Source organism: Aporhodopirellula sallentina SM41 (assembly GCF_000346505.1).
In the GTDB taxonomy this organism is placed as follows: domain Bacteria; phylum Planctomycetota; class Planctomycetia; order Pirellulales; family Pirellulaceae; genus Rhodopirellula; species Rhodopirellula sallentina.
In genome coordinates, this window is the sequence record NZ_ANOH01000306.1 from 1 (window position 1) to 57,671 (window position 57,671).

Sequence of the window (57,671 nt, forward strand, 5' to 3'; positions counted from 1 at the left end):
CTTAGCGGTCGTCCACTAATAGCGGCAAGCCATCGACCCGTTTTGTTTTTCGTGGTCGGTGGTGCCTCACGATCGCTAATACCGCTAACGATACGATCATCGCTAAGAGTGAATACCCAGCGTATAGCCTTACCGTTAGACGTTTCTATACTGTCGTCGAACGCCGAAAAGGTGGCTTCATAGTTTCCGGGTGATACGCCGTCGCCACCGGATTCTTGAATTACATATTGCATAATAAAATGCTCCATAGAAAAAAAGTAAAAAAGTTAAAGTGCTGCGTCATCGTCACCGCTGACGACACCGCTAATACCGGGTAGTGAATCAACATAGGATTTCGGTATCCGGTATTGTTTGCCTATCGACACGCTAGGCATTTCACCACGCTCGATCATTCTTACGATCGTGGTCGGATGCACGCATAGTAGCGTTGCTACTTCTTTGGTCGTGTAAAACATTTCTTAACCTCCGTTAATGAAAGGATTCGAAAAACGTACACCTTATATAGAGTCGATAAAATAGTTTCTTAAGACAAAATCCGAAAAAACGAAAAAAGTTTTCTCAAGCTTGAAAAGTCTTAAGGATCGACAAAAAACTACTAACGCATTGTTAGTAGAATCGTGAACGGTGGTGGCAGGTGGCAGGATCGTACCCTTACACTCTTGCCACTCTTGCCACTTGCCACTTGCCACCGGGCAAGGAAAGGTACCCTTTTGCCACTTTTGCCACCTGCCACCTGCCACCTGCCACCTGCCACCTGCCACCTGCCACCTGCCACCGGGCAAAATAACTTTTTCGATTTTTGTAGTGAACAAACGTTACTATCGACCGGCAACCTATCGTACTGATTTTTTTAGCGTTTTTTTTCCTGTTTTGGGAAAAGCATTGGCGTTATAAGAATCAACGAATACGAAACCGTTACACCTTTATGCATATAACGGGATCGAGACTTATAACAAAACGATAACGTTATGCGTGTAACTGACCGAGACTCATAAGAAACGATAACGTCATGAGTATGATGGACCGAGACTTATAATAAAAACGATAACGTTATGCGTAATGTTGTTAGTGTGTATTATGGCCTGGAATCAATAGCCTTACGACATATGAAAAACTTTTTCGTTTTTTCTCGTTTTTTCGCTGAACGAATCCGCTACTCACTACGATAGTAGTGATACGGGTAATTCTATTACGATTCAGCAATCGTAATCGGCAAACAAAAAACGCCAACGATTGCCGAACCGTTGGCGTTAAACGAATTGCTTAAGCCATAACTATCGCTAACCGATTGGCGGTAGTTTATTTATTGCATCACGCAAGTCGTCATCGTCTAACTTCGTGTACGTGTTCATCGTTAGCGTAATCGTTGAGTGTCTTGCTAACCGTTGGGCGGTAGCGGGATGAACACCGGAACGGGCTAACGACGTAATAAACGAAGTACGCAAAGCGTGAAAGTCGATCGTCTCACCGTCATCGTTTGCGATAACGAGACCGGCTCGTTTTGCGTCACGTTTAAAAAACGTTGATGCGATACCCTCCGACGCCCACGATCCAGGCCATACGTGATCGGTCATAGCTATAGATTCCAGGTAACTAACTAACCTACCAACGATAAAGGACGGTAGCGGTAGCGTGACGGTCCTTTTGCCCTTTGCCTCCTTTGCCTTGATCGTGACCGATGCTAGCCCGGTGGCAGGTGGCAAGTGGCAAGGTGGCAAAGTGGCAGAATCGTCATCGTGATCGGTCTTGCCACTTGCCACTTGCCACGGCACGTCAAACGAAAACGCCGATCGTTTTAACGATGCTAGTTCCGATGCACGCAGACCCGTCGACGCTGCGACGACGTACAGCAACGCCCTATCCGATCCACGTAGACGCCAACGCTTACCGCCATACGTCTTGGCCGTTAACGTCGATTCGTACAGTCTCGTTAGTTCGTCCGTCGTCATCGCTCTGCGAATCTTTCGACGATCAACGTCGGCGTTGAAAAGAGAAACGCTCTTCAAAGGATCGGTGGTGAGTATGCCTGTTATCCAGAGCCAACGGCTAAACGCTTTTACCGCTCGTAGGTAGTGGTTACAGGTTTCGAGCCCCGGCTTCGTTTTTCGTCTACGTCCCCCATCGTATTTGCCCTTCGTTCGATAAGCGTTGATCGCTTTGACGATAGCGGTAGCGTTGATCGTTTTCGGTGTCGTGGCGTTGCTATCACGCAATATATCCGTTGCACGTTTAATCGTTTTCGTAACGTGTGAATCGGATCGACCACGACCACGCAATACCGCTTCATAGTCGGCAAGGTAAGACGATATCGGTTCGTCGGCTTTCCGATCCGTTGGCGTGATGCCTAGTGCTCGATCCTTATCCGCTTCGGATTGCAGGCGGACCAGCAACGCCAACGAGGACGTTTCGTCCTCGGTTAACGGTTGCTGTTTCCTCGTCCCGTCTGAGCGTGTCAACGTCCCGTAGAATCGCTTCGATTCGTCGACACGCTTAACCGCATCGGGATCGTCTTTCGTCGTTCTCTTACCTGTCTTGGCGTTCACGTATTTCGTGGACTTTTTACGCCAAACTGTTTTCTTCGTCATCGTGATCGTTCCCTTAGTTGGGGGTTACGTTCACGGTGCGGTTGGCAGTCTTCGTGTCGTCAAAACGATACGCTTGGCCGCACGGTGGCCGCACAGAAAACGGTGCGGCCAACGGAAAACGACCACGACGACACGAAAAAACGCCAACGGCTACGAACCGTTGGCGTCAGCGTAAATCGTTAAAAACGTCGTGTTTTACGGGGTAAAACGTGACGATCACAGATACCCAGGGCGGGACTCGAACCCGCAAGGCCGTATCCGGCCGGGGGATTTTAAATCCCCTGTGTCTGCCAATTCCACCACCTGGGCTGATGCCGTAAAAGACGGCGTTTTTTGAATTTTCGAGCCAAAATTGATGAGCCGAAAACGTTGATGGTGACAGATTCGGCACCATCCTGACACGGAAGCTGTCTTCCAGATCGGTAGAATAACCTGTCAGAATGACTCGAAACAGTGGACGAGGTTCAGCTCGCGAACACATCTCGGGCTGGTATCGACAAGACCGCTATGAGAAGCACTCGGCATCTCTCTCGCAGCCGATTTGACCAAACCGGTGTCTGACGATCGTGATGTCGAGGCGGTAGGGTTAGTCACTCGTGTCGCTTTGAGTCGGTGGACCGGGCAAGGTGCTTGGTAGTATTCAAATTTGGTCCGATGTTGCGTCTCCGCGTGGATAAAACGGTTGCATGTCGCCATTGGTAACAATACACCGGTTTCCCTCATCGAACCGTCCTACCGAACGGTGGTTCGACTCTTCAGGTCATACTTCCCGCCGGCGTCGATCACGACGGGTGTTGGTTTATTGGCAGTCTGGGTGCCGGACGAGTCATAGAACCATGCCGATCCGCGGCCGAGAACTTCGGCTTGATGTCCCGTGACGACGATCGCGGTGGCCTCATCGATGCCGATGCCCAACATCTGAGGGTGTTTCGATAGCAGGCGGGGCAGCGTTCTGTTTCGACCCCGCTCAGCAAAATGAACATCGACGATGACACCACGCAGAAACGAAAGTCCGGTGTCGTTTCCAGGGTACCACAGGGTTTGATTGGTACGTGGGTCCCCTCGGACGAGAAAGTCACCTTGGATTTGTGCGCCCGCAGATGTGCCCGCGATCACACCTCCTCGCTCAAGCACGTCAAGCATTAGCCGGTGCGCGGTCGTATGCTGATACGCGTCCATGAACCGATAGGTCCGCCCACCACCGAAGAAAATTCCGTCGGCTTTCTTAAGTGGTTCGAGGAAAGCGGTGTCGGAGTTGGCCTTCTCGCGCAGTCCTTCTTCGGCATAAAGCACGGTAACATTCTGACACCCACGGTCGCGCAGTTTTTTCGCGCTGAACGAGTCGGGTGATTGAGGAATGCAGACGAAGTTGCCGCTCGGCCCTCCCGCCGATTCGATGAAGCGAGTCCACATGTCGTCGGTACTGCCACCGCCCCCAATAAGAATCAGTGTTCCTTTCTCGACCTCCACCGGTGACGTCGTCTCCGGTGGAAAAACAGAGCGTTCGCGTGATTGTGCGGAGCGTGTCCAGGAGATGAGATCGGTTGTGAACGGGAGTTGCACGATTCGGGCACCAAACGTTTCGACGCGTTCGGGCCAACCGTTCGCCGCCGGCACTCGCGCGACAATGTCATCTTCACCCACAACAGCGACGCGGCGTCCCTGGTGCACCACCATCGCACCGGCGGGCGGAATTTCCCAGTGAACGAGGCCAGCGACCGGAGCGTTCACTGACTCTTCGCCTGCGGTCTCGTCATCGGCAGCGTTTCTATTCTTTTCAATCTGGTCCGGATTGCCACCTGTCTGCACGACGCCGCATGGCAACAATCCGAAACCCGAACGAGATTCCCCCGCATCAAACACGAGGACTCCGAGAGATTCCGCGCCACGTCCATGCCCACCCACGGCCACGCCCATTTGAGCTAACTCTCGAAGTCGCTCATCAAAACGGGTGCCGATCGCGAAAGAGGTCACGTCGTCCGCGAACCATATTCCCGTCGCTCCGTCCAAGACGGCCAGCGTCGATGCTGAGTTTGCCTCCGATTCGGATTCCAACCGCAACACGGTGACCTGACCCATCGTCTTTTCCCAAGCATGTCCATCGATGGTGCGATCGCCACTGATCACAATCACCAGTTTCCCGTCTTGCTCGTTTGCCAACCACGCGAAAGTGCGTCGCGAGACGGTGGAAAGTTCAGTCCGTCCGGTCAACATCAAGGGACCGGCGAGTGGTGCAACCGGATCGCTCACACCGGGAAGAGGCGTGTTTTGGCTAGCTGCAGCCTGCACCCAAAAAAGGCTCGCGAAAAGCGATAAGAGAAATGGTTTCATGAGTAGCCGGGTTGGTTTGGAGTTAGAGCGGGCAGAGAGAGATGCGAAAGAACCATTCGAAGAACGAGATAAAGAGCGAAAGTTATGCAACTTTCACTCATGCAATGACCTGTGGAAGTAGACTCTTTCGCGCGGTATCGAGAATGAGTTATCCGGTAAGGACTGGCATCGGAGGCCTGAACGATGGTGAATCCAGCGACAGTGAAAGCACACGTTATCGTTTGATGAAAATGAGTTCCTATAACGGAAACAGCATGTTGGGACAGAGTGGTCATTGGCAGATGCAACGGGGCAATCTCGACGTGATCGACTGAGTCTGTGACCGAGAGACCAGGCGATTTCCATCCAACGTTGGAGTTTGACGGAATGGCGTGCGTCGCTTCGCCGGGCTATTGGAATCAACATGAGACGCAGGACCATTGCGAGGACAGGTCAAAACACCAACGCTGTTCCCTCATCGCCGTCGCTGGTGGCCCAACCACGACGCATGATGCGAGTTGTGGCATGCATGATGATTTCGCCATCGCAGCCGATTCCGATCATGCCTCCTGATTCAGCGGGCAGCACCTCATCCATCACGGCCTCGATCGCTTGCTGAGCGGATAGGGAGAGGTACTTGACCATCCAAGCTGCCTGCGCGGCGGCCGAATGTCGTAGGAACCGTTCGCCAAAACCGGTCGCGCTGACCGCCAGCACGTTGTTTTCAGCATAGGTGCCTGCGCCAACGATCGGTGAATCTCCAACACGTCCGGGCAGAGCTCGGGTAACACCACCGGTCGATGTTCCGGCCGCCAGGTTGCCACGGTTATCCATCGCGACAGCGCCGACGGTACCCAAGCTAACTCGATGACTTCGTTCGGGTTGATGATGGTCGATAAAATACTCCGGTGAAACGGATTGGCACCCGATATTGAGCGCAAATTGATCTGCCCCCGGCCCCGCAAGGAGACGGTGTCGGCCGTCTCGCAAAACGCATCTGGCCGCATGAATGGGGTTGGCAATCCGCGTCACTGCAGCGACTGCCCCTGAATCGCCGGTTGCCCCGTCCATCAAGCATGCGTCTAATTCGAACGATCCTCCCTGACGCATCACCGATCCGCGCCCCGCATTGAACGCCGGATTGTCTTCCAATGCAGAGACCGCTGCCTGCACCGCGTCCAAGGCAGCACCACCGGCACGCAAGATGGAGCGTCCCGCATCGAGCGACGTCTGCAGTCCCGATCGACATGCTCGGTTGTTATTTTCCACCAGGCTTTCCTCGATCATCGCACCACCATGGACTACCAGGGTCCACTTCGAGCGATGCGATGTCGAATCCATGGAGCGGATCACCGGTTGGCTCGCATCTCTTCGGCATATTCGTCCGCGTAGATTTGTTGCTGTTCGGGGGTAGCCTCAATCACGACGGGCTCGGAACTGCAGCCCAAGACACCACACGAGATAACGATCACCGTCGAAAGCAGAAGGATAGTTTTCATGACAAAAGTCGATTGTTGAGAGAAAGAAACGTAGGACGTTGGAAACAAAGAAACGCGAACGCGACGCCCGTGACTCGAGGGAAGTCGCCAATGACGCCGCGTTTGGAAATCATCACGACAGCATGATGCGAGACGACGAGCTATCTAGAAATCGGAATCGATCACCTCTCGGCTTGCTCGCGTACCCAACGCTCCCCAAAGACCATAAGGGCTTTTGGAACCAGGAGCGCGAGGTCCGGTTTGCCCCAGGCCGATGCCACCCATGCTGCGGTTGCCGGCTTCAATCGAGTCGGTGATGAATCGCACCGCACCATCGCTCAACAGCACGTGAACGCCGCCTGGGTGCTGGCTGCTCGGCGGCAAGACTCCCGAATCGCTAGAGTTGCTCTTCAGGCAGGTCACACTGTTGGGTGGCAAAATCGTGTTCATCGTCGTGTTGAGATAGTTGCGATCTGACCAGGAAAACCCACGTAGGAAACTGCTGCTCGCGATGCGTGCCGGTTCCGTTCCTCCGTCAGTCCCATCGGACCAGAAACCAGGGCGTGTTGGGCTGGTGAACTGCTCACAGTACGCCGGGTTTTCAAACAGGATGTCCGAATCCTCACCATCGGGAGTTGCCCAATTCAACGGTTGGGTTCGCACATCGCGATCACCTAGTCCAGTGGCAAATTCGCCCATCGCGATCGTGTTGGACAAACCATCGAGAACGTCGCGAAAACGCGTTATCGTTCTCGGCATGAACACACCTCGCGCGGACGCTCGCAGGTGATTGACGTGTCCCGTATCGAGTTGTAATTCATCGTTGTATGGTCCCCACAGGAACGACCAGTGCGTGGTGTCGCCCATACACACGCCGTAATTTGTTCGGGCCATCGCCGGCAATCCCACCCCCGGGTCACTCGGGCATCGGAACGAAGGCAATTCGGTCACCCACGGTTTGTAGTTGAATTGGCGAAAGGGAGTCGGTCCCATTTGAGGCCAAGGCACAGCCCGCAATGAACCATCGGCGTTTGTCCCGAGAGGGTTGGATATCTGTTCCCACAGTGCCTGTTGTTCGATGTATGGAAGCAGGCCGACCAACGCACTCAAGTTTCGTTGCGACGACACCTCCGATTGGGCCCACGATCCACCTTCGACGTCCTGTCCGATATCCGAGAAGCCTGCGCCCTGCTCGGGGAATTGTTTGAATGCACTGTGGTAGTTATGGATTGCTAACCCCAACTGTTTGAAATTGTTGCTGCAACTCATACGGCGGGCCGCTTCTCGAGCGGATTGGACCGCGGGCAAAAGTAGACCGACGAGGACACCGATGATCGCGATCACCACCAACAATTCGACCAGGGTGAAACCCCAGGTCTTCTTTTTCTTCGTTTTGAAATGCGTTTGCATCGTGACGAACCTTTTCTATTTGAGAAAAACTAAAACCTTTGAAACTTCAATCCGCCTCGAACGTTTTCACTGAACCTCAGTGTTTTGATTGGTACTGCTGCATATGTGCGCGCAATTCTGGCATGCCCTCGACGTTTTCGAAGAAACGAATCTTCTCTGCAACGAGCGAATCGTTCGAAGGAAGCTCGGGGACCAGCATGTAAGTCGTGAAGCATTCCACGACTTCTTCGTCGCCTCCGACACGTTCGGCGTAAGAGGTCACGAAGTTGCCTCGCAGTTTGGGTGAGCCATCTTCGGCGTAGTCATCTGGAGCTTCACGCCGCCGCGGTTGCGGTCTGGTATCGCCGTCGAAGACTTGCGAAAACTGTTCAATCGAGTCCGTACGCAGACACAGGTAGTGCCCCATTTCATGCACGAGAGTCCAGTCGAGCGTTTTCCGGCGTGGGGTGATGCACCGTGCCGGGTCGTGCCGATTCTTTTCCTTTAGCAGCAGGTACTTGGCGATCGACAGCCGATACCCCTCGCGGTTGACATCGTTGGATCCGTCGCCGCTAAAGAACCCGGCCCAACGTTTACCGTCGAGCACGTTGAACTGCACCAATTCGTTGCGGTACTCCAGCGGAAACAGCGTTTCGATTCTTTGCCAACCGTAAAGCCCGAGCGAGGCCGCCTGTTCATCTCGGACAATCTTCGCAACGAAATCATCCCCCTCGACTTCAAAGACCGCCAAAAACTTTTCGTCCGCCACATCGAGGCATGCCTTGTTGGGGATGGCTGACAACGATTGCAGTTCAGGTTCGCGTGCCGGACAGTCATGCGACAACAAACACAAACTACCCGACAAACCAATCAACAATAGACAAAGTCGTTCCGGGATCTTGGTGAGATGAAATCGAAACATTTGAGAAGGTTCCTTGGAAGCGAAAGCAAAGACGAGAGACGACGTCAGGGTTGTGGCCTCCGTCCGCGTGCGAAAACGCAGTGCGGACAGGTGACGAACATGCCGCGAACGCCGGAGGTAACAGCGGCCCGTGTCGACCGCGTGATAACAATTCATTTGGCAAACAGTTGACCGTCAATGTCTGCAAACGATTTAAACTCAAGCGCGTTTCCGCTCGGATCGAGAAGGAACAACGTGGCTTGTTCGCCTGGCATCCCCGCAAAGCGAATGGTTGGCTCGATTACGAATTCAATCTCTGCCTTTTTGAGCTGATCGGCCAACTGATGCCACTGTTCCATTTCCAACACGACACCAAAGTGTGGGATCGGAACTTGTTTTCCATCGACGGTTCCCGATGCTGCCGGGGCATTTGTTCTCGGCGATCGCGAAACGTGGACGACGAGTTGATGGCCAAAAAAGTCATAGTCGACCCAGTGATCCGTGCTGCGGCCTTCGTCACATTGAAGAACACCACCGTAAAACGCACGCGAGGATTCTAGGTCGTCGACCGGGATGGCGAGATGGAAAGGGGACAATGCCGATTTCAAAGTAGACTCCTAATGGAGATAGCGGGATTGAATGAGTGTTTCTCAAGAATCGTTCGGTAAAATGCCTGCCAAGATGTTGCGATCGAATGTCGTTGTTTATTTGCGATCCGTATGGGGGAACGACACGATGCGACACCACGTCATTCATTGGGTGGTTTATCTTCCAGGTGTTTTTCTAGCGTGACGACGGTCATGTTCTGGATCGTGGCACGATAAAAGCAGCACCAATTCATTACCGAGCGAATGGGTTGGTAGTAGCCGAGGTAGGGCACTTCTCGATCACCACCGTGTGAGTCGATATTCGCTTGGATTTGCTGCACCAAATTGTCGATCACTAACTCAGCATCGGTGTGACGGCCTGACCGCCCGAGCGTCATCGCGAGCGTCGTCTGAATGTCCCACCCGACGGTTTCAAAATCACCTTGGTACCATCGGTCAGACTCGCCGTCGGTCAGTGGGTACGAACCGTCGTTCCCTGCGTTCGGAAAGTCCAGTCGTGACTGCATCGCGGGATCGAGCGGTTGCAGAAATCCGAGCAGGAAGTCTGCTTTCGTATCCGTTACACCGCTGGTCACCAGGGGCAGGATCTCGGTCGCCCACTGTCGACGTCGACTGAGATATTCACGGGCGGAAGAAACGTTCGTTTCGGATTCGTAGACTTCGTGGAGACGGCGTTTGGCTCTTCGTTCGTGTTTGCTGCCGACGGGCATTTCTTTCCATCGATCCCACAACTGGGCGACCGAAAGCCGGTCGCGTCCGTCGACGACGATCTCGTGAGGAAGCATCTCGATCTGAGTGACCCGCGAGGTCGTTCGATCGGTTACTGAAAAGTATGACGCCACCAAAATGGAGACCGCGAGCACGATGCTCGTGAACACAAGACGTGGTATCGCAACCTGCGTCCGATCGATCAACCGACTATCGAGCGGTCCTATCGCATCGAGCTGACAGGGCAAGGCAACCGAAGTGGGTTGTTGAATATGAGCCAAACATCCTTGCAGTAATTCCGCGACTTCCTCGGCCGATTCGAATCGTTCGGTCGGTGTCTTTTCCATCAACTTCGACACGATTTTGTCGAGCCACGGAGGGGCGTCGGGATTGATTTCTCGTATCGGTCGGGGCGATTGATCCGTGATCAACCGCAACAACCCGTAGATGGTCTCCGCTCGAAAGGGAGCCTCTCCCGTCGCCATCGAATAGATCACTGAGCCGAGGCTAAACAAATCCGAACGCGCGGTAACCGTTTCGCTGCGTGCCTGCTCAGGAGACATGAACTGGGGAGTTCCGGTTAGGATTCCTGTCTTCGTCAAGCTCGGGTCGTCCAACGCCACCGCAACGCCAAAATCCATTAGCTGAGCCCGGTCGGTTTCTCCATCGAGAAAGATATTGGCCGGTTTCACATCGCGATGAACGATCCCCTGAGCGTGCGCCGCGGCGAGCCCCTTCGCCGCTTGCATCGAGATGCGCAAAACCTCGCGGAGTCCGAGGGCGCCGTGATCGTTCAGTCGTGTCTGCAACGATTCACCGCGCAACAGCGGCATGACGAAGTAGGGCACTGAATTCCATTGGTCAACGCCATGGATCGCCATCACATGATCATCGACCACCGCGGCGATCGCCTTCGCTTCGCGAGCGAACCTGGCGCGGCTCGCCGCCGACACTGCCAAATGCGGCAACAACATTTTGATCGCTACGAAGCGATGCAGTGATCGGTCGAAACCTTTGAACACACCGCCCATGCCACCGTAGCCAAGGATACCCGCAATTTCATAATGCCCGATGCGTCCTAACATGTCGGGGTAGTCAGTCGGCGCTAGCAATCGAGTCAATTCGAAATGAATTCGATCGCTCTCCTGAGTGCTGGATGCCCGTGCGGCAGTTGCCTCACGGGCCCAACTGTCCACGTCTCGATTTGCCGACGGGGACTCGGACGCGAGCGGTGCAATCTCGTCACGGAGGTAACGCCCCGCGTTTCGCCACCACCTGTCAGATCCGAACGCGGACTCGACTGCACGGCAACACGATTGACACTCGTTCAAATGGGATTCAATTTCGGCGGTCTCTTGGGCTGAAAGACTGCCGTCGAGCAAGGCGGCGATCGTTTGCTGGTCGAGGCATTTGACAAATGAATTCATTGGGAGTCTCCCCATAAATCCGATACTTCGAGAGCCTTTTCCTTCAGACGCTGCATCACACGAAACCTCGCCATGTAGACCGCACCGATGCTACGGTCATGCCGCTTCGCGACTTCCGCCGCGGGTATCGAATCGATCGCGGTTTCGGCAAACATGGTCCACGTGAGTTCGGAGAATTCATCACGGATTTGCCGTGTAGCCCATCGCATCGCCTCCGCGTGAGTCTCGCGGTTGACTTCCATCTCAACAGCCGAGGCGTTTCCTGGAATCGAGTCAAGGATTTCGCCCACACACGTCAAGCCGGACCCCGCATCGGGCTTCGCTCGCGACAGGACGTTGATGATTTGGTTCTTCGTAATTCGAATTAGCCACGCACGAAACGGCGGCTTGCGAGGATCAGGAACCCAACAATCGATCGCTTTGGAAATAGAAACGAAAACCTGTTGCGTGAGATCTTCAGCATCTGCATGTTGAATCCCTCGCTCGCGAGCCATGCGGTACACGGCCGGGCGATAGATGTCCATGAAGGTCGACCAAGAATCGCTATCGGATCGGTTTTTAACCCGGGCGATCAAGTTGTCGTTCGTTTCAGGCCAGTCTTGCATTGAAATCTCCTACAGGAATCACACCGAGCATCAATTAATCTTTCATCCGATCGAGACGAGTTTTTGCAGGGCACGCTACATCCCATTCCGTAAGGGAAAGGGCTCCCCCGAGACGATCGCCTAGATGAAAATCGGGCACCCTTGTGCGGCAGAAAAAAAGATTAAAAATTCATCCGCTAATCGTTGGCATCGATGCATGCCATGAGACCGATCGATGACGAGCTTACCGATTCGTTAGCGTAGACTCGGTTTTGCGCAGTCACGACGTTCGCGCGAACGTGGGCGCAGGCGAAACAGTTCGTCGCGGTTCATACTCTCGCCTTTGCGAACGACGTCCCATGAGCCGAGAGTTTGCGCGAAATGTTTCTGCAAGTGACGTTGTTTAAGGGTTGCTACGTTCGTCGCAACGAGGTCCGCCGTACAGTGACGTTAGCTACAACCAAACGGGAACGGTTCTCGATTGCTCTATCTTGCCAATCGGCATGGCATCAATAGTCGGGCGTTGTTGGCCCTTGGCGAGATCGACTATTGTTCGGCTATCACCCAGTGCATCTCGCCCGCAATCGGTTCCCCGCTCGCCACCCCCGCGATAGGCAACCACGCACTGAGATAGTCTGCGCCCGCATGCCACCGCGCCGTATTCGGAGCGTTCGAAACCTGATGTGCCGGTCTCGTCAAACTTCGGTGGCCTGAATTCAGGCGAATTTCAGCTACATGGAGCAGACACGTCGCTCTCAAGATGCACCAGCATTCTGGCGCCCCTGGTTTCGAGCAGGCGGTAGTGGATTTAGTTAAAGATCCTGCTGCACGAGGATCGTTAGCAAGATCCACTACCCGAAAATGGAGCTGACATAAACTGCTAGAAGAACGTTCTGTTTAGTGAACACGATGCCACTTACCTGGTCGATGAGGTAATTTCGGAGTAGCCCGAGTGACCAGAGCCCATACCACCCTGATTCGGGTTCTGCCGGTTGTGCGTCTAAGGCCGCTTTTTTCCGAATCGATTGCCCCGTCTTCGGGCAACTTTTGTCTCGCGCTATCCGATTGACCTACATAAGTTCTATCAGGACTAGGGGCTTCTCATGGACTATTCAGGGCACGCGTTGTCATATGTCAACCAAAACCACGAAACGATCCTCACCGTTTGAGATCGCCCGAGAGGCACTCGGACACGTGGGCAAGTTCCAAACGCCTCCGACCCCTAGCGTCTACGAAGTTTGGTATCGATATGTCGAGGGCGTCGACGACATCATCGCGAATTTGTCCCACGCAGTGGAAGACGTCAACGCTGTCAGCGTGGACATGCTCGAGCAACTGCACAAGCAGTACTGCGTCCATATCGAAGACACGAACACCGATTTAAGCGACAACCTCGCCTCCGAGATGACTTCGCTGCAGTCGATTCTCGAGTCTCAAATGGACGCGGGAAAACAATTCGGAAGTGAACTCGACGAAGCCTGCAATTCGCTGCAGGACGCACCCGCCACTCCTGAGAATGTCGCCGAGTGCGCCCAGCGATTGCTGTCGAGCAACAACACGATGCAGGATCAGATTCGACAACTGCAAACCCAACTGCAGGCGTCGCAGTCCAAGGTGCAAGCGTTGCAGGAGGAACTCAACGAATCCCGTACGGCGGTGATGACGGATCCTCTGACGAACCTAGGAAACCGCCGCCACTTTGATGTCAACGTGCGTCAGTCGTTGATGCTCGCTCGCACCGAAAATCAACATTCGTATCTGCTGCTCGTTGATCTGGATCATTTCAAATCCATCAACGACACATTCGGTCACGATTGTGGCGACAAGGTCATCATGTACGTCGCGTCGCAACTAACTCACCTTTGTCCGAACGCTCCTATCTCAAGGCTCGGTGGAGATGAGTTTGCGATCATTCTGCGAACCGATGACTACTCGGAGGCCACCGACGTCGCCGCCGAGATCCGCCAGTATTTCGCATCGACGCCATTGAAACTCAGTGGGAGCAACGAAGACCTCGGCAAGATCGAAGTTTCCATCGGTGGCTCACGTTTGCGAAACAACGATGACCATGAAACCTGGTTCGTGCGTGCAGACAAACTGCTCTACGAAGCCAAAAACGCCGGCCGCAACAGCGTGATGCTCGAGCATGCACGCTGAGTGTTGCGGTCCACGTTTTTCTAGAGCAACTTCGCCATAGCGGCGTCGATGGCGTTCGGGTCAGACGCGTTCTCATCTTTCCCGTCCGCATCAGACTGCGACGAAGCCAATTGATCCAAAACATCGGTATCAACTGAACCGTTCGCCGTCGTATCGACCCATTTCTCGTCCGCATCGAAGGTCTCGAACACAAGCTCATCAGCGGAGCGAGAGTCATCGACCGACGTGCCGCTATCGAGAGGCGCGATCGGCTCGCCGGCACCAACGGTCCCCGCATTGATCGGTGCCAACGATGAGGAACTCGATGTCGAACCGGTTACGACCGATTGTGGCAACGGCTCGCTGACGCTTCCCGAGGTATCACGACGGTTCAGCTCGTTGATAACTTGCAGAGCGTCGATCTCGGAGATGATTCGGTTACCCGACACGTCGAAGTAACCCGCACCAAACGACACGCCATCCCACTGATAGGTGTCCGGCGGAATCGGATCATCGGTTTCCACGGTCAAGTTCGCCGCCGTCGGGATATCGCCTGTTCCACCGAATCCGGTTGCACTCGCGTATCGGTTGAGGTGGTTGATCACCAACAACGCGTCGAGCGCGGAGACTTCACCGTCGTCGTTGACGTCGTACTGAAGGTCCGGGTTCTGCAGACGGCTGGCCACAACTTGCAGGTTGACCGTCGCCAAACCGCTGCGTCGACCATTGGAATCGGCAACCGAATATTGGAACGAGTCCCGTCCACTGAATCCGGTCGCAGGCGTGTACCGAACTGTACCGTCGGAAAGCGGCGTTACCGTTCCCGCCGATGGGCCGGACTCGATTACGATGCTGGTCGGATCGATCGTATCCGTGGTGTCTGGGTTGTCGTCAACCTCATCCGGATCGGCATCGTTGTTGAGGATGTTGATAATCAGCGACTCACCGACGTAGGCGAGAGTGTTATCGTCTCGGACAACCGGTGCCGCATTCGGACTGATGGTAACGCGACCACCTTCGCTCAATGCTCCCTGATCATCGCGAACGCTGTACTCGAACTCATCAAATCCAGGGAAGTCCGTGAACGGGTTGTAAACGATCGTTCCGTCTGGATTGATGCTGACTTCACCGAAGGCAGGCTGGCTGGTGATTTCGATCGAACCTGGAAGGATGACTCCGTCGATATCCTCGTCGTTGGAGAGGACATCGATGGTGGTTGGTCCCGACGTGTTGAGCGTCGGCGTATCCGGGTTCAGTATCGGAGCGTCGTTGACTCCGGAAACGTTCACCGTCACCAGCACACTGTTGCTAGCTCGGTTCGGCGTCACGCTTCGTCCCGCACGGTCAGTGACCGCGTAGCTGAACGAGTCGGCGAGCACAGGAGCCGGAGTGTTGTCATCCGGAGCACCGCGCAAGGATTGCAACTCGCGAGCAGCCGTATCGATGGTCACTTCACCTGTATCAGGATCGACGATTCGGCCGGTCGGATTGTAAGTAACCGTCTGTGCCTCGGGGTCAAACGTTACCAGTGCACCGCGAAGGCTTCGCTGCACCAACGGCATGTCCAATCGCAACTCATCGGGATCGGCGTCACCGAGATCGATGTCGACATCGTTAGCGAGCAACTCGGATGCAGGAATGACAAGGATGTCGTCTTCCGTAGTCGGTGCCAGAAGATCACCGACGGGCGACGGGAAGTCATTCACCGGCGTGATCACAACCTGCAGCGTCACCGCCGAGCTCTCCGCACCTTCGGAGTCGAACGCAACGACTTGCAATTGAGCAACACCGTTGGCATTCGCCGCTGGAGTGAAGGTGAGGATTCCGGTCGATGAGATTGCTGGTTGGCCATCGGTTGTGAACAACGCTGCATCCGTATTCGAAACCGGAGTCACGCGGAAGTTCACGACCTGTGACGACTCATCGGACGGCCCAGGCGACACGCTCGTCGCCCACGTCGCGGTGTAAGGCCCACGGTCTTCGTTGACCGTCACCGTTCCGCCGGAGACGAACGAAGGCGAGTCGTTGACCGGATTGACATTGATCGTGAACGTCCGGATGTCGGAGGCAAACACATCACCGTTGCCTTGGTTGTCCGGACCTTCATCGAACAACTGTACCGTGAACGTTGCTGAACCATTGGCGTTTGGTGCCAAGGTGTAGTTCAGCGATGCGGTACCGTTGTCATTGACCGTCGCGGTCGGTTCGACCGTGAACAGATCATTGTCTCCGCTGTCGAACAGGATTTCGAAGTAGAGCGGTTGGCCAGGCGTGGTATCGTTGCCGATTTCGTCGTCCGCACCGGGAGGTCCGGCTTGCACGTTGGTTGCCCAGTTGTCGATCGAGACAACACCGCGGCCGCTGCCGTCGTTGAAGTCTTCGTCGCTGGTGACATCTCCCGCACCACTGAACTGCGGAGCGTCGTTCACCGGCAGTACTTCAAACGTCACTGTACCCGATGCGGTCTGAGGTTCGCTCTGAACCAAACCGTTGGTACCCACCGGCACCGTGACACCATCGTCAGTGACGGTGTAGATGAAGTTATCCGGACCGACGTAGTTCTCACGCGGCGTGTAGCGGAAGAACGGGCTGCCCACCGAAGGCGTGATCAGCACGAGCGTTCCACCCTGCGCCGTCGTTACCGGGATCGGCTGCGTCAGTTGCAACGACTGATTGCCACCCGGAGTGATGTCTTCGGCCTCGTTGGCCGGACCGACTTCGAATACGTCGAGCAATCCGGGGTTGGTTCCGTCGCCGTTTAGCAACACGTCAAACGAACCACCTTCGGAGACATCGAAATTCAGCGGGTTTGTTTCCGGCGTGTTGAACTCATCGGCGATCACCGGGCGGTCGTTGACCGGTTGAACATCGATCGTCAACGTGACCGGGATCGACGACTGCAGGTCACCACGCGAGCTGTTGTCACCACCATCGTCGTTGAGCACGATCGCAAATTCGAACGTGCCGTAAACGTCTGCTGCTGGTTTGTAACGCAGTTGTCCCTGTTCGTTGATCGTCGGGAAGACTTCGAAGAACTGCTCGAAATCGGCGTCATCAAACGTAAGACTCGTTTCGGTGAAATTCAAGTTCTGCCCGGTACGTGAACTGATCTCGTCGAACGCACTTTGAGCAGGCCCGGCGGAGATACCAAACGCAAACCCGTTGATGATTTGCAGCGGTCCGTCTTCGGCGACTTCGTAGTGCAAGTCGAGGGTTGAAAACTCAGGACGGTCGTTTACCGGATTGAGACTCAGTTCGACTCGCGAGGTCGCGGTACGTCGGTTCTGCACCAGAGAATTGGTATCGAGCGAGTAAGTTTCGCCGTCACCAGGGTTGTCATCACGAACGGTGTACTCGAACGAATCAACCGCACCGTTGGCGTTGTTGAAATCTGTCGGCGGGTCATACAGCAACCCAATCAACAGTGGGTTTCCGTTGCCATCGACTTCGGTCGTCGAGAAGCGAGGCGTCAACGTTCCGCCGAGCGATGTGCTCGTCGGGAAGTTGAGCAACTCGAGTTGCTGAGGACCACCGGTTGGGACTTCCGCGGTACCGATATCGCTTTCGTTCGCCGGACCGATGTCGTAAATATCCAACAATCCGATACGGGTGTACGCCCCGATGTTGACATCGCCTTCCACGTCGGTAGGCAACATACGATCGCGATCGATCGGGATGAAATAGCTGCCCGTTTGAACTTGGTCGGTTTGACCGTCGATAGGCTGCGTGTTGTCTTCTCGCAGCGTGTAACGAATCGTCGCTTGATCTTGGAATCCATCCCCGTCGGTATCAAAACCGCTGTCAACCGAATAGCCTTCGTCGCTGTAGCGACCGTCGATGGCATCGATACAAGTCAACGCAGCCAGTTCGGCCTCGGAGAGGTAATTCGGATCATTCGGATCGTCCGACACGTTGTTGACAACGCACTGAGTCGTTCCCGCGATACTCGGGTCGATTCGCGGCGCGTCGTTGACAGGTCGAACGTTGATCGTGACAAGTTGCGGCGTCGACAGAACGCTCGGGTTGTCGACTTCAAACGCGACAATCTCGTAGACCAACTGCCCGAACTGGTCCGGTGCCGGGAATACGGTCAGCGAACCTTCCGTGTCACCGGGGGTGTAGTTGATAACAGGAGCACTGTCCATGATCGACGCGTCACCGGATACCAAACGCGGTGCAAGGAAATCCACCAACTGCGTTTGAACTTCGTCGAATGCACCGGCCGGTCCGGCAAAGATCTGCGAAACGAAATCATCGATTGTTGTCGACGTATTGTCGTCACGTTCGAGGACATCGATCGATATCTGGCTATCGAACGTTGGTGCATCGTTGTCGGCTCCGACGGTGATCGTCAGAGTTCCGGACTCGGTCGACACCATCGGATTGAGGTGAGTGACGCTCGCCGGGCTCGTCACGGTGGTCAATCCGTCGTCGATGATCTTGTAGGTCAACAACTCACGTGCCGAGAACGGCAGTTGCTCGTTGTAATCCAACGGCGGCGTGTAGTGGATGTTGTCGAAGTATCGCAGGGTTTGTCCGTTGACGACTTCTTCGGCGATCGTGAAGCGGAAGATACCTCCCGCATCACTCACCAAGCACGCTTCATTCGGACCGCACGGATCGAGGGTACCGATCGATGCCGGGTTGGCCGAAACCAGCGACGGGTTGGTTTGCAGGTTCAATGTGCCACCGGCGACACCGACTTCGATGATTCTCAGTCCCGGAGTCTGCTCGGCTTCGTTGAACGGAGCCTGCAGTCGTGGATCAAAATCACCAGGCGCGGCTGGCAATTCACCTGCGACTGCCTGATCGAGTACCTGCAGGGAAACACGTGCCCGATCGGCAGGCAAACCGAAGGCTCCGATTTCGGCGGTCGCCCCGAAGCCGATCGATCGCAACTGTTCTTGCAACGCGATCGCGACTTCCGCTGCGGTACTGGTCGACGTGAATGCCACCGCGACGTCCGAACCGACGGAAGGAACACCGGATACATTGAACTCGACAATCGTCTCGTCGCCACCAGCGTCACTCACACGGATACGTTGCCCATCCTGAAGTTCGCCACCGTCGGGAACGATGATGTTCGTCCCGTCCACGGCGACTGCGGAAACGGCACGATCAATTGAGATCGTCTGTGCGTCACTGAATCGCACTCCGCCGGAAACCACTTTGGCTCCCACGCCGAGGCCCTGCAGTGCCGTGGCCAAATCAGCGAGCACTGGGTCGAGCGTGCCAACCGGGCTGTAAGCGATCGCGACCGTGCTCCCGGTCGATGCCACGCCCGTGACATTGAACTCGACAACAAAGTCTTGCCCGTCGTCGTTTGTAATCGTAACGGTCTCGCCATCGATGATTTGCGACAAGGCTGGCAACAACAGGTCCGTACCGTCGAACTCGATCGCCGACGCCGGGTCGTTGATATTGACTGACACGACATCGTTGACCGTGACATCCCACTGCACAAACGTCAAAGCGGTTGCCGAGACGTCCGAGGCGTTCGGATCTGCCGCGTCGTTGAGGGCGTCGGCCAATCGTGCCGATAGATCAGGAACGGTATCGCCCGCCGAGTACGAAACGAAGACGTACGATGGGTCGCTCGCGGTTCCGGTTCCGAACTCGACAGTCGTTGTGCCACCGGAGGCGTTTTCGATGACCAGCAGTTCTCCGTTTTGCAACATCGATCCGGCCGGCAGAATCACATCGCTTCCGACAACTTGGATCGCGGAGGTTCCGTTCGCTGCGGCGATCGAAGTCGCACCGTTCACACGAACTCGGAACTCGGTTTGCGACGTTGATGCGGCAGCCGCCCCGACGCCTTCAGCCAACATCGCTGCGGCGAGTGACTCGGCCACTTGCTGCGACGAATCGGCAGCAGTGTAGGAAACCGGATTCACTCCCGACGCCACACTGCCGGTAGTCGTGAATTCGAAGACGTGCTGTTCGCCTACGGTGTCCATCACAACGACTTGCTCGCCATCACTCAGTTCACTACCGGACGGAATCGTGATGACCTGCGACGGTGCGTCCACGGTCAACATTGTCGGTGTACTGATCTGATCAACAATGTTGGCATCGTTGAATTGGACCTGAGCCCCAACGGCGGTTCCGCCGAAGCCGACCGCACGCAGTGCTTGCTCGAGACGTGTTGCGATGTCGGAGGCCAAATCACCATCGGCGAAGCGAACGGCGCGATCGATACCCTGTGAAGCCACTCCCGACGTATTGAACTCGATCGCAGCACGTTGCCCGTTATCCGCCGTCAGGATCAGGACTTCGCCGTTGATCAGGTCTTCAGCGTCGGGGACCGTGACGGCAAAGCTTGACACCTGAATCTGCGACGCAGCCGAAGTTCCTGCACCGAGCAAATCAGCAGCGGTAATCGTCAGCGACGTGTCCTCGCTCGTTCGACGTAGGCGATCGTAAGCGACAGGAGCGTCGTTCACAGGAGCAACGAAGATCGTCGAGGTCACCATCGAGGTTCGACCGTTGACGGTTCGAGTCCCGCGGGAGCCCGAATCGAAGACGTCCGCAACATCGGTTCCCTCATCAATGCCGCTATCCATCACGGTATAGACGAACGTGATTTCCCCGTAGACGTCCGCCGCCGGAGTGAACGTGATCATCCCGGTCTGAGGATCGAGCGAGATTGATCCGCGACTGAGCGTATCTGGCGACGCGTTATCCATCGCCACATCGATCACTCTCAGATTGCCATCGTTGGCGATCAAAGGATCAATTTCATCAATGGCACTCGCCGGTCCGGTTACATCGTTGTCCAGCAAGTAAGACGTTGGGAACACCAGAACGGAATCTTCCGTCGGAGTCGGACGGGTTGCCGGATTCGTGAAGAAGTTCAGGTAGCGAGTGTTCACAGCTCCTGTTTCGTCCGTCAATCCGACGTAATCGGTTGCCAGTTCCGGAGCATCGTTACGAGGAGTCACTCGAATCGTTGCCGTAGCAGTCGCTTCGGTCGCGGTGACCGGTTTTCGCAAGAACTGATCACGTTGCCCGCCGCTAATGAAGTACGGTGCGGCACTCAGATCATCCGAACCGAGGTTCAACGCGTTGAGGTTATTATCCAGTTCTGTCGGCAGGACCGAGATTCCATCGTCCATCAAGGTGAACGTGAACTCTTCGAGCAACAACTGACCGAGTGCTCCCACGTCACTGTTGAAGTCTTCCGCCGGCGTGTAGAGAACACGAGTGATCCACTGCGGATTCGTATCGCTGTTGAACTCGGCGACCAATGTTCCACCGTGAACGGTCGTGATCGTATCGACCGCTCCGCCGGCGGTGATCGTTCCGTTTACGGTCGCGATTGAGCGAATCAGGATGCTTTGGTTCGACTCGTCTTGTGGTGCACCCGTTTGGTTTGGATCGAAGTCTGGAACCGCCGAAGCGATCAGATCCGATGCGTCGATCGTCAGGGTCGGGTCCGGCCCGTTCGTTGTTGGCTCGAACGTGACAAACGTCTGATCGCTAGCTCCTGGATCGTCGTTGTCCGGCAGCACGTTGATCGTGACGGTTTCATACTCCACGTCATCGGTATCCACTCCGCCGGCATTCTGTTGTGTCGACAGGCGATAGCGGAATGTATCGACGCCGTAGAAGTCTTTCGCCGGAGTGTAGGTGAACGAACCGGTCAGATCGTCGCCCGCGGCGAGATCGACAACAAACAGTCCACCCTCGGGAGTCCGATAGACAAGCTGCGTTTCAGGGTACGCCGCACCGTTATCGTCGACCAAGATCCGCGGGAGGTCGACAAAGTAGCGGACCGGCAGAATCTGCGAACCAAGGTTATCGTTGGTCAACAGAGTCTTGCTGTTAATGTCCAACGGTGGGTTCGCCGCAGACAGCGAGGCATCGATTCGCAGTGGAGTGTCCTCCAACGCGATGAATTGGTCACCGAGTCCCGATGGCAACGGAACTTCGACACGACGCACGCTGACAAGGTAATCCTCGACTTCGCCGCCGATCGCGACACCGGTTGGGCTCGTGTTGCCCGAGTTGCTCAGACGGACACGCATCCACGTATCGATGTCGGCCACGTCGCTCGGGGTCATGATCGTCAACGTATTGAGTCCGTCGACAACCGGTTGATTGAACAAGACCTGCTCGGAAGTTCCGGCATCGAAAACGCCATTGCCGTTGAAGTCCACCCAAGCGTCGATCAGGCCGCCTCCGGTGACAAACACCTCGACATTCGTTCCAACCGGATCCGCCGGATTCAGGAAGCCAAAGACGCGGTCGGACTGCGACGCATCAAATGTCATTCCGTTGTCTTCGTAACTGCCGAAGAAGTACGCAGGAGGGTTCGAACCACCTTGATTGAACGTAATCACCGAAACACCGTCTTCGTCGTCGATGGCGGTCAGTGTGACCGTCGAAGCGTCGTTGGCGTCGATCTCACTGAGGATGCTGCCACCGAATTCCGACAGGCTCGATTGAACCACGTTCAACAACGCTTCGGCGACCTCTTCGGTCGTGAAGGTTGGCTGAATCAGAACCGGGACACTCCCCGGACGCGGGTTCGACGCCGGATCAACAAACTCATAGGTTAGCGATCGATCCGCGGTACGAAGAACCAACAGTTGCCCCGGAACCGGCACGGCGGTGAACGTCACCGACAAAGAATTCGGGTTGGAATCATCGACGGTAAACCCGCCCGCAGTGAGCGCGGACTGCGTTTGAATGACAAACTCACGAGCCCGTGCTCCTCCGACGGAGACGGAATCCAATTCGATCTCATCGGATGCCGTCGCACTGATTGCCGCGTCGAGGTCAGTCTCAACGTTGGTGATGTGCGTTTGAATCGCCGCGAACAAGGACGCTGTCACGTCGTCGACGTCATCGCCCGAAGCGATCTCGACAGCAACGCCAGGTCCATTGGCGGTCGCCCCTGCGTTGACGAACTCGAATTCGTAATCAGTCGATCCGATGAACGCACCCGGGTTCGCCGGATCCGGTGTCAACACGGTGATTGTCACCACGTCGCCGATTCGCGGCATCGCGGTCACGGTGATTCGAGCGAACGTCGGCGTGATGACGTCGCCTGCCACCGAAGTCGCGCCGACCGTCAGCACGTTGTCGTCGGAAACACCGATTCCGGAGCCGACCGGTTGACCGTCTGATTCGGTGTCGACGTATCGGCCCAATCGGCTCGACGAACCTCCGCTGACCGCATGGCGTGCACCATTGCCAGGGACGTAGTTCGCGTCGGAAGTATCCAATCCAGGCGTCGGCGATTGCAACAGCGTGCCATACTCGGCCGGTGCGTCGCCAAAGTCGAACCGTACATCCGGCATGATGATCGTGAAGCGAGTTTCGTTGTTCGGGCGAGTCGGATTGACAGGATTGCCTGCCAAATCGGAGATCGCAAGAATCGTCTCGGCCGAGGTTTCAACGGCACCCACGCCGCCCCGCGTCACCACTTCCTGGGTGCCCGAGAGCAACAACACACCGCCGCCCGGCGAGAATACGTCCACTCCGATACCGGCTTCCGTGATCGCTTGCTGCACCTTCGTCGCAACCGACACGGCCGGGAACGAATCACTCGGCGTGAATTGAACCGGAATCGCTCCGCCGCTAACACCACCAACCAGCAGTGCTTCACCGACGACTGCCGGACCAGGGACAATGTCGACCGTCGTGAAATCACTCCCTTGACCGGACGCGATTTCACCGAGCGTGATCACGTCGCCACTGCGTTGCACGTTCAATTCGTTTTCGAACGTGAGTGCAACTGCGGCTTCGAGTGCTTGAGCAATTTCGGTCGAATCGGCTGTCGGATCCACCACGACCGTGATGTTGGCTGACGTCAACTGAGGGTCGATCGTGAACAGGAACGTTTCGGTCTTGCTGCCAACACTGATCGTCACAGTGGTGCCGTCGATCGTCGATCCCGATTGGGTACCGGGGACGGTCACGTTCAACGAACTCGTAACGCCCGGTGTGCCCGTCAAAGACAACTCGGAATCGAGCAAGTCGACAACGTCGCCTTCGAGACCACCAACCGATACCAATCCATTTCCGATTGAGATCGCACCGCTCAGGTCAATGTTCGACCCACGCAACGCTGTCGCGATGGCATCCGCGATTTGATCTGGCGTGTCTGTGCGACTGAATTCGACGCGGCGACGGGTTGCGGTTTGATCGGCAGGATCAAACGAATCGTTTGAATCAAACTCAAACGTGATCGTCGTGTCGCCGCGGGTATAAGTGAACTCACCTCCGTCGACAACCGAATCGACCGTTCCGGTTTTGATCAGCCCGGACGAAACATTTGCCATGTTGATCACATGTCCGGGCAACGGGGTGCTCGACTGGACCGCAGGCAAGGTTCCAAGCTGAATCGAATCGCTACCAACCGCAACCGGAGCCAAGCCGAGTAGAGTCGCGTAGTTAATTGCGTTCGGAGGACTATCGGCGAACTGCGACGGATCGAGAACACGCAGGATCGCGTCACGGACTTCCGTGACCGTTCCCGTTGCCGACAATGGAATCGCCACATTGGCACTGGCGACCGATCCAGTGGTGTTGATTTCAAACGTGTACGTCGTCAAACCGTTTCGCGACGTGATCGAGAACGTGTCGGTGTCTTGGAAACCGTCCTTCGTGTCGGTCACGACGAACGTGTCGTTTTGCGGAACAGCGAGAGTGTACCCGCTATCAAATTCGAGGACGGTTTCACGTCCCGTGTCATCGGTAACGACGACTTGATCGCCATCCGCGATGGAACCACCCGATTGCAGTTCGATCACACGACGTGCTTGGTTATTAAGCGTGATCTCATAAACGGCGTCTTGATTCCAAACACCGGACAGCGGCGTCAAGCGAATCGTGCGGCTGTTTTCACTGTAGCCAAACGTGAAATCACGTCCCGGCAGCAGTTGCTCGCCGTTCTCGGTCATCAGGACCGTGTCGCCGTTGATCGTGTCGGCATCCAAACCGGTCCCCGCTTCGTCGATCAGCTGAATCTCGAAATACTCAACGAACTGATCCGAGTTCACCAATCGAACAAACGATTGTTGCGGGTCGGTGTCGCCGGTCGTGTTCGGATCGGTTGGCGATCCGGCGGCCACTTCGTCCGGTGCATCAAATGGATTGTTGAGCACCGCGTTTGGACGTCGGAAGTCGGCACGGTCCACCGCACCACGGTCGATAAACGGATTCAAACCAACACCGCCGGAAGGCGATCCTGCGATCCCGTCGACACGCGGTTGGCCGTAGATATCGAAACTCGGTGCCAAGATTGGCGACGACGCAATTCCGATCGGCGTCTTCACCGTGTCCACAAAGTCACTGCGATCGCTGAGCGAGTTAAGCGAATTGTCGATCAGCAAACTGCCTTCGGCCGGCAGATAGATCGACCGGGCTTCATCTTGGAAGACCGGATCGCCATCTGGAATTACGATCGATGTCGAACTCAACGGGAGAGTACTATCGACACCGTTGCGGGAGAAGACATTGCGTGCCGTCACCGTGCCACTGGCTTCCACCGTATCGACCTCGATGCCGGTGTCGGTGTCGACGATCACGTTGTTCATCAACGTCGGCGCGGCGCGGCCGCTCACTTCGATACCGATTCCCGCGGTGACAACCGTGTTGTTGACCACTCGGCTGAACAAATTCGGAGTACCGTACTCGCCGTTGTCATACGTACCGCCACCGATCTGAATTCCGACATTCCCCGACCGTTCAACGACGTTGTTGAAGATCACCGCACCTGGAATCAGGCTGCTCGGGTTCGCGTTTCGGGTCAGTCGAGCGCTACCTGGACGTGTCGAGTTGTCCTCGGCAATGCTCTGGGTGTAGCCACGGAATTGTGTTTGTTCGGCGTAGAAGGCTTGACCGGCTTCACCAATCACCGACGAGATACCGACATCCGCTGAATCGCGAATGAAATTACCTTCAATGATCAATTGTCCTTGGTCGGAGACACGATTCTCATCAGTCTTTCCAAAGTGATAATCGACCAGCAACACGTCGCGATCGGGAACGCCCGGATCTCCGGTCGGACGGACCGACATGAGGTACTCACCCGACTGAGCGTCCTCTGTCGAGAATGGTCCAGCGTCTCCCGCATAAGGTGCCGTGCTACTGATGATGATGTCATAGTAGCCGGACTTGACTGGGGTGAATTGCAGATTCGCACCCGCCTGCGTTTCACCGAATCCAAACGTCGGTGCGGTGAAGTCCGATATGGCCGGACTGCCATCGGCCTGCTGTGCAAACGCAAAGTTGAGTTCAGAGAACGTGAACCGAGTGCCTTGTTCGACGATCGCCACAAACGGCAACTGCAAACCTTGCCCCACTCGGAACAAACCGGTGGTATCGACATCAATATCGATGCCCTTGCCGGCCTCGAGATAAACGCGAACGGTATCAATATCGATTGTTGGTTCGGACCCAAGAATCGCCCCGTCATCGGCACCGGTGCTTGGCGGCACGCCAATATCGACTGCATCACCAATCTTTCCTGTCACAAACAGGGTATCGCCATTGACGTACCCTGGTACCGCTGCCTGGGCGAGTTCATCACTGTAGACGACATAGTCTACGGTCCCTGCGTCGTGATCGATCAATGAAACGCGACGACTCGTGTAGTTGCCGGCGAAGGTTTCCTCAGCAACCATGTCCAGCGTCATCGTGCGTCCGGATCCAGGATTGACGAAGATATCCGCAGAAACCAGTCGACGATTTCCATTGGCATCAAATCGGTATTCGTTTCCGAACAGTTCGACCCGACTCGACGAAGAAATACCACTATCGCGACCATCTCCTGTTGCCGCGGTGATCGCAATCGAGTCCTGTGCCTGTTCGGAGTTGATGGCATCACGAATCTTCGCGGCAATTTGTTCGGCGGTGTCAGCCGGATCAAAGACAATCGGAACGTTTCCAGATCCGGTGGCAACTCCGGGCTGATAGCGACTATCAAACTCGAACGTCAGGCGGTCCGAGCCATCATCAAGCACGAACGTATCACCGTCGATGAGGTCGACTCCAGCCGGTGCGACAATCGTCACAGCACCGTCGACCAAACGATCGTTCGTGTCGAAGGATCGACCAGCTGAAAATGTTTCATTGAGCAACAAATTGACCGGATCGTAGTCCTGAGGGACACCGTATTCATCAGCCGTCCGGATCTCCAGGGTATATCCCCCTACGAGGATTTCGTCAGGATTCTCAGGCTGGACGCTGTCAGGACGTGAATCCGGAGTGTAGGCAGGATCAAGAACGAAGTTGGAATTCCCTGCTGCGCTAAGGTAGTTGTCGTAGACGACTTCCTCGCCACGCTCGGCAAAGCCGACGATGATATCATCAATGTATACGCCAGAAACTTGGTTGTTTGATGCCGCTATCGTCGAGATATTCCCCGAACCGAAACCGGTCGGCAATCCGACACCAAACTCATCGCCAGGCATGCTCGTGTTATCTAACGTTTGATTAAGTCCAAACGTGCCTGGATCGGTAACGGTTACATTAAAGAGCCGAATACGATCGCCACCGTAGATTTTAAAATTGTCCTCGGAAGCAACCAAAGACGCGTCGCCGTTGAACGAACTTGAGAACAGCTCAATTCGCCCGAGGCTCTCGGCGAGAGCCTGACGCAATCGCTCGGTGACCTCCGTGGTGTCCATCATCGCGTCCACGATGACCGGCACAGCCCGCGTGTCGTATGTGTTGACCGTTGTCGAGACGGTAGCTTCAAAGCTAACAATGCTCGAGGCCGATTCGAGTCGAATCGAAGATGCTTCCAAGACCAGGATTTCGCGTCCTGATGTTCCATGCTGTCGTGCTAGATAGGAAGCATCGATTGTCTGCAAGAACGCGTCGGCAACTTCCTGTGGGGTAAAGCCTGCTTGGTAATTGATCGCGAATGGTGAAGTGTCTGCCGCATCGGTCGTGAAGTAATACGACTCACCAAAGCCGGTCGGGGCATCTTTCCGGAAGATGGTTAATGTCTCGCCATCAGTGATCTCGGATCCAGCCGGGAAGGTGACCGGGATCGCATACGTATTCGCTTCGTCAGCCGCGACAAACGTTACTGCGGGACTTTCAATGACGAAGGCGTTGGCAGCCGGACTATCCACACCGATTCCCGCTGGATTGGGTGCAGCCAGCAGAACCGCCTGTGACCCCGGACTGCGGTCGAGCAACTTGTCAACGATCTGCTGCGATACTTCTTCTGCCGTATCGGTTTCGTCGAAGAAGATTTGAATTCCGCCCGTATCGGCGACATTGCTACCGCGACGCACGAATGTCAATTCAACTCCCGGGCCGCCCCATCCGGATAGGAACACCGATTCGCCTGTCTTGAGATCGGCCGGTTCGGGAATCAAGAGCATAAACTGCGGGGTTCCGGTTTGGTCGACCGCGAGCCGCGTTGCACTCGGCGTCACATTGACGCCAACGTTTCGATCATTGAAGACCAAATCGCCTTCGGAATTGATCGACGCTGCCCCCACTGGCAACAGACTGAGAATCGTGGCCGCAACGTCCGCTTTCGTCTCGCCTGAGTCGAAGACGATTTCATCCGTTGCGCCGAGTGTGGCTTCCGTGCTACGAACAAAGGTCAGTGTGAACAGTGTCCCATCCAGATCGATGCTTAGCTCTTCACCCGTTGACGCTTGGTCACCCGAAGGAACCACGAGGCGAGTCAATGCGTCGTTAACCAAAACCGGATTTGCCTGACCGATCTGGATCGATTCGTCGACTTGCACGTCAGTTGCCGCGAGGAACGAAACTCGTCCCAACCCGTTGGTACGCGGCTGCAACTCGCCGGGCATCGCTGCGGCGACTGCGGTCGCAACTTGGTCCCGAGTCATTCCCGGTTGATAACTGATCAGCACTTCCGGTCCGGTGGTGACGCCATCCCCGAGGAACGCGATTTGGTCAGTGGCACCAGGAACCGCAACCGCCAAACCATCCAATGCGACCAGAAGCTCGGCCACAATATCGGCGGCCGCGTCGGTGCTTTCGTAGACGACTACACCGGGTTCAGAAAACAACGTTCCCGCGGAATTCTGTTCCAAGAACACAACCGAAGTGCCGCCCAATACCCCTTGATCAAAGAATAAGCTTTGGAAGGTGCTGATCGAAGCACCATCGGTCGCGGTGTAAACGATCGCATCAACCGGAGGAGCACCGATCGCGTCATTGAGCGGCGACGGATCAACATCGGTCGCGATCGCCGTGGCGTCGAAGAACGCAATCGAGTTGCCTTCCACTACGGCATCAACATCGAGACTTAGGGCGTCACGGATAGCGAGTGCCAGATCCGCAGCACTGCTTTCAAACGCGTCACCACTGAATGCGACGGTTCCAGATATACCTGGACCACCGAAGCCGGCGAAACCGCCTGTGAATCCAAAATCGACAAACTCAATTGTCGACGAACCGGTGGATGTTGTGACCGTGAGCGTCTGCCCGTCGACAATTTGCGAACCACTTGGGACCGTCATCCCGAGAAGCGAAACCGTACCGGTCGTTACCGGCGAACCACTGCTGATCGATGATGGAGCGGTCGAGTTTTGGAACCGAGCAACGACTTGGTTGCTACCCAGTGCTGCGGCCTCGGCAGCATTGGTAATCATGAACGCATCGCCGTCGTTCAGTTCACTTCCAGATGGGAAAACAACATCACGGCCAACGATGTTCTCGAGAATCACACTATTGAAGTCATCACCCAGAATCACGGTCTGATCGCGATCAACGAGATCCTGCCCTGCCACGCCAACTAATTCGACGCTACCAAAGTGGGCCTGCATCGCACCGGCGGTTGAGAAGTCAAACCGAATCCGGACGTTGCTGCTACCAGCAAGAGGTGACAAATCGGCGCGCACCTGACGCCATTGGTTCTCACCGTTGTCGTCGAACACCGTTTGAACCGGGATGCCGGTCTCGCTGTGATAATCGTACTCGTCGCTATTTGGCAACGAACGATACTCATCGTTGGTTGCCAACAGCCTCCAAACCCCATCGTCACCAGCACCGAACACTCGGAAACTGTCCCGCTGTGCTCGGTTTGGCGTGTAGTCGTCGTTGTCTTCGACCTCAAGGTGATAGCTGAAGTAGAGTGCCGGCTTGTCTTCCGAGGAATACTCCCGCAAATCGAACGGATCGGAAATGACACTTCCGTGACTACCACCCGGCGCGAGTTCGCCGAGAGGATCTCCATCGGCACGCGAGAGAGTGTTAGTATCTTTCGAATTACCATTATCGATTTCAAACCCGAAGTAGAGGCTGCCACCACCGTTCGAATCTACCCGCGATTGATCGTAATCGGTTTCTTGTCCGTGTCCGCCATCATCTCGACGATCAGTCGTTGAGTGCCACGGGTTCACTTCCAAATTGCTGAACGCGAGCCCAATTGGTGTTCGTCCCACCGACGCGCCCGTAATGTGACTAAGCTGAACCGCATAGCGACCTTCGTAGAACACCCTTGCCGGTTCGGTGGAGAACGTGCCGTCATCGGCTTGCTCGAGCGTGAATGCATAGATCCAACCGTCATTAGTCGTCGCAAACAGCGTCTCACGGTAAGCTTGGTCTTCCACCGCCTGCGGCCCGAAGGTGACACTCGTAAAAATCGGCGTTGTTACGAAGTGATCCGGATGAGGCGTCACCGTTCCGTAGTAATCGGTCGGAATCACACGCTGATAACCCGCTGCCGTGCTGGTTAGGGGAGCATCCACGTTGTCGAATGGACTGAAAACATGAATTCCTCCCGCGTTAGTCGTCGCGACCAACGTGTTGAAGCTGTCGGGGAACGCGGCGATTCCCGAGATGTTTCCTCCGTCCGCACCTCGTGAGGCGTCAAACAATCCAGTGTCAACGATCCCAAATTCGACTTCATCGGAGGCGGGACCATAGACGGTGTCATAAGGCGTCCCGTCCGCGAAGTCCCGATCGTTATCGTCGTTTGTACTTCCGCGGGATGTGATCTCACCGTCAATCGTAGCCGCTGAGTAAACAATGTTATTTCGCAGCAATTGCGGAACCTCGCCCCCGCGACCGCCGTTATCACGGTTACCCACTACCCAGAACCGTTCGTTGTCGTTCACAGGGTTGTTGTTCAGCGTGGTGTTCCCATTGGATCGCGGAAACGCCAACGCCGTCACTAACAACTGAGCGTTCGGATCGGCCTCGACCGCACCGCCCGCTTCGTTGTTTCGCGAGAACGAAATCCCGTCGTCACCGTCATTGGTCGAGGCACCGTTGACGGGCGAGATATTGAGGTAGTTACCGGTGTTGCCATTGCTAGGTTGGTTGTTCGGAGGCAAGTTGTAGGTATACAACTCGCCGTCATCGCGAATCGCCATATTTGCAGTCGCCGGACCGAACTGGCCGATCAAACGTTCCATAGTCCCGGTGAACGGGTTGAAGCTCGCCAGGGAGGTGGCATTGTTGCCCGAAATGCCTCCTTGATAGGAAACAAACAGTCGAATGTCGTCGAGGGTGTACGGAACGGGCGACGCCTCACTGAACGCGGGTTCGAGAATCGGTCGCTCAGCAGTATCGTCAATAAACCGACTAACCAGTTCGACAGCTCCTTCGAAGGAATCTCGCGAGTATGGTCGAATCGAATTGAGCGGACGCAGACGAACATTTGGGTCCGTAGCGTTCTGCTCAAAGAACTGATCCAATACCTCCGGCACGACCGCTTCACTGCTGACGGCAACGTAGTAGGTGCCTTCGGGCAATTCGACAGGGCCGATGTAAGCGTCCGATGTACCGGCCGAGCCACCACTGAGGTTCGGCATGTCGATACCTTGTAACGGCCGCCCCTGATCGTCGGCCACGTTGCTATCGCGACTGACCAGAATCAATCGTCCCTGCGAATCGTAAACCGACAGGATCGTGTTCACCCGGGCTAATTCATCGGCATAGTCGATGTCGAACGTTGTGGTGACAAAACGATTCTCGCTATCGAACGTATCCGGCTCAATCTGCTGAGCGAACAAATCGACTTGATAAACGTCGACATCCTCGAGTCGTTGATCGAGCAACGATGTGTACAACTGCGGATTGGACAACGAACTGTTCAGGTTGCCGATCTCGCCGGTCACGACCAACGATCCGCGATCGGATGTCAGTAGGTTACCGAGCGGTTGGGCGGTATCGATCGATCCGTCCAAACGCGAGTCGACCGCTTCGCGAGTTTGCTCATCGCCGCTGTTGCGATCACCCGGTGTCGGATCGATGTAGATAACTTCTTCGCCGGCGGTTCCCGTCAGCGGGCTATGGAGTGCCGAACCGGCAACGTCGATCGCGGTGGTCGCATAACGAATATCAGCACCACGAATCGTCGAACCAGCCACCTCGTCGACGGCGTTCAAACGCAAGCCCAGTTCGTATTGGCCTTGAGTTTCCGAATCAGCACTGCGAACTCGCACGTAGTACGTCGAGTCTTTTCCGATGTCGCCTGGCAAGACGACCCGCATACCTGCGTCGAGCACGTTGGGCGATTCCACATTGCCGCTCGACAGACCGGTCGGCAACGACCGCACGTCATCGATGGACACGCCCTGCGAAAGAGCTTCGTTGACGAAAAGGGATTCATTCCCGATCGCTTCGGCGAGAGAGTTATCGCTGCGTGCGATGACCTCACCACCAACGGTGACCAATTCAATGACCGTATCGAGCCCGGTCGTGGTCTCATCGACGTCAAAGTAGACCGCCGTGCCACCCTTGGCCGAGAAGCGGTAGGTATCGATATCCTGATCTGCGGCCAGCGTTCCACGAACCGTGATTCCTAAACGCAGGTTTTCGTCGCCGGCGTATTCACTCTCAGCCAAAGCGCCGATGATCTGTGCGTTCTCAGGGGCGAGGTTCGTCGCGATCGCTCCCGCCTCGCTACGCTCACTCTCGTAAACGTAGGCGACGTTACGGTCGTTGGCGTACGACTGCAATTGCAGACCGATCCAATCCCCGGCAGCGGCGGTTGAAATCTCATTGCCATTGGCATCAACGGGCAAACCGGTGTTGCTCGTATCGCGTTGCGAAAGCCCATCGGGAGTGAAACCGGCACCGACGGAACTGTCATTCAAACTCGTCATGACAACTGGGAAACCAGGTGCGCCCAACACCTGCAGCGTACCGCCGATTCGATCATCGATATCGAGCGGACGTCCGCCACCGACGAGCGTGCCGTTCGGTCCGAACTTCACAACCAACGATTGATCCGCTTCGCTCCGCAGTCGCAGCGCCCCGTAGTAGTGATGCGTCAGCGAGAAGATGGGCCCTTCCACCACGTGAACAATATCGGTGTCATCCCACACGCTATCGGTGGTAACGATCTCGCTGCGAACCCGCATCCCGTTGATCGCGTTGTTACTGAGTTGGTTATCAGCCAACAACGGTCCTTGGTTGTCGAGTCGTGTGACATAGCGATCAACGCCTCCGGTTGAGCGACCGGCATCGGTAACACCCTGGAATTCGAGCGCATCCGGGTTGATGCTGACCGCAGCACCTTCCCCGTCGGCGATCACGTTTCCGATCAATACCGGCTGGGCACCACGGATGAAAATTGTCGACGAATCGTTGAAACCACGACCGACTCGCGTATCGAACGGATCCGTATTTTCCGACGTGCCGTCTGCGTTGTTGGCGAAGACGGAATTCACCACTCGCACGTCTGCCTGCAAGATCTCCAACGCGTTGAAGTTAGCCAGCCCGCCTTCAATCGGTGCTTCACCACCGCCGTATCGAACGTCGACGTGATCGAAGCTACCCGTCGCTCCCTGACGCAGCATGATACCGCCCCAGTCACCGGCGGCCCCTTCGCTCGCTCCGTCATTGTTCGTATCGAATGTTCCACCGACGCCATACTCATCGTCGTTACGCGAGGTGAACACGATCGGCTTGGAATCGGTGCCTTCGGCGTAGAAGTCCGCTCCAAAGTCAACTTCGATGCGAGCGTTGTCGAGTTTGACGATCACGTTCGGATCGATCGTCAATCGCGCGTCGTAACGCGGCAGCAATTTCGCACCGCCGTCAGCTTGATCGCCCAACAGGCGTCCCAGGAAACTACCGTCACCAAATTGATTTCGACCGTCGTCGAACAGTTCTGTTTCACCCAAACGCAGTTCAGCAATCAGCGTGTATTCGCCGGACGCAGGATCTAATCGATACACGTTGGTTCCGATGAACTCCTCCGGGGCAACCGGAAGATTCTCCAGCAGGATTGCCCCGTCCTGCCCCGCAACGACCATCGACGTTGGCGCGCTGGCACGTGTTTCGCCACCGTAACGGTCTTCGAACGTGATGCGATAGTCGTACACACGATCCCGCTCGAGTTCGCCGGATCCGTCAAAGCTAGTTAGCGTAACCCCACCCGCATCCGGTGCCGCGATGATGTTCGGTGCTCCAGCTTTGGTTTGCCCCGTGTCTACCAACGTCCGACTAGAACGATCGAGTCGTTCGACCAACTCATAGGTAACGACGCCACCGACCACCGTACCACGGTACAGATTTCGTCCGGCAAATTCAGCCGGTGCGGTCGGAAGATTCTGCAACGTAATCGACCCGTCCGCGCTCAGGGTACGACGACCGGTCGGCAAACTGACCAACGACTCGTCTCCTTCGATCGTTACAAACGTCAGCACGTATTCGTACTCACCCGCGGCGAGATCCCCATTCGTCGTCGAAGTGAACGTCACGTTACGAACGTCCGGTCGATCTTCCAACAACAACGGTCCGCCGGGCGATCCCGCGATCGTCAATACTTCGCTGATCGCGTGCACGATATCGGTATCGTCGAACCGACCGCTCACGGTCAGTTCTTCGCGTTCGCCTGCAGCAGGCGTGTCGACTCTCACGAACAACCCATTGATGGTGTTTTCGGTGAGGTTATTGCCAACAATCTCAGGACCGACACGGTCATAGTCGCTCGTAAACGGCGCAGCGACCTGGTAGCGAGGCGAATGGAAATTGTCTTCGCGGAAACTGTTCGGGTCGGCACTGATCGCGGCACTCGCGCTGAACGAAATCTCGTTGTAGATCAGCGTCGGTCGACTTTCATCGAGTTGGATTGCCGACACCGGGGTCTCCCGGACGCCTGTTCGACCACCGCCGTACCGAATGTCTGCGTGCGAGACATAGTCGAGGAAGATCCCGTCGTCTTCCCAGTTGCCGCGACCTTCGGAGTTATCGATATCGTTGCGGAATTCGATCCCTGCCCAATGTCCGGCCGATGGGTTCGTTTGCAGCGAATTGGTATCGAAACCGACACTCTCATCGTCATAACTCGTGAAGATGACAGAGGATCCCGGCGTACCGAGCACCTGCAACGCCGCCAACGATCGGTCTTCATCAACCGATTCACTACCGACCACGATCTTGGAATCGCGGAACTTCAAGAGTGCCCCGGCATCGATCATCACCGTGACGTTCTTGGGAATCTCAAAGGTCTGTCCGTCGGCGAGAATTGCGTTGCTGCTACCGCCACGTCCAAACTCGTAGGCCCGGTTATCGGACTGGGCAAGCTGCGCTTCATCGATTGTCGGCGTGGCCGGATCGTCCACCGCGGTGACCAACCCGTCGTCGCCCGCCGAAGGCAACAAACGCACGAGGTCACCAGGCTGAGCCGCATCGAGGGCACGCGAAACAGTACGGTACGGCGCGTCCAAACTTCCATCGCCCGCGTCGTTCCCGTCGGCGTCTTTCACCACAAAGATCGTTCGAGGTGTCGTTGCGGCGGCATCATCCGGAGCGACTTTGAACCAGAAATTGAAATCCCCACCGGCTTCGCCGTCCGCGTCACCGTCGAGTCGAGTTCCGTTGGCATCCACCAACGCGTTGGAACTGGCGACTCCGATTGAAGAATCAAACGTAACTCGCAGTTCATAGTTGCCTTCACTGCGACCGTCGTTCGCCGTGCCGGCTTGCTCACCGTCGTAAGATTCATTTCCGGTGCTGCTGACGCCGATAACGTAGTCACCTGCCGACAGATCAACCTCTAAGTACGAGTCATCGCCGAATGAGTCATCGTTGCGAGCGACCAACTCAAAATTGGATGTCCCCCCGACACCTTGCGTGACCCGGAACAATTGAATGGTCGTGTCGAGCAGGCTCGTGTCAGAAAGTCGCTGTGCAAACGTCTCGAGCGAAAGACGACCGAGGATCGCATCATCAGCAACGTTCTCACCGACAGGAGCATCGACAGAGAACGAGTAGAAATCGACATCGCTACTTTCGGGACGATGCAGCGCCTGACCGATCGTGATGTCACTCTGGCTGAGGAAGTCAGGTTCACTCGGCAACAGCGGGAAGCCGGACGCGTCGGTGCGGATGTCACCATCGGATCCGTCGCTGAAATTCCCATCGTTGCTGTAGATCTCGCTATTGGGTTCGTCCGGGCTGCTGCCGCCGGCCGCGACACCATCGGGCAGTTCAAAGAGGTTGCCGATCCCCAACAGGTTGCCGACTCCGCGGAGGGCTTCGACAAACCAACTCGGTCGGGCGTCGGGCGACAAACCGTAACCGTCGTACCAACCTTCATCGGCTTCCAAGACGAGAACGCCCCGCGACGGATCACGTTCGTTGACACGGTACAAACTATACGGAGTCCCTTCACCGGCACCGGTATCGGCCGTTTGCTGAATCGCTCGCAAGTCACCGGTAACAATCTGCAGTCCGGAATCTTCCGTCTCGACGAACTTCACACCGAGGTGCTGTTCATAGAGATCGAAAATCTCTCGGGCACGTTCCTTTTGCGCCGACGTGATTGCTGTGTCGAGCGGTCGACCTTGTGCGTCGTTTCCGTAGAGAGTGGCAAAGTTATAGGGAAAGACGTTGATACCGGTGGTGGTATCAATGCGACCGACCATGCTGTCGTCGCGACGATACTCTCGCGAGCCCGGGGCTTCATACGCACCCGGCCACGGTGGAACGTAGCTCCCCGAGTTTTGGATCGAACCGCCCTGCACCAAAACACTTTGGATACCGCCGGCAGGATCGAAACGAATCTCTTCCGTCTTCACCGTCTGGACCGGTCCAGCCACTGTCTCATCGATGACCACAACGTCGCTGCTGTCGAACGAATCATTGGACGGTACCGTCGTCGGGTTACCACTCTCGTCGAGTGCCTCGGTTCCTTCCCCTGGTACTTGCAACACCGTCGGCGCGTCGGGCAACGCATCGCCACTGCCGACGCGCAAGCGGAACGTCCCCACGCCGTCCGCGTTGCCGGTTAAAACAGACAGGTCATCGGAGAACCGAAGAATCGCCAATGCCTGCGTCGGATCATAAATCACCGTCTCGGGCTGCAGACGCAGATCGTCCGTGTTGTCGACCGTTTCCTCGGTCAGGAACAACTGATAGAACTCCGGCCGAACGACCGGCAGGGTCGACGTGGTTTGACCGGACTCCGGCGTCGCGCTGTTGGTGATCGTTCCCGCGCTCGGGTTGGAGAGCGGGTCGTTGTTGAAGTAAACGTGAACTTCGTTGCGCGCTTGGTCCCGATTTCCGGCGACGCCCGAAACCGGTTGTGGAACGACGGCAACAACACGCGGACCAACTTCGACTTCGAAATCGATGTTCAACGACGGAGTCGCCGAATCGACTTGGTCGGCCGGCAAGATCGCGTTTCCGTCGGTGTCACGAAGCGCGGTGATGTTCGTGTTGATCGAACCGCCGTTGGCGAACACGTCGTTGTTATTGACGTCATCGTAACCTGCGATCTGGATTCGGTACCGATCGTCCGGCAACGCCTCGACGAACCGTGAAACGACGACGCGGTCACCGACTTCATCATCGGCAAACCCTTGGAACCCCGGCTGAATCAGAAACTCGTTCCCGTCATCAAAAGTTCCATCCCCACCGGAACCAATGATGCGAATCCCACCGAGCGTTGATTCATCGAGCCGGGACGTGCCGTCAAATCGGAACGTCAACTCACGCGGTGCCGAGTCGAGTCGGTTTTCGGTACTCGTCCCATCGAGCCGGATCTGCGAATCCGCTCCCGCCTCGACACTGACCAATCGCGGGCCACTGAGAATCTCAGCAGCGAGCAACTCGCGACGTTCGAGCGTTTGATGATGCAGCCGACGTGACGTGTCAGTCGATTTACGACGCGGAGCGACCTGGCTTCGCCGAGCGTTTCGACGGGAAGAAGTACGAGACACTCGCGAAAGGGGGTTTCGTCGATGGGTCATGATGTGACCGAAGCCTTGGAAGAAATAAATCGGTGGGGGAATAGCTGACAGACTCGGACGGCAGTAAATCACTTCACTGCCGTCCGCGGTGGGAATAACTCAGTTTAGTCCGTCTCGAAACTGTCGGAAAACAGATCCAATAAGGCGGAATCAGTCGCCTGCCCGCTCGTTTCCGAGTCGGAGGTTGTCGACGATCCTAGATCAGAAGCCAGGGTATCGGCAACTTGCGCCGCCTTGGCCTCGCCTCCGGACTGGAGATCCATGCCCAAAGTCAACACTTGGTCGAGCGAGGTCGAAGGTTCTTGCTCGGTCGAGGAAGAATCCAACTCCGAGGATCGAAGGACGGCGTTTGCCGAACCAAGATTCGCGGTGGATCCACTCGCAAACGTCTGGGTCGACGCCAGCGAACTTTCAACGCCACCCGTTGTGGCCGCCGAGACGGACACCGTGGTTGGTGCGATCGGTTCGCTCGAGCCGTTGTTGCCATTGGCATCGCGATCGTTGAGTTCGTTGATCACCTGCAACACGTCGACGGTGCTGATGAAACCATCACCGTTGACGTCGTAGTAGTCCGGCGGCGAGGTGGTCAGTTCGGACACACTGAACGCTGTCGTGTTGCTGCCGCGAGCATTGATCAGGTTCAAAATTCGCAACGCGTCGACCGCGGTAACGAATCCGTCCGCACTGACGTCATACCGTTCAACCGGGTTTTGATAACTGGATTGGTTGAACGTCACGTTGACAGTGATCGGAGCACTCAAGCGACCGGTATCGTCAATCAAACGGTACGTGAACGTGTCGGTCTGACCAGCGGCCGGTTGGCTGCCATCGACCGTTCCCGCGGTGAACGAGAACGCACCGTCATCACGACCGAGCAGATCGACCGTACCGGTTCCGCCCACAGGCTGAGTCAACGAGCCTGGTGCGATTCGGATCGATGAACCTGGATCTGGATCGAAGTCGTTTTGCAACAGTCCGAGCGACGGGTCGGTGATTCGCAACGTTCCGCCAACCGGCACTGGGTAAGCATCGGGGCTAGCATCACCGCTCGGTGTGACGTTGCCACGAGGGGCGTCGGCGGTTGCCAAGACGACAAAGTCAAACGAGTGCGAATTGACGAACGTTCCATCGGTGGCTTCGATTTCAATCTGCACGCTGCCTGATTGATCAGGCTTCGGTGTGATTTGAAGGGTGTCACCCACGAATTCAATGGACTCAACCAGCGGGTTCGCAGCGATCTGCTCGTCCGTCGGATTGTTGATCGAACCGATTCGGCGAACACGGTAGGTCAACACGTCCCCGTCCGGATCGAAGAACAACCCTTGTCCGTCCACGGTATCGCGTTGCAGATCCGCAGTCGCTACACCGTCTTCAAGAATCTCGAGCGGTTGCAGGCTACCTGCCACGATCGGCGAATCGGGTTTACCCAGTACCGTCACGGTGATCTCTTGAGTAACCGCCGGACTGAGCGAGTCAGATGCTCTGACCGTCAGTGTCGTGGTTCCAAACGCGAACGGGATGAAGTTCAACGTCAACTGATCTCCGTCGGTCGTCGCGGTAAACAGATCCGTATCGGCAACGGTCGGTTGTGGGAACGAAAGGACGTCTCCGTCGGCATCAGTGAACCACGATGTCAAATCGAACGTGACGCTCTCATCAGCGGCCCGACGCTCTTCGAACTCGAGGGTCGATTGGCCTTGCTGGCCACGAACGCCGAAGAACTCAGGCTGGTTGTTGACGCCACCGACGTTGATGAATGCCGTTGCCGTCGACTCGGCACCGAGCGAATCCACGACCACGTAGGTGAACCGGTCGATACCGCTGAAGTTCACGCGAGGCGTGTATTCGAGGTAATCCCCGACCAACGCGATCCGTCCGCCGCCGCCTTCGGTCCGTCGTGATTGCACGATCTGACCGTTTTCGATCGACGTGAACTGATCCGCCTTCAAACTCCGTGTTTGATTTTGCGGAGCCTGCGTTTCGTCGTCTGGACCGGCGGTGTCGTTATCGAGGATACCGGCCACGGTTTGACCATCGATCACTTCCGGACCTTCGATCGGAATCCGCAAGACCGGATCACTGTCCGATGTTCGTTCGGTCGTTTGGTAGGTTTCGTCGTTAACGCGTGGGTTGTCATTGATCGCGTTGACCACGATCTCGACACGACCTTCCACGTCCGCCGATTGGCTGACGATGGTGCCCTGCAGGTCGCTCTTCAAGCGGTCGGCAACGGTGTAGGTGAACGTGTCGGCCACCTGACCGTTGTAATCCTGCGGCGGTGTGTAGAGGATCGTTTGACCGTTCGAACTGATCGTCAACGATCCACCTTGAGTCGTTCGGAACGCTGTTGTCGCGGTACCGGCGGACAAGAAGAACAGATCCTGTTCGACCGGTTCCGTGCCTGGACCGGCACTGTAGAACGGATCGATCAGTTCACTCGCGGTGAAGACAACCGGCCCGAGGCTGGTTTGATCAGCCTGACTGACCACGTTGTCTTCGTTGATCGTTCGGGTCGAGATCACGTCGTCGGCGACCACACCATCGATCAACGTTGGTTCGTCGTTAACCGGCGTCACCGTGATCGTTGCCATAATCGGTGTCGGGCTGACCAATTGATTCTCAACGGCCCCCGGCACGACGTCGGTTACCAAAGCACTGAAGGTGACAACGCCGGAGTAATCGTCGTCGGCATCAAACGTAAACGTTCCGTTTCGTTGGATCTCGAGAGTTCCCGCGAACTGGCCCGATTCGTCGAACAACTGACGCGTGCCGATGTCGTCCGCATAGATCTGAACACCACCAGGCGTCGCCGTGGTGACTCCCACGAGCAACCCGTTGTTGTTGGTGAACGCATCGGTTCCGATGTCATCGGTCGCTTGCAGGAATTCACCTTCTCGAACGGTGTACTGCGGGTTCGGGGTGCTGATGACCGGCGGTTGCCCACCGACCAAACGGACTTTGTAGTCTTCCACCTCGCCGCTCAACGCCAACCCAACCGGCGAACCGGTGCCGTTGGTCGACACGCGGAATCGTGCGTAGGTGTCGGCCGATTGACCGGCGAGCAGTTTCGCGGTCGTGTCCGGGATCGAAACGGCGAACGTTCGCGTCGTCGTGCCTTCTCCGAACAGAGCCGGATTGCTGGTTCCGTCGAACGGAAGGTCTGGCGAAATGATCAGTTCACCCGGATCGTTCCAATCGCCGTCGGCGTTGAAGTCGATCCATCCCTCGAGCACACCACTGCCGGTGACCGTGACGGTGACCTGAGTCGAGATACTCTCGTTGAAGAGACCTTCTGGGTTCGCTTCGCTCTCGAAGGTTACCCCGTCCTCATCATTTCCAGAGATCACAAAGGTGACCAAACCGGAGGTCGGGTCGGTCTCGATGCTGGTACTCGCCGGGTTCAGCGGGCTCGCATCAATTGCGTCTTGAATGCCGGCGGCAATCGCCTCCGGTGTCAACAACGATGAGTCCGCCGACGTCAGGACTCGATCCCCTTCATAACCTGGGACCCAAACGACGTAGTTGTCTTCATCGAAGATGCCATCGGTATCGAACTCAAACGTCGCAACGTCGAGGCCGGTGTCGACCGTGAACGTCTCGCCGTCGAAGAGAGTCAGGTCGAACAAGCCCGATGGGTCGATATCTACCTTCACCGCACCATCTTCGAGACGCGGTACAAAGACGCTGCCGCCACCGGTAAACGAGATCGTCAGATCGTCGCCATCGGCGGTCCGAACGGACAAGGCGTCGATCTCTGCATCAACACTCGATCCCAGAACGGGACCGGCACCGATGATGTGACGGGCACCGTTGTCGAGCAAACGAGTCGGATAGCGGCCCGGCACGGATCCAACAGGGTCCGGTGCGTCACCGAAGTCCAACGCGATGTCGGCGAGGTTGATCGTGAACTGCGTCGTACGGTCGTCGCGATTCGGTTGCAACGGATTGCCGACGACATCTTTAATCGCGGGCAGGAAGTAGTTGCTGACAGGTCCGGTGATGATCGACGCGTTCTCAACAAACAAGGTGTTGCCGCCGCGATCTTCCGCCACCAAAGTCGTCGTCGGCAACTCGCCGACAACGTTGACGCTGTTGAGCTGACGGAGCAAGACTTGTTTGACAGCCTCGGCACCGAACAGCGGTGAAATCGCAACCGGGATCGCCCCACCGGGGACTCCCGTCACGTTCAACGTCGGTGCAGCCGAAATATCGACTTGGGTTCCAGGCAGATCGTTCAGGATCACGCCACCGGTCGGAATACCGTTCTCGTCCAATTCGGCGATCGGATAAACCGTTCCGTCTTCACCGGAGGTGAATCGCAATCCGGCACTGTTGTTTCGAATCGCCGCAGCAAGGCTCTCGGCGATGTCACCCGGTGTGCTCGTCGGCTGGAACGACACCTGTACATTGCCTGGCTGAACCCCGCCGCCATTGTCGACCGAATCGAATTCGTAGGAAACCGAAACGTCACCTTGGCGGATTCGCAGAACTTCACCGTCGCTGACGATACCACGGACGATGTCAATCGCCGGCGTACCGCTGACACCCGGCAGACCCGCGTTGCTGACGCGATCTGGCGATGTCCGGCCGAGAGAAATTTGACTGCTGTTCTGAATCGTTGCCGTCAGGCCAATCGTCGAGGCGTTGATCACCGCAGCGAACTTGGTTGCCAGAACATCTGGGTCATCCGCAGTGCTGTAGTTCACAATGTTGGCACCCTCTACGCGGTCCGCAAACGGGACGAAGCCGCCGATTGCGAACTGGAACACAACATCGTTGCCGTCGTCATCGGCGATCAAGAACACGCTACCGTTGGTGATGCTGTTCCCGCCGAGAACCGGCATGGTCAACAGCAGAGGCCCGAAGACCTCAACCGTCGTGCTGCCGCTGACGCCCGGTTCACCACGCACTTCGAGCGAGCTTCCGAGCGTGACGGTCAACGCCAATGGGTTGTCCGCGTTCACGTTCACGGCAACCTGGCCCGGTGCAACCGTTTCGCTGCCCGGCAACAAACCGTCGATCAACGTGATCGGGTTGCCCGCATTGTCGACCGGATTGAGCGCCGCTTCCACCTTCTCGGCGAGCTGCGTCGCGGTATCCGTCAACGAATACACGATCGCTCGGTTGCCCGGTGTCACGCCATCGCCGTTCGGATCGTCCTCGGTGCTCAGATCGAATTCGAACGTCACGCGTTCCTCGAACGTTGCCGTTTCGGTCAAACCGATGCCGTTGAAGTCCGAAAGGATGCGAGCAGTCTTGCCCGCCGGAACGGTGAGATAAATGTATTCGTCTTGAGCAACCGGACTGACATCGATGCCACGGTCTTCGATCGCCTGAGCGATGCGTCGAGCCAACTCATCGAGCGACACGAAGTATTCACGCAGCAGTCCGTTTTCATCTTCGATCGTTTCGGTCACATCGATCGGGTAATTGCCCGGAGTGACTTCCGCCGGGTCGGCGTCGCTGACATCAAACTCGAAGTCATACAACTCCGGCAGGAGTTCGCCTTCACGCAGTTCCAGGGTGAAGACCGTTCCATCGATCGGCGTGTTGATCGTGCCAACCTCGAACCCGGCTGGGAACGCGTTGTTGATTTCGATCGCGGTCGATGGTGGCTCGGGAGCCTTGCTGACGCGAATCGTATCGCCGTCGAGCAGTGGTCGGGCCAAACCGATGACACGTAATTGACCGGCCGATGTCGTGACCAAACCGGTCGCCGGAAGGTCGAGATAGACCAGCTCACCGTCGACGGTCGGCGTCAAACCGAGACCCGCTTCCGTCACGGTTTCGCGAATCAGTTCCGCAATCTCTTCGCCGGTCAGATCACCCAATGTTGTATCGAGGAAGATCTGCGTCGCGTCGCTGTTTTGGACCTGAGCATCGAACGTGAACTCGAACGTCTGCTCAACGTTACCGTTGCTGATCGTGAACGAGTCGCCGTCCTCGATTCCGTTGACGCCGGTACCGATGGTCGGCACTTCGAAGGCCAACGTTCGAGCGTCTTGGCCGAGACCGCCACCCGATGTGTCAACGATGTAACCAGCCGGTGCACCGAGGATCACTCGGGTACCGTCGATCACCACGTCGAAGTCGAACGCGGCGGCACGTGTTTCCGGTAGTTCGCCGGTTTCGCCGGCTTTGCGACGTTCCTGCGTGATTGCAGTTTCGATGCTCTCCGCGATCAGGCTCAGGTACGCCTCCCGTTCTTGCTGAGCGGTCGGCATGTTTCGAGCAGGCAGGCTGTCCAGTTGCAACGAAACACCGAGGGCAGGCGACGGTGCCGCACCGCTGGCGAACGAGTCTGGCTTGCTGTTGATCGTGATCGCCGGTCCGCCCGTGTTCCGCGTGATGTTCACCGTGCTGAGATCGTCATCGGGAACGTCAACGAACACTTCGAGTCCGTTGTTGGCGAACGTCTGCGTCATCACCTCAGCGAGCCCGAAGACAGAACCTTCGATCGGATCGGCCGGATTGAACGTGACCGGAATTGCCCCGCCCGTGGCCGAGTCGCCTTCGGCAACGTATTGGAATACGAAGCTGTCCGTACCGACGGTGACATTCACTTCGTCGCCAACGAGCGATTCGGTCGGCAGCGAAATCCGGCGTGAGCCTGGCAACAACACCCCGTCGTTATCGAATTCGAATACGACCGGATCGTTGGTGCCGTCGGAGATTAGGAAGATGTCGCCGTCACCCAGACCGCCCGCTTCGGTGCCGATGCTCGGAACCACGAGAGTGGGAGTTTCAGGCAAGAACAACTGATAACCGGAATCGAATTCGAACACGACCGTTCCACCATCGGAATCAGTGATTCGAATTTGGTCGCCGTCGGTCACTTCGCTCGGATCGGGAGCGATCAAGACGGTCCGGTCACGATTGTTCAACGCGATCCGGTACGAACGATCATCTCGCCAAACTCCCGCGAGAGGAATCAACGTGATCGTGTTGCTTGTCTCGTCATAACTGAACGTGTAGTCGACGCCTTCTTCGAGCAACACATCGTTCTCGAAGACGGTCAGGTTGGCACCCTCACGGCGAAGACCTGGGATCTCCGCAACCATCAACGTGCTATCGTCCACACCGATGCCGGTGAACGGGTTCGATCCGTCTCCGGTATCGACCAGTTGAATCCGGAATTCACCGAGGACACCAACTCCACGTTGAATAAACGAGGTCGTTGTATCGCTGTCCAACCCGGCGGCATCGTTGTCACGTGGGTTCAACGCAACAGCAACCGGACCGATGAAGTCCGCGAGTTCGGAACTACCGCGATCCTTGAAGATTGTCTGCCCTGATCCGCCCGACGAAGCAAAGTTCGGGTTGTCCGCACGCAGCACGCCGTTGACGTCTCGGTCCGGAGTCAGAACGTTGCTGATCGGCAAACCAACCGCAGCCTTGACCGACGAGAACGAACTGCGTTCATTCAGACTGCTCGTCGCACTGTCAATGATTCGAGAGCCGTCCGCCGGCAAGAAGTTGTCTCCTTCGGCATCCACCAACAAGACATCAGTCGGTTCGATGAAGAAGTTGAAATCGTCCGACTGAACCGTGACGTTCGTCGCACCGATCACTTCGTCGGTCGAGATCGATGTGTCCACCACGTCAAACGGAGCGGTCGGGTCGATCGGCCATGTGATGTCGAATCGAATCTCGCTGTTACGCGTTTCGTCGTGCTGGAACACGTTTCCGTTGACGATCACTTCCTGCGGTTTGATGAAGTCGTTACCGGCAACCGCGACACGCTTACCAAACCCGAAGAAGTTGGTTTCATCAACCAGGATGCTTTGATGCAGGTTCGACAGCACGTTGTTGAGCAACGTCGGTGATGCACCGCCGGTAACCCAAATGCCGCTCTCAGCGATCAACTGGTCTGCGTTCTCTGCAAACTCCACGCGGTTATTGTTCTCGGAACTCGGACGATAATCGTTCGTGCTCAGTTTCAATCCCGCGTTCATCGCCTCGGGACTCAGTTCGATCTCGGCGATGTTTTCAAACAGCACATACAACTCAGTCGATGCAAAACCGTCCGAGAGGGTGTTCGCAGGGGTGAGGGTGCTCGAGTTGTTTTCGACGCGGTCGTGACCGAATCCCAATGGGAAGTCGGTGTCGTTGAACAACGGATCCGATTGAATCGGGAACAATGTTCGCGTCTGTCCGGCACGACGACTCGGGTCGGAGAGGTTCACGATACCGAGGTTATCACCGCTCTGGCCGCCCAAGGCGGTCGCCCGTCCGCGAGCGATCGGCCCACTTCGGCCGTCCGGTCCGTTGCCATTTTCATAGTTCGGAAGCGCTGGAATATCCGCACCCGAGATCGGGTCTTGCAAACCAGTCACCGCACTGGCGATCGCATCCATGATTTCAGGAACACGATAGTTGGCGATCAGCGGAACGGCGTAGTTTCCATTCGCCAAAACAATGACGTTTGCTTGGGTTGTGAACTCAAACGTCAACTGGTTTCCGACCGTCGTGGGAACGCCACCGCTGATCGGGAAGTTCGGCCAGTTACCGGCAAAATCAGGAATCTGCGTAACCGTGAAGGTTGTCCCCACGAGGTCGCTCGCCACCGTGCCGTCACGACGGCTTTGACCTTCGTTCCCGTCGTCGATGCTCATCACGAACTGACGCGGCGTGTAAACCTCAATTCCGATTTCGTACTCACCTGTTTCCGTACCACCGACGCGACCGGAGAGACTGTTCGGATCGTAGGATGAGTTCCCGACCGAACTGACCGCGATGTAATACGTCCCAGTCTCCAAGGTCGTGAAATCGACAAACGGGTCACGACCGTTCAATTCATCCGTAACCGAGCCTGCCCGACCGGTTCCGGTAAAGACAGTCGAACGTGGATCGAGGTAATCAGGAGCGGCACCGTTGTCCGCCACCTTGGTTTCGTTGGGTGCACCGAGATTGAGCACTTGTGCCTGACCAAACTCATCGAAGATCCGCACAATCGTGTCCGGTCCGCCCTCAATCGTGTCGATGTCCACAATCAAGCGATCACCAACGATCAGTTCGACCTTGTAGAGGTCAACGTCGTCTTCGTTGGCGACTCCCGCGAGAGCGGCAGGGAACGTTTGGGCAGGGAAGTTCAGGCTCAGGAACAACTGATCGGCTGCGTCGATCTGCTGCCCACCGTTGAGGTTGACCAACAACTGCGTATCGGTGAAGGAAACATCCACTCCGACGGTCGACGCATCGCTGATATCGACACTTTCGAGATTGCTGAAGTCACCCTCGAAAACGTAACCGTTGAACGTCCCTTCGGCGACCACACCCGTTCCGGTGTAATTCACCGAAATCGCTGCATTGGTGATATCAATATTGGCGTTCACCGTGGTCGTCGGCGCACCGTCGGTGGGGAAGTTCGCAATGTTATTGAACTCGTTACCAACTCCCACCACGGCGGTCCGGGCATCGGTCACGTTCGAACTATCGAATACCGTTCGGAAAGTGATCGTTTGGTCGGTCAACCCTTGAGGGATGTCGTACCCGATCGCCGCGTTCTGAATGTACGGTCCGCCATGAGCACGGCCGACGTGTGTTACGGTCGCGTCACTGAGAACGTCGTTGTTGTCGAGTTTCGCATCGTCGGGGAACAACGACTCCGTACCGTCCGAACCATAGACCGTGTTGTTGATAACACGAGCGAACGGCTGAGCGGCTTCGGCAACCGGCGCAGGACCAACGGTGGCGTCCGTGATGCCGCCGCCACTACCTTGCGACGTGTAGGCGGTGGTGAAGTAAATATTGCTGACACCTTGCAGGTAAACCGCCGCGTTCGGGAACGACTCGGCATTGTCTGCAAACTGTTCTGCGTCTCCGTCCCGAATCGACATGGATGGGCCGAGGTACGCGGTCACCAATTCCGCCATATCGTTGGTGACCAAGATACTACCTTGGATCGCTTGCTGGATCGCCAACATCAACTCAAACGAGGTGTACGGGTAAACCGTTCCAGGTGAATTATTGTACGCGGACGCACTGAGTTGGTGACGATAATAGATCGGCACGTGCCCATCGATGTAACCGTTACCACCGGCTGTTCCGCTTCCGCCTGCGGTCACGGCCGCTCCACCGATATCTTCGAACTCGAAGACCACACGGGTGCCACCGGCATCGATCGCCATCGCATAACCGTCGTTCACATTGAGGGTTTGCGAATCAATGATAAACGGTTGTGTTTCCCCTTCGACTTTGATACCAGACAACCGGGCCTGATCGATCGTGTTGTTTCGAATCACAACACCCGACATCAAACCGCCGTCGACGGAGTTGTTGAGCGTCGGCAAATTCCGAGCAACGCCTGCGGCCGGATTGCCAACCGGTGGCAATTGCAGGAATGGATGCTCCGCATCGGTATTCTGTGCGATACCGAACAACTCGTTGAAGTGATCCGGGTCGCTAGGATCGGTACGGAAGTACTCAACATCGGTACCACGGTCACCCGCTTCGGAATAGATACCGATCGCGTGCACATCACTGATCACATTGTTCTCAATGATGACCTGACCTTGGGTCCGAGTGACATTCACATCACCCACGCCGTCGTGCAGAACAGCTGGCATCAAAATCCGGCGATCGCCATCCTCGGTGATCTCGACATCGAGAACGTCGGTCACCGCAGGACCGTCCGTGTACGACGCCAATTCCGTGAACGAACCGTCAACCACACCGAACAGATTCAATTGGTTGCCGGTCATCGTCTCGTCATCGAGCCCATCGGCCGAAGCCGCCTCGACATCGAGTCGGTTCGTGGTGTTGATCGCGGTACGGATTCGCATCGCGAGTTCCGCAGGCGTGTCCGCCGCACTGAACGTCAATCGTTGATTGGTGAACTTCGACGAACCGTCGTTATCAAACTCGAACACCTGGGTCGTCTTACCGTCGCTCAGTTCAAAGATGTCGCCATCCTGAATTTGCGATCCTGCCGGAACGACCAACGTGACTTCTTGAGCGTGACGGTCGTTGGTATCGAACGAGCGGGTGAGATCTTGCGAGTTCCCCGTCGGAGTTGCAAACGAAGTCGCTCGCCGCATTTCCAATTGGTACTCACCGGTCGGTCCGTCGGATTCACCGGCAAAGGTTGTTTCACCCGGTGTCGCGTTGAACACCGTTTCGCCACGCTCGGCGAAACCGACAATGAAATCGTCGAGGTACAAACCTTCGGCTGCCCCATCGATGACACCATTGCTCTCGTATTCGAATTCAAACTGAATGTTCGTGTGTCCGGCGAAGTCGCTCAGCGAGATCACTTTTTGACGCCACTGCGAATCATTGATGAAATCGGGATTCGGATCCGCCGTCGGATCGAGCGTTAGATCGGGCTGTGACTGATCGAACGAAATCCCGGCAGGGTTTTCGGTACTGGTCACCTTCAACGTCAGCGAATCGACCGGATCACCCAAGCCATCCTCGGGGCTGTCCCAGAAGTAGTTGAAGTAGAACCGCGGCAAGTCTTCCGGTGCGTAGCCAACCAAATCGAAGGTATCGCTGAGCAATTGCCCGCGCGTCTCATCGTTGCGATCGAAGTGGATGCTTTGGTTGGCACCGTTACCGACCTCTTGGTCCGATGCCGAGACGTGCATGACGTACCGCCCCGCAGCGGCCTCGCCGGTTCGTGGGAACGTCAACGTGCCATTAGGTGCGGTAACGATCTGTGTATCCGCTTCCAAGATGCCGATGTAGTACGTTCCCTGATCGAGGATTCCGTCGAAGAACGGGTCATCACTCAGATCGAAGAATGTGTCACCGGCACTGCCCGTCTGGCCTTCGGTGGTAAACGATGTGAAGACACGACCGGGTGGCGTCAGCAACACACGCGATGCGTCCAAAATCACCAAGTCAACATCGACGCTGCCGAGCGAGTTGTCTCCGAAGATGCTTTCGAACGGGTTTTCACCTTCGTCAACATCGATGATGACACGGGTATTGTTCTCCGTAACGACCAACTCATAGAAGTCAGCCGAATCGCCGTTCATCGTTGCTTCGATGGAAACGTGAGGAATCGTCTGCGCGGTGTAGTCGTCGGTGCCGCCGATCTGCGAATTGCTCGAAATCGACCACTCGAGCGAGTTCAAACTCAACGCACCCGCGGGTGAGTCCGCACCCTCGCCGATCATCTGCACGCGGCTGTACGGCGACTCAACGTTGGTATCGTTGACCGACGCGTCGAGTTCGCCGCGGATTTCGCTGTAGAACGTTTGATTCCGTCCTAGGTTCGTGCGGTCGAAGTTATCGTTCGAACCGTGACCGATATCGTTCGCACGATCGTTGGTGACCGTGAAGCCGCCACCGATGATCTCCGCGTCGCTGAACAGTTCGTCTTCACGAGGCCCACCAAAGACACTGTCGCCCGAAACTCCGACGTCCACTCGGTCTTCGTAGATTCGTTGGATGGAGTTAATCGGCTCGCGTCGAACCGCCACGTCGCTGAGTTCTTCCGGCAACCTCTCGCCTGCGGTAATCGCGACGTAGTAAGCCCCCTCAGGCAACGACACGGGGCCGATCAACGGATCGCTGGTCGAGATCGAACCACGATCGAGTCGCTCGGCTAGGTCACCGTTCTCGCCAAACGGGCTCGATTGATCTTCGGCCACGTTGCTGCCCGTACTGAACAGCACCAACTGCGGTTCGGCCGGACCAAACTCTCCGTCGGCATCATAGAAGACGCTGATGTTCGTATCAGGGCGTGTCAGCCCCGATGCGTAGTCGACATCGAAGATCGTCGACATGTAATTCGTATTGAGCCCCTCGGTGCTGACCAACGCGTCCAAGTCAACTTGATAGAAGTCGACATCGAGACTGTCACTAATCGAACCGGCGACACTGATGACCGGTCGTTTGCCTTCGAACAGGTTGCCCACGTTCTGCGGTTGCTGCGATGGTGCCCGCGTGTCATCGGCCAACGCGACGGACTCGAGCACGTCATTGGACGACGCGATTCCGAACGGCGAATCCGCACCGGAAACCGATTCGTTCTCACCGGCTTCACCCATCAAAGGCGATTCGCCAGGCAGGCCGCGAACGTGCACGCCATGGTTTGCCCAGTGGATGTCGGTGTAGCGAACCACGCTGCCGGGATACTCTTGCTCTTCCTGCAAACGAACCTGGATTTGGTAGCTGCCGTAGCTCGATCCCGCACTCGGATCGCTCGGATTGCTCGACGCACTGCGAACGCGGAAGTAATACGTGCTACGGCTTTCGCTGCCTGTCGAGTCACCAGGCAGGACGACACGGAATCCCGCATCGCGTGAGTTGATGCTGCCAACGTCGAGGTAGTCACCGAACACGTTCGTTTCGGTGTAGGCGTCCGCTTTCGATTGCAGCGGACCAACCAAACCTTCCATTGACGGATCGATCGCGATCACATCGCCGTCAACCGAGTTGTCGCTGCGAGCCAGAAGCACGCCTTCGGAGTTGAGCAACTCGATCACCGTGTCGAGACCAAAGGTCGTGTCGTCGATGTCGAACCAAACTTCCGATCCGGCACTTCCGTTGAAACTGTACGTGTCCACGTCAGTTGGCTCGGACAGATAACCGCTGACCTCGAAACCGATTCGACGTGTGTCGTCACCAAGGTTCAAATCGCCTGCGAGTTCGCCCAAGAACTGAGCCTGATTGACACTCCCGTTACGACCAGGAGCGACATCGGTGCTGAGTTCTTCTTCCAAGATGAAGTCGACGTTGCGATCATTGCTGTACTGATCCAACAGAACGCTTCGCCAGTCGTTCGTCTCTGGACGCGACCCGAAGGAATCGCCGTTGGTGTCGGTGAACTGCGATCCATCGATCGCCAAACCGGCACCCACGGTGTCGTCTTTGAAACTGGTCAACACGACCGGGGCCCCTGGCAGACCGACGATGTGCACCGTCCCGCCGAGGCGTTGTTCGCTGTCACTGGTCTCGCCCGTCGCGGTGAAACCGGTCCCCAGTGTGGCACTGTTTGGTGTGCCCGCACCGCTGAGTTTGACCACCAAGGATTCGTTCGCTCGGCTCTCCAGTCGCAAACCGCCGGAGCTTTGAATGTTGCCAACCGTCACGCTCTCATCGAGAACGTGAACGATGTCGGTATCGTCCCAAATCGATTCGACCAACAACTCGCCGCCGCGAATCACCAATCCGCTGATTTGCTTGTCTTCATCGTCGTCGGCTGGCACGACTTCGAATCGGTTCAATCGGACGAGCGGACCGTGGTTGTCGTCAAACTCCGAGAACGTATCAACGCTGCCGGTTTGGCGACCGGTATCTCGCAAGAGATCCGCCACCATCGAATCGACGTCGATGTCAATCGCCGAACCGCGGTTGTCTTTGAACTCGTTAGCAACGATGACCGGTTGGCTGCCACGAACGAAGATCACCGAAGGATCCACCGCGAGGCGTCCACCACGGCCGGGTCGTCCGGATCCGTCTTGGCCATCGTCGTTGAATTCGAAACGTGTGTTCGTCACACGACCGTCGGCCTGTTGCAGTTCGAGTGGTGCAAAACCACGGCTCTCGCCACCGGAGACCAAACTGATACCGCCGGCATAAGAAACGACGGCGTGATCCAAACTCACGTAGGCATTGGCCCCGGCATAAATCCCGGACCAATCGCCACGGTCGGCTTCTTCGTTTCCGGTAATGGTGCCGGCATCGTTGTTCGTATCAAACGTCCCGCCGGCTCCATAACGATCATCGAGCGAACTGGTAAAGACGACCGGCTGAGACGCGGTGCCTTCGGAGAGCAATTGCGTGCCGTGGCCGAGTTCGATACGTGCACCCTGGAGCTTGAGCACCATGCCCGGATCGACAACCAACGACGCATCGAGCCGGCCGCGGCGACCAACGCGGTCGACGTCCAATTGATTTTCGAACGAAGCTCCGTTGTCGGTATACGCTGAACTCAAACCGTCGAGCGTTGCCACCAACTGATAACCGCCACTGATGACGTTTCCGGCAGCATCAAAATCGGCACGATACAAACGTCGCGAAACGTAATCGGTTCCCGAAGGGATACGCGGCAGACCTGCGAGTTGAACACTCGAATCCTCGAGCGTTTCGCCGGCGGCAGCATCCAAACGCAACGCCCCGGTGAGTTCGGTGGCCGCCGATTCAAATCCGTTGGCGTCCACGAACGTCATCAGGTACTCAACCGCATCGGTGTTGGCCGTCAGAGAGCCTCCCGACAGCACCTGTGCGGATGCCTGAGCGAGGGAAGGACGAATCCCGTCTTCCACCGATCCACCGGGACTGCCGGCGATGACCAAGTTTTCTGCGACGAAGTGAACGATGCTGGTGTCATCGAACCGCGCCGCCGACGTCAGTTGAGTCGGCGCCGAGTTCGGCGTGACGATCGTTCGAATAAACAGCCCATTGAGACTGTTCTCCGACAACAGGTTGTTGTGAATGTCTGGCCCGACTCGGTTGTAGTCCGGCGTGAACTCGCCCGCCTGCTGGAACGCGGGAGTCCCAAACGTTGTTTCTTCGAAACTGTTCGGCGCCGCGCTCATGGCGGCATCCGCGCTGAGCGTGATTTCGTTGAAGGTGATGTTCGGACGCAGGTTGATCATCGAAATCGGATTCACCACCTGCTGCACCGAATCGACCAAGATATCGCTGCCGCCGCCGTAGCGGATCTCAGCGTGGTTGACGGTCTGCAGGAAGATACCTTGATCTTCCAAATCGGCCCGGCCCTGAGCTTGGTCAATGTCACGGCGGAAGACGATACCGCCCCAATCACCGGCTCGCGGCGCAGGCGATGTGCCCGCTCCCGCGGCGTCCGCTTCACGATCGCGGGTGCTCGTGAAAATGACGCTACCGTCGTCATATCCGGTATCCGAACTGTTGACCTCTCCAACGAGCGGATCGGCCGCGTTGAAGTCAACCAACCGTGGCGTGCCGAGCACCTGCAACGCACCACCACTGCGGTCGATTTGCGTGCTGCTGCTGCCGACGCTGATTCGCGAAGATCGCAGTTTGAAGATCGCCCCGGCGTCGATCATGGTCGTTACCCCAGCGGGGATTTCCATGTCACGACCGTCTTCGAGAGTTTGGCCGCCGACCTCGCTCAATCCAAATTCGTAGGCAAAGTTATCATCCTCGGTCACGATGTCCTGGTCCGCACCGCCGTTGCCGACAATCCGAACAATGTCGCCCGGCAACGCGGCATCAAACGCATTGACCACGGCCGGATTGTTGACGTTGTTAAACGGCAGTCCGAGGCTACCGTCCGCGTTGGTCGCGGCGAGCTTATCGACGAAGATCATTCGCCCAAACGTTTCCACACCACGGAAACCGTTGCTGAAGTCGAGCGAACGCTCACCTTCGAGAGTCAAACTCTCGCCCGTGACAAACGCCTGCACGCCGGTCGCGTCTTGTCGACCGTTGATCGCCGTCGCCAACAACTCAGCGAGGTTTTCTGGAGGCGAATCATTGCCTGTCGTATCGCTGTACTGGATCAGAACATTACCCGGCCGAGCACTGCCACCGCTGAACGGTTGGAATTCATAGGTTCGTACCGAACCGTTCGCTCCCGTGATCGTGACCGTTTGCCCCGGTGTGATCGACGCACCGCTGAGCGTGAACTGCATCGTTCGCAATTCAGGACGCGTTTGGAACCAGAAGTTATTGACCCCACGCGGGACGCCATCGCCGTCACCATCGATCGGAGTCCCCGGTACGCCAGGACGGGTCGAATCCTGATCGCGAAGCACGTCCACTTCATCGACCTGAGGCTCGAACTTGATCCGCAGTTCGTAGTCGCCCTGCGTCAAACCACCAAACCCGCTGTCCTTGATCATCGGGTCATAGGTGTCGTTCCCGCTCGCGGCAACACCGATGTAGTAAACCCCTTCGCCGAGCGAAGCGGTCATGAATGAATCTTCGCTGAAGTAGTCGTCGTTACGACTCAACTGCTCGAGCCCACCGCCCGACAGAACGATCGGCGACGTTTGCAGATCGAGACCACTGATGTCCGTCGTTGGCGAACCCTTTTCGAGCGTCAAGTTGAACAGGCTGCTCGCAAACGGATCGTTCTCGATCGCGTCGATGACTTCTTGCAACTCAACGCTGTCGACGAACGCACCACGCCGAGGCAAATCAATCAGGATCGCGTTGTTAACAAACCCGCCCGCACCGTCATCCACGCGGAGCACGCGTACTTCGTCTTCACCGGCACCACGATCGCTCTCGACGAAGTCAATTCGAGCACCGTTGCCGGTCGTACCGACCTGCGCCGCGTCCACACGCAGCTGCACCGTCGGACCGACTTTCAAATCGGACGTCGCACTGGCGCGAACTTCTTGGAACAACGTCAACGTTGTATCGAGCGCGCTGGAATCGGACAGCCGTTCGGCAAACGTTTCAACGCTCAGTTGACCGATGCGATCGGCATCGTCGAGGTCGACCACAAACCGATACAGGTCAACATCGACACTGTCAGGACGGTGGACATACTGCCCGTGCAACACGTCGACATTCGACGGGAAAACCGGCTCCCAATCTGGCAACGAGAAGTCATCGAGGTTGTCAGGCAGATAAACCAAACTGCCCTCGGTCGTTGGCACGTCGGCGGGCAACGTGATCGGATCGATCAGGTCATTGAGGAACCCGCGGAATTCCGGGAACTCTTCATCAAAACGCTGGTAATCGGGCGAATCCGGGTCCGTCGTTGGAGCGGTAATTTCAGGTCCGAGAACACCGTCACTCGGCCGACGCAGCAACGCCTCATCATTGAACGCATTGAGCGCCATCAATACCTGAGGCGCTTGATCGGGAGCGGCCAGCAATCCCAACAACAGCCCGACACCGGCGGCTGCCTTCCGGGTGAAATCTTCACCGTAGTCGAATCCGAAGTTTGCTTGGTTACTGAACACGATCGACGCGTTCGAAGACGCCGCAGTCGAGTTGTCATTGATCGCCGGATCGACTCGCACCGACGCTTGCAACTGTGGCACGGCGGTGAAACGCTGGTCCTCGGGCAAGGATCCGTCCGTCAACACATCGCTGGTTTCACCCAACGCGAACGTGATCCCCTGATCCGCCGTCTCGGTGAACTGAACACCAATTTTGTTGCTCCACAACTGCAACACTTCGCGAATCCGCAGCTTCTGCGTCGGCGTGATCTGGTTCAGCGAAGACGACGTGCCGTCTTGGAAGTAAACGCCTTGGAAGTTGTAAGGGATCTCAGTAATCCCCGATTGCAAGTCGGCGCCAAACGCATCATTGATGTGTTCGATCAGCAAACGGTGCCCTGCATCATCGTCTCCACCAGGCAGCTCGATGTTCACCTGCTGCGGCGTGATCGACTCGCGAATCACCAGACTCGTCAACGTATCGGAATCGAACGTTCCGATGTCCAATGATGTGCCCAACGTGTCACCGAGCCCGACCAACACGACCGGATCACTGCCGATCAATCGTTGTGGCAGTGGCAACGCCAACGACGCACTGTCGACCGAAATCGAAATCAAATCGCGGATCACCGGATCGGCAGCAATCGCAGCAACCAGGTCACTGACCACAGGTACCGTGCCGCCGAAGTTGAATTCGATCACGCCGTCGGCATCTTGTGCCACCGACAAACCGGCACTTCCGGTGTCGACGAATCGGACTTGTTGCCCCGATGCACCTTCACCCACTTGTCGCGAAACAAATTCAAACGACGCGTCATTATCCAACGAAACCGTCGCGGTCGGTGCCGTGACAAACTCCGACGGAGGAACGATCAGATCCACCTTCGAATCGACCGCGGTGCCGATACGCAGGCGGAACGTTCCACCACTGGCCGGGACACCGGGAAGATTGTTGATGTCGGTTTCGAAGATCAGCCGCGCGGTGTGAGTTTCCTCGCTGTAGATCACCTCGTCCGGCAGATAGAACTCGTCGTCCGTCGTTCGGACCGAATCCTGGGTGAGCAACAATTGATAGAAACGTGGATTCTCCGCCGAACGTTCGGTCGGGTTCCCAGCCGCGTCGTCTTCAACGAACAACGGGTCTTCATTGAAGTAGACAACAATCTCATCACGATTCTGAGTCAGCGATCCGTCCGCGTTTCGGATGACCGGTTGCGGCACAACCGCTTCGATCAACGCACCGAGATCGAGGCGGAAATCAACCGTCTCGACACGCTCACCAACGACCGACGGCTGAATCAACTCGCCTTGAATGTTCCGCAGCCCCACGATCGGCTGTGGGCTCGCGGTCGGGTCGTCGTACCCGTAGATATTGATCCGGTAGTTGTCGTCCGGCAGGGAATCCGCGAAACGAACCACGACTTCGTTTTCGTTTGGATCACCCAACGTGACGAGGCCGGGATCAATTCGAACGTCATCCGACGTTCCGAATACACCATCGCGACCACTGCGGACCAACTGAATTGCATCGAGCGTGTTGGCATCGATCTGCTGAT

The 57,671-nt window shown here is 56.5% G+C and carries 15 protein-coding genes and 1 tRNA gene (1 of these 16 running past the window's edge); 2 read left to right on the forward strand and 14 right to left on the reverse strand.

Features of this window, described 5'->3' with window-relative positions; translation table 11 throughout:
- From RSSM_RS34855 to RSSM_RS31840, 5 genes are all read right to left on the reverse strand, one after another.
- Positions 1 to 233 (reverse strand): hypothetical protein (locus RSSM_RS34855; RefSeq protein ID WP_236621268.1); only part of this gene is annotated, 233 nt, incomplete at its 3' end.
- A gap of 33 nt (positions 234 to 266) precedes the next feature.
- The gene (locus RSSM_RS20485) at positions 267 to 455 is read right to left on the reverse strand and encodes a helix-turn-helix domain-containing protein (RefSeq protein ID WP_044303146.1); all 189 of its coding nucleotides are present in this window, start codon (positions 453 to 455) and stop codon (positions 267 to 269) included.
- A gap of 825 nt (positions 456 to 1,280) precedes the next feature.
- Positions 1,281 to 2,585, reverse strand: coding sequence for a tyrosine-type recombinase/integrase (locus RSSM_RS20490; protein ID WP_081613855.1), 1,305 nt, complete (start codon positions 2,583 to 2,585; stop codon positions 1,281 to 1,283).
- 223 nt (positions 2,586 to 2,808) lie between these two features.
- Positions 2,809 to 2,894, reverse strand: a tRNA-Leu gene (locus tag RSSM_RS20500).
- A gap of 423 nt (positions 2,895 to 3,317) precedes the next feature.
- Positions 3,318 to 4,916 carry a Type 1 glutamine amidotransferase-like domain-containing protein gene (locus RSSM_RS31840; protein ID WP_008683233.1) on the reverse strand — a complete coding sequence of 533 codons (1,599 nt, stop codon included), beginning with the start codon at positions 4,914 to 4,916 and terminating at the stop codon, positions 3,318 to 3,320.
- A 143-nt stretch (positions 4,917 to 5,059) separates the two neighbouring features.
- On the opposite strand from RSSM_RS31840, the gene RSSM_RS33860 reads away from it, so the two are divergent.
- Positions 5,060 to 5,230, forward strand: a complete 171-nt coding sequence (locus RSSM_RS33860) for a hypothetical protein (protein ID WP_008683234.1) — start codon at positions 5,060 to 5,062, stop codon at positions 5,228 to 5,230.
- Between the two features lie 118 nt (positions 5,231 to 5,348).
- On the opposite strand, the gene RSSM_RS20510 is transcribed toward RSSM_RS33860, so the two are convergent.
- The 7 genes from RSSM_RS20510 to RSSM_RS20535 all read right to left on the reverse strand — a co-directional run bounded on the left by RSSM_RS20510 (position 5,349) and on the right by RSSM_RS20535 (position 12,011).
- Positions 5,349 to 6,236 (reverse strand): isoaspartyl peptidase/L-asparaginase, encoded by an 888-nt coding sequence (locus RSSM_RS20510; RefSeq protein WP_008683235.1) that lies wholly within the window; start codon positions 6,234 to 6,236, stop codon positions 5,349 to 5,351.
- Between the two features lie 8 nt (positions 6,237 to 6,244).
- Positions 6,245 to 6,394 carry a hypothetical protein gene (locus RSSM_RS33865; protein WP_008683236.1) on the reverse strand — a complete coding sequence of 50 codons (150 nt, stop codon included), beginning with the start codon at positions 6,392 to 6,394 and terminating at the stop codon, positions 6,245 to 6,247.
- Positions 6,395 to 6,538: 144 nt separating this feature from the next.
- Positions 6,539 to 7,783, reverse strand: a complete 1,245-nt coding sequence (locus tag RSSM_RS20515; RefSeq protein WP_008683237.1) for a DUF1559 domain-containing protein — start codon at positions 7,781 to 7,783, stop codon at positions 6,539 to 6,541.
- A 76-nt stretch (positions 7,784 to 7,859) separates the two neighbouring features.
- Positions 7,860 to 8,684 carry a hypothetical protein gene (locus RSSM_RS20520; protein ID WP_144059988.1) on the reverse strand — a complete coding sequence of 275 codons (825 nt, stop codon included), beginning with the start codon at positions 8,682 to 8,684 and terminating at the stop codon, positions 7,860 to 7,862.
- A 152-nt stretch (positions 8,685 to 8,836) separates the two neighbouring features.
- Positions 8,837 to 9,259 carry a VOC family protein gene (locus tag RSSM_RS20525; protein WP_201767216.1) on the reverse strand — a complete coding sequence of 141 codons (423 nt, stop codon included), beginning with the start codon at positions 9,257 to 9,259 and terminating at the stop codon, positions 8,837 to 8,839.
- Positions 9,260 to 9,411: 152 nt separating this feature from the next.
- Positions 9,412 to 11,406, reverse strand: a complete 1,995-nt coding sequence (locus RSSM_RS20530) for a protein kinase domain-containing protein (RefSeq protein ID WP_008683241.1) — start codon at positions 11,404 to 11,406, stop codon at positions 9,412 to 9,414.
- Positions 11,403 to 12,011, reverse strand: a complete 609-nt coding sequence (locus tag RSSM_RS20535; RefSeq protein ID WP_008683243.1) for an RNA polymerase sigma factor — start codon at positions 12,009 to 12,011, stop codon at positions 11,403 to 11,405. The genes RSSM_RS20530 and RSSM_RS20535 overlap by 4 nt, the downstream gene beginning before the upstream one ends.
- Before the next feature lie 1,110 nt (positions 12,012 to 13,121).
- Between RSSM_RS20535 and RSSM_RS20540 the strand changes: the two genes are divergently transcribed.
- On the forward strand, positions 13,122 to 14,147 hold the full coding sequence (locus tag RSSM_RS20540) for a GGDEF domain-containing protein (RefSeq protein WP_008683248.1): 1,026 nt from the start codon (positions 13,122 to 13,124) through the stop codon (positions 14,145 to 14,147).
- Positions 14,148 to 14,167: 20 nt separating this feature from the next.
- On the opposite strand, the gene RSSM_RS20545 is transcribed toward RSSM_RS20540, so the two are convergent.
- Both RSSM_RS20545 and RSSM_RS20550 read right to left on the reverse strand, forming a co-directional pair.
- Positions 14,168 to 38,251, reverse strand: coding sequence for a tandem-95 repeat protein (locus RSSM_RS20545; RefSeq protein ID WP_008683250.1), 24,084 nt, complete (start codon positions 38,249 to 38,251; stop codon positions 14,168 to 14,170).
- 134 nt (positions 38,252 to 38,385) lie between these two features.
- A protein-coding gene (locus RSSM_RS20550; RefSeq protein ID WP_236621269.1) for a dockerin type I domain-containing protein crosses the window boundary here: on the reverse strand, positions 38,386 to 57,671 show its 3' portion. The gene runs 280 nt beyond the window's last position; only the last 19,286 of its 19,566 coding nucleotides appear in the window; its start codon lies beyond the right edge, outside the window — the gene reads right to left on this strand; the stop codon is at positions 38,386 to 38,388.

What these genes read in the sequence shown, in the direction of transcription:
- RSSM_RS33865 (WP_008683236.1), bottom strand. Translation starts at nt 6,394, where the DNA reads ATGAAAACTATCCTTCTGCTTTCGACGGTGATCGTTATCTCGTGTGGT.
- RSSM_RS20490 (WP_081613855.1), bottom strand. Translation starts at nt 2,585, where the DNA reads ATGACGAAGAAAACAGTTTGGCGTAAAAAGTCCACGAAATACGTGAAC.
- RSSM_RS20520 (WP_144059988.1), bottom strand. Translation starts at nt 8,684, where the DNA reads ATGTTTCGATTTCATCTCACCAAGATCCCGGAACGACTTTGTCTATTG.
- RSSM_RS20535 (WP_008683243.1), bottom strand. Translation starts at nt 12,011, where the DNA reads ATGCAAGACTGGCCTGAAACGAACGACAACTTGATCGCCCGGGTTAAA.
- RSSM_RS20485 (WP_044303146.1), bottom strand. Translation starts at nt 455, where the DNA reads ATGTTTTACACGACCAAAGAAGTAGCAACGCTACTATGCGTGCATCCG.
- RSSM_RS20515 (WP_008683237.1), bottom strand. Translation starts at nt 7,783, where the DNA reads ATGCAAACGCATTTCAAAACGAAGAAAAAGAAGACCTGGGGTTTCACC.
- RSSM_RS33860 (WP_008683234.1), top strand. Translation starts at nt 5,060, where the DNA reads ATGAGTTATCCGGTAAGGACTGGCATCGGAGGCCTGAACGATGGTGAA.
- RSSM_RS31840 (WP_008683233.1), bottom strand. Translation starts at nt 4,916, where the DNA reads ATGAAACCATTTCTCTTATCGCTTTTCGCGAGCCTTTTTTGGGTGCAG.
- RSSM_RS20510 (WP_008683235.1), bottom strand. Translation starts at nt 6,236, where the DNA reads ATGGATTCGACATCGCATCGCTCGAAGTGGACCCTGGTAGTCCATGGT.
- RSSM_RS20530 (WP_008683241.1), bottom strand. Translation starts at nt 11,406, where the DNA reads ATGAATTCATTTGTCAAATGCCTCGACCAGCAAACGATCGCCGCCTTG.
- RSSM_RS20540 (WP_008683248.1), top strand. Translation starts at nt 13,122, where the DNA reads ATGTCAACCAAAACCACGAAACGATCCTCACCGTTTGAGATCGCCCGA.